This window comes from Pseudomonadota bacterium, from assembly GCA_008501635.1.
In the GTDB taxonomy this organism is placed as follows: domain Bacteria; phylum Pseudomonadota; class Gammaproteobacteria; order QQUJ01; family QQUJ01; genus QQUJ01.
Genome location: QQUJ01000006.1, coordinates 57672 through 113471 on the forward strand (window position 1 = coordinate 57672; position 55800 = coordinate 113471).

Consider the following 55800-nt stretch of genomic DNA (forward strand, 5'->3'; position numbering starts at 1 on the left):
CACGGCGACTCCCGGCGACCTGCTGCCGGGAGTCGCCACACACCCGTTCCTGTAGCCCGCTGCCAATTGCCAGACCACGAGCATGCCTGCAATGCACAGGTGCAGGTTGCAGATGGGCATGATCGGTACCGTGCTGCAGGCAGACAAACCACGCGATGCCCCACGCGGATCGAAACTGCTCCTAAATAGCCTATGCTGTAGACAGTGGGTGATCGCGGCCGACCCTGATCGACTTCTTTCACACCAATGTCTCGTCGCTTCACCCTTGGATCACGTGCAGCCCGAGCAATCATGGAAGGTCGGTCGCTCATTGCACATAAATTTTGCGATACGTCCTCAATCGACAGGAGAAGAACCATGTCAGAAAGCGTCTATAAGGTTGTTGAATTGGTGGGTACCAGCACCGAGTCCTGGGAGAAAGCGGCCGCGGCGGCTGTTGAGCGGGCAGGAAAGAGTTTGCGCGATCTGCGCGTCGCGGAGGTATCGGAGCTGGACATGCAGATCAAGGACGGGCGTGTAGAGGGGTATCGCGCAAAGGTCAAAGTCTCGTTCAAGTACGAGGGCTGAACCGGTCCGCATGATCCCGAAGTAGGGCCTTGGAGATACTCGGGGGTACCTCATACCTCTGAATGCGTGCTGCGGCGACACCGCAGGTAGCGCAATAGCGGGCAATAGAAAGAAAAGGGCCGCATCGACAGCGGCCCTTTCTCGCGATCGTGCGGAACCCGGTCTGGAGGCGTTATTTCAGTTTCTCCAGACAGGCACCCAATGCGGGCAGTGAGAGGATACCTGCAGGCTGAGGGGTGCAGCTGTAGACGGGCCAAGGCCGGATGTCAGGGCCTGCCAGCGGTGTGCGGAACGCGAAGTTGCGCCTCAGCCGGCGTTACCCACCAGATGCAGCACGCGATCCAATTCCTCGATGCAGCCCGCCTGATGACGGCGCAGTCGCGGGACGCAGATCCAGGACTCCGCGTAGCGCTCCGGAAGATAACGTTCCGCAACCACCAGGGTATGCAATTTCGCCAGGCGCGCTGCAGTCAGCACCACCTGGCCCAACGGCGAACCGGTGTCTTTCGGATGCAGACCCGCGACCACCGTCTCAGGCAACGCCCACTCGCGTGCAACGCGGTAGGTGAGGCGCGGTGTCACCACAGTCAACATCTGGCGAAAATGCTCGCCGGCAGGCGGCGGTGTCTTGCCCATCAAACGATTCATGATGCGGAAAGCCACGGCCGCGCCCACGTTGTGCATCAATCCTGCCAGGAACGCGTCGAAGCGATCGACCCGCAACGCGCTGGCCAGGAGCGAACACGCACTGGCGCACTTGTTGGCCTGCTCCCAGATGCGGGGTGCGAAGGTTTGATTGTAAAGACCGGCGTCGAACTGGACGACGGGGCGCAAGGCGATTCGCGCCACAGTCTCGCGCAGACCGCTGGAACCCAACACCATGATGGCATGTTCGATATCGCGTATCTTGCTGTGAGTCCGGTAGTAAGGGCTGTTGGCGGTGCGCAGCACCTCGGCCACGGTCACCGGATCGCTGCGGATCAGTTCAGCCAACTGACGGCCCGACTTGTTCGGGTCATGAAGGCTGTGCATCAGCTTCGGCAACAGCGTCGGCAGGCGTGGCACCTGACTGCTGAGTGAATGCGAATCCTTGACCAGTTCGATGAGGGTTTCGAGCGCCTCGCGTTCGAGTTTGATCAGGGGGCGATTGACCATCGAATCGACCCCCATCAGCAATGCGAAATAGTCGCGCTCGAGGCCAACCGATATCGGACTGTTGGGATCGCAGGGGGAGCCGGATTCGGGTTCTTCTGCCGGACTCTCTGTCACTGCCGGCCTGCCGTGACTGAGAGACGCTTTCTCCGACGCCGGTTTACCGCCCATCCATTTGCGCAACCAACCGAGCATGCTTGCGTAGCCTTGTCACCAGTGATCCAGCGATAACCAATACGTGAGACTTCCCGCTTTGTCAAAGGCCTGGATTGTCCATGCCATTGCGTAGTGTGACAGATACCGCCACTCGGGCTACGATGCCCACATTCACCGCCGTACGAGCGTACCCGTGACCCCCAGAGTCCTCATTGTCGACGACGCCAATTTCACCCGCGACCTGATAAGAAAAGCTGTGCGCAGCCGCTTTCCTCATTTTCATCTGGAGGAGGCGACAAATGGCAAGCAGGCACAAAGGAAACTCGCCAGCGACACCTTTCAATTGATTCTTTGCGATTGGGAGATGCCCGAGATGGGCGGTGATGAACTGCTGCACTGGGTGCGCGGCAATGAGGCAACCAAAACACTTCCCTTCATCATGATCACCAGCCGCGGCGACAAAGAGAACGTCGTTCAAGCCATTCAACTCGGTGTGAGCAACTATGTCACCAAACCCTTCACGACCGACAAGCTGGTGGACGTGATCGTCAAAGTGCTGGCCAAACACCTGCCCGCAAGCGCACTGCGGCCACCCACAGGCACCCGTCCAGCGTCCATGGGCAACGATTCCGCCAACGTGCTGTTGGCGGCGGCAAACAAAGAGATCGGTCGCTCCGGGGCCATTCCTGTCGCCGCGCACATTACACGCGATCGCACCGCCGGCGCCGCCCCCGATCTCCCGGGTACGGTCAAGGTTACCGCAAAACTGATCGCGCAGATCCGTTTTGGTACCGCAATCGCCAAGTGCCTGATCAAGGAGATCGGTCTCGATGAGGTGACGGCAGTGCTGCGTCGCGATGGCGACATCCCGGCCATCCTCGATCTCGCGGTGTTCGATTTCGAGAATACCACCGGCGGCACCTCGCGCATCAACGCCTTTGTTCACCGGCTCGAGGCACGCGATCCCAGTCAGGAATCGGAATTCATCAATATCACGCTGCGCTTCGTGGACGACGATGCCGGGAAGCGCCGGCACCTGGCGGACCTTGTGCGATCGGTTCGGAGCGACTGACACTGCATTGCGCGCACCACCCGGAATCCCTCAGCGCAGTTTCACCGCCACCTCCGCTCGGGCCTCACCCGTCCATTCTTCGACGCCAATCCGGCGCGGCAACAGCCGTCGGGAACCGCCCGACATCACCCCCTCCCACTCACCTGTACCGGCGGACACGCCACAGTGCCGTAGGAGCAGAATACGCAGCAATCACCCGCGCGGGGTTTGAGCAAGGCGCCGCAACCTGGGCACTCAAAAAAGTAGAGGCAGGCATCCTCGGGCATGGTCTGTTCGGATTGTTGCCCGCACTGCGGACAGGTAAGGATCGATGTCCGTTGCACATCCATGCTCAATAGCGAATGAACTCGGCCACCGGCGCCAGGGCACGCAGTTGCACCAGATCTTCGGCGCTGGGCAGCTGCGGCTGGTCGCGCGCGCAATTGACCAGACAAAGAAAACCCAGCGGCTCGCCGGCGGTGGCACGAAACTGATGCCAGGTCAGAGCGGGAATGTCCACCAGATCGTGTTCGCCGACGGTTTCGATCCTGTCACCCAGCAGCACCTGGCCACGGCCGCGCAAGATCATTACTCCGTGGGCATGTTCGTGGCGCTCCAGCGTGGAGTAGCCGTTCGCTGCGATCTCAAAGTAGCGCAGTTGTGCTTGAAGCCCCAGTTCCTCGCCGAACAGTACCTGGCGCGTGATCTCCTTAAAGTGCGCGCCCGTCTCTTTGTAGGCCAGCACCTCGACATCATCCCAGCTGAAATCGGTGCAGTGTCGTATCTTCATGGACATTTTGCGAAAAGGAGGGTGCGTTCAATGTACCGCTGCGCCACCCCCCGCTCAAGACTCCCGCCGCAACCCCTGCCGCGCCGGCGTTGCATTCTGCCCCACACCACCTAGGGTTAGAAGACCGACTGGCGTTTCTCGACCCGGTTCGGGCAGCGTCATCGGGTCCCCCTGGATGCAATGAATAAGGAGGAGACCATGGGAATGCTCGATAAGTGGTTTGGTGGCCGCAAGGACTACCCGCCGCTCCCCACCGACAATGAGGCGCAGGCGAAACTCGACGACGTACGCAGCCAGCTCGAGGAGTTGGCACAGCGTGTTTCAGATCACCTGGAGGTTGTCCCCGCCGAACGTGAGGCGTATGTCTTTCTCGGCAAACCGCCCAAGCGTTTCGGAATTGCCTGGATCCACGACGGCAAAGTCAGCGGTCTCAAAGAACTGGTCGATGAGAACCAGTTATCGCCGCGTGCCATCGAAAAGCTCGTCGACAATCTGGGCAAGGCCTACGAACATGCCAGCGAGGCGCCGCGTTATTCGACACGGATCGGCGGTAAAGAGATGGTGGTGATTCCCTCCGCAGGCCTCGGCCAGGAGGTGCACCAGATCATCGAAAGGGCCACGCACTAGTCGCGCAAGCACTCCACCAGGCTGCGTGACAACTCGCGCATCAATCGAAAATAGAGCTCGGGGCCCGGTGCAATGCGGGCCCCGAGGGGATCCAGCTCGCTTACCCTGACCGCGGTGCCCTCCACCAGTGTGCGAATAATCCGTGGTTCGAACTGCGGCTCGGTAAAAATGCAGTATGCGCCCCGCTCGTTGAAGAGTTGACGGATCTCGTGCAGTCGTCGCGCACCCGGCGCTCGCCCATCACCCAGGCTGACCGAGCCTGCCGGCGAGAGCTGATAGCGGTGTTCCAGATAGTGATAGGCATCGTGAAAAACCACGTAGGGCGTGGCGTGCACCGGGGCCAGCGCCTGCTGCAATTCCCCATCCAAAGCCTTGAGCCCCGCCTGTAGCTGCTCGCCATTGCGGCGATAACGCACCGCATTGGCGGGGTCGACGGCGCTCAGCGCATCCACCATACCCAGCGCCCAGCGGCTGGCATTGCGCGGATCCAGCCAGAGATGCGGGTTGTACCCCGTCGCTGCGCCGTGACGGTGCTCATCTCGCTCGGGCGTCGACGGTTCGGCGTGCGCCGCGGCGGCCCAGATACCTCCGGCGCGCTGCGGGAGTCGCTCCACCCCCTCCAACCTGGCGAGTTCCACCGTGCGCACGCTTTTATCCAACACTGCCAACACCCTGGGCAGAAAACTCTCCAGGCCCTCGCCTACCCAAAACACCAGCTGCGCTTCACCCAGCGCGCGCCGGTCGGAGGGCCGCAAGACAAAGTCGTGAGGTGAGGCGATCCCCCGGATCAGAAGATGCGGTTCGCCAACGCCCGCCATGATTGCGGCTACCAACGAGTGCACCGGTGCCACGGTTGCCACCACACGGGGGGTGGCAGTCGCCGACCATGAGCCGGCTGCCAGTAACAGACCAACCGTCGCCATTCCCAGCGCACGTCGCGTGGACATCAGATGACCTTTTTGTGATGTTATAAAGTAACGTTAATTATGATATTATCACGCACTTTCCAGACCGGCCAGATCGCCAGACCAACACCACCCCATGTCCCACGCGACCGATTTCCCCGCCCCAGGACACGACCATAGTCACTGCATCGCCGCGGCACTGGACCGGGCCGAAAACCATTGTCGCGAACAAAAGGCGCGACTGACCGCACAACGGCGCCGGGTGCTGGAGATCGTCTGGTCCAGCCATGCACCGATAGGCGCCTACGCGATTCTCGAACAACTCGCCGACGAGGGGGCGAAACCGGCGCCCATGACCGTCTATCGGGCGCTCGATTTCCTCCGGACTCAGGGGCTGGTGCACAAGGTGGCGGGGTTGAACGCCTTTGTCGGCTGTTCCCATCCGGGTGCCATGCACGACGGTCAGTTCCTCATCTGCCGCGAATGCGGTGCTGTGGCCGAGATCAACGATCCCACCCTGGACCGCGCCGTGAAGGGTTGCGTCGCGACAGTGGGTTTTCAACTGACCCAGGGGCGCATCGAACTGGAAGGGATCTGCACCCACTGCCTGTCCCACCATGAATAATCCCGCTTCGCCGCTGATCGAAGGCCGCGGCCTGTCGCTGACGCTGGGGGCCAAGCAGCTCCTCAGCGGGGTCGATATCGCGGTGGCGGCGGGTGAGATCGTCACCCTCATCGGCCCCAACGGGGCCGGTAAATCGACCCTGGTCAGGCTGCTGTTGGGGCTGATGAAACCCACCAGTGGCACCGTCGAGCGCCAACCCAATCTCTCCATCGGTTATCTGCCCCAGCACCTGACCATCGACCCGGTGCTGCCCCTCTCAGTGCGCCGCATGCTGACACTGACCCAGCGGGCATCGCTGACCGAGCAGGAGCAAGCGCTCACCCAGGTCGGCGTGGCGCACCTTGCCGATGCCCCGCTGGAGACCCTCTCCGGTGGCGAACGCCAGCGGGTGCTGCTGGCCCGCGCCCTCCTGCGACGCCCGCAACTGCTGGTGCTCGACGAGCCGACCCAGGGCGTCGATTTTGCCGGTGAAGCGGCCCTCTACCAGCTGATCGGCGAGCTGCGCACACGCCACGGATGCGGCGTGCTGATGATCTCCCACGACCTGCATCTGGTGATGGCCGCCACCGACCGCGTGGTCTGCCTCAACCAGCATATCTGCTGCGCCGGGGAGCCCGAATCGGTGCGCCAGCACCCGGAGTACCTGGCGCTGTTCGAGCCGCATTTGGCGGGCAAACTGGCGGTCTACGCCCATCACCACGACCATGACCACGATCTCTCCGGAGAAGTGGTGAATTGCGCGCACGACCACGCCCTGCCCCGGACAGGGGAGCCGCCCGATGGTCGATGACTTCATTCTTCGGGCATTGCTCGCCGGTGTGCTGGTGGCACTGGTTTGCGGGCCGCTCGGCTGCTTCATTGTCTGGCGGCGCATGGCCTACTTTGGCGATACCCTGTCACATTCGGCGCTGCTCGGCGTCGCCCTGGGATTGATCCTGGGCGTCAATCTCAATGTCGGCATCCTCGCCGTCTGCATCGTGATCGCGCTGCTGCTCTTCAGCCTGCAGCACCAGCAGCGGCTCGCCAACGACACCCTGCTCGGCATCTTCTCCCACGCCGCACTGTCGATCGGCCTGGTGGCTCTCAGTCTGTTGGAGGGCATCCGCGTCGATCTCATGGGCTATCTGTTCGGCGACATCCTGTCCGTGACGACAAACGATATCTACGTCGTTGCCGGCGGTGCTGTACTGGTTCTGTTGTTGTTGGCGTGGATGTGGCGTCCGCTGCTGGCGCTGACGGTGCACAGCGAGCTGGCGGCGGCCGAAGGGGTGCCGGTGACGGCGCTGCGCCTTGGCTTCATGCTGCTGATCGCCCTGGTGATTGCCATCGCCATGAAGATCGTCGGTATCCTGCTCATCACCTCGCTGTTGATCATCCCGGCGGCGGCCGCGCGGCGTTTCGCCCGCACCCCCGAGCAGATGGCGGCGGGCGCCGCGTTGCTGGGCAGCCTGGCTGTGCTGGGCGGGTTGGTCGGGTCGATGACCTGGGATACTCCGAGCGGCCCCTCGATCGTGCTGGCGGCAACGGTGCTTTTCGCGCTGACCCTGGTGACCGGCGCGCTACGGCGGCGGGGATGAGACGACACTCGGGTTGCTCGCGCAAAGACGGAGAGAACGCAGAGAAGAACAGCAGCGGTCAGCGCATCCGATGGATGCACGCCTGATCCCGGCGCCTGCTCACGCTCTCCACCCGGCGGGCGGTTCATAGGCCGCCTTTGCACCGTGGCGGGGGTATCATTCCTCGACTACTGTTTTGAATTTACCAAGGGGAAACACCATGCCCGAAACCTTCAAAGCCCTGATGCTCACCCAGGACGACGCCGGCAAGACCGTCGCCGGGATCCGTCAGCTCGGCGACGCCGATCTTCCCGAGGGCGATGTATTGGTCGCGGTCGATTACTCCAGCCTCAACTACAAGGACGGTCTGGCAATCACCGGCAAGGGCAAGATCGTGCGCACCTGGCCCATGGTACCGGGCATTGATCTCGCCGGTACTGTGCTGCAGTCGGACTCGTCGGACTATGCCGCCGGCGATAAAGTGGTGCTCACCGGCTGGAGCGTCGGGGAGAAATACTGGGGCGGTTACAGCCAGCGCCAACGCGTGCAGTCGAAATGGCTGGTACCGCTCCCCGAGGGACTCGACAGCCGGCGTGCCATGGCGATCGGCACTGCGGGTTTCACCGCCATGCTCTGCGTGATGACGCTGGAAGAGGCCGGCGTGACGCCCGATAAAGGCACGGTGCTGGTGACGGGCGCCTCGGGTGGTGTCGGCAGCGTGGCGGTCGCGATCCTGACCAGGCTGGGTTACACCGTTGCCGCGGTGAGCGGCCGCCCCGAGAGCGAAGCGTATCTGCGCCGGTTAGGGGCATCGCAATTGGTGACCCGCGAGGAGATGAACCAGCCGCCCCGTGCGCTGGAGGGGCAGCGCTGGGCAGGCGCGATCGACACCGTCGGCAGCACCTTGCTCGCCCGGGTGCTGGCGGAGATGGTTTACGGTGGCTGTGTGGCGGCGTGCGGCCTCGCGGGCGGCGCCGACCTGCCCACCACGGTGATGCCGTTTATCCTGCGCAACGTCAGCTTGCGCGGCGTCGATTCGGTGATGTGCCCGGTGGAGCGCCGCAAGCAGGCATGGCAGCATCTGGTTACCGACCTGCCCGCCGATGCGCTCGGCGAGATCGGCCACGTCGCCACACTGGAAGAGCTGCCGACGCTGGCCGAACAGATCATCGCCGGGCAGGTGCGCGGACGGGTGATCGTGGACGTCAACGCTTGATAACCGGCTTTTGCAACGAATGAAACCCTCTCTCCCCCGGAGCGGGTGTCTCCTTCGGGGCGCACTGCGGCGCACACCGAAACAGGGCGGTCAGACTCCCTTCAGATCAACCCGCAGCCCGGGCAGTCCCGTACTGGCACCACGCAACAGCAGGTCATCCAAAACACGGTCATTGACCGGGCGGCTAAACAAAAACCCCTGCATCGTCTCGCAGCCCAGCTCCAACAGCAGATCGCGCTGTCGCGTATTCTCCACGCCTTCGGCGATCACGCGCACACCCAGCCCTTCGGCGATGTTGGTAATACCGCGAATGATGGCGCGGGTGCGTGGATCCCCGGAAAGTACGTTGACAAAAGAACGGTCGATCTTGAGGGTATTGATGGGCAGCTTGTGCAGATAGCTGAGCGACGAGTAACCGGTACCGAAATCGTCGATCGCGATGGAGACACCGTTCGCTGCCAGACGGCGCAGCTTGATACTGACACTCTCCAGGTTGCGCGCCAGCGTGTTCTCGGTGATTTCGACCTCCAGGCTCTGACCGGGCAGATTGCACCTCGCGAGACACTCCAGCAGGTTATCGACAAAATTCTCCTGTTCCAGCTCGGGCGCCGAGACATTGATCGACAAACGGAAATTGTCACGCCCCACACAGCGCCAACCGGCCAACGTCCGGCAGGCATGATTCGCCACCCACTCGCCAACGCGTACGATCAATCCCGTATCCTCGGCGTGCGGAATGAACTCATCGGGTGGCAGCAATCCGCGTAGCGGATGCTGCCAGCGTATCAGCGCCTCGGCACCGACAATGTGCCCGCTGCGCGCGCAGTACTGGGGTTGGTAGTGAACGATGAACTGATCCTCGTCGACCGCGCGGCGCAAACCGCTGTCCAGCGAGAGGTGACCCGCCAACGCCTCATCCATGCTGGCGTCGAAGAACTCGTAGCCACCGCTAGTACACGCCTTGGCGGCGTACATGGCGATATCGGCTTTGCGCATCAATTGGCCAAGCTCATCGCCGTCGTCCGGAAACAGCGTAATACCAACGCTGGCACTGACAAAAACCTCTTCGGCGGTCAGATCGATCGATTCGCGCAACTGCGCTATCAGCTTGCTGGCGACGGATTCGATCTCCTCGCGATCGATCACCTGGGGAAGCAACAATACAAACTCGTCACCACCGATGCGCGCCAGAGTATCGCCGGCGCGCACACACTCGCGAAAGCGCGCCGCAACCGCGCGCAGCAGATCGTCACCCACTGCGTGACCCAGGGTATCGTTGACCACCTTGAAGCGATTGAGATCAATGAACATCAAGGCCGCCTGGCCGTCGGTGCGCCGTGCCTGCGCCACGGCCAACTCAAAGTGATCGGCAAGCAACGAGCGGTTGGGCAACCCGGTAAGCAGATCATGGTAGGCCTGGTAGCTGATCAGCCGTTCGGCCTCTTTGCGCTCGGTGACATCACGCGCCACACCGTAGGTGCCCAGGTACTCTTTGTCGCTTCCCTTGTCGAGCGCCCGATAGATTCCCATGGAACTCAACTCGACGGAAACCGCCGTTACCTCGAAGTATCCGGAGCCGCTGTTCTCATCCTTGCGCCGCACACGAATCTCGAAGTTGTTGGTGGCCCGCTCGCCGGTGCGACGCTCATGAAAGGCAAAGCGCGCCAGTGATATGTCATCGGGATGAATGATCTCGGAGTAGTGACGACCGAGCAGATCCTGGCGTTTGTAACCCAGCAGCTCTTCGACCTTGTTGTTGAGAAAAACGAAGCGTCCCTTGTCGTCGAGGATGTAGATGATGTCCGGCGAGCTGTTGACCATGTAACGATGCAGCCGCTCGGAGTGTCTCAGACGTTCATGGATGCGCTCGTTCTCACGCTTCAACTGCCGCTCTTTGAGCGCGTTGGAGACGCTGCGCAGCAGCTGTTCGATAGCGTAGGGCTTGCGGATGAAATCGTAGGCCCCTTGACGCAATGCACTCGCGGCCGCGTCGAAAGTGGCATCGCCACTGACCACGATGACCGCGGTATCGAGTTCCCGCGCCGTGATTCCCGCCATGATCTCGGCACCGCCGATGCCCGGCATGCGCATATCGAGCAGCGCCATATCGAACTGCTGCCGATCCAACAGTTCCAACGCCTGCTTGCCATTATTGACAGTGGTGATCTGGTAACCGTGCTGCACCAGGATCAGCTCCAGACTGTCGAGGGCCTTTTGCTGGTCGTCGACGACCAATATGCTCGTCACTTCTTTTTTCATTTTCGGGGTACCCCTGCCCACACCACCGCCCTGCGACGATGGATGGGCCGCCACGCCTCCCGTGCGGCCCCGGGCTTGTCGTTGATGTTATTTCTTCCTCTCTTCGTCTCTGCCGTCTGCCAGTTCCCGCGGTAACAGAAGCTGGAAACGGGTTCCTTTTGCTTCGCTGCTGCGGCAACCGATAAAACCCTCCAGCTCATCCATGAGATTCTTTGCGATCGATAGACCCAGGCCACCGTGACCCTCACCCTTGGTGCTGGTCACCGGCTTGAACAGATTGGCCAGCACGTGGGGCGGTATGCCAGGACCGCTGTCGGAAACGACGATCTCGATGCATTCGCGATCGTGCCAATAGACGTAATCCTGCGTGCTCAACTCCAGTCGCCCGCCGTTGGTCATGGCCTCGCAGGCGTTTTTGACCAGATTGAGCATCACCTGTTTCAGCAGGTCATAACGGGTCATGACGGGAGGCAGCGCCGCATCGAAATCGGTCTTCACTTCGATATTGCGCCCGACGATCAGCGGTTCGATCAGGCGCATTACATCGCTGAGCAGTTGGTTGATGTCGACCGCACGCGGCTTGACCTCCTCCTCGGTCTCGATCTCGGTGAAGCGGCGGATCAGGCCGGCGACACGCTCGATCTCGTCCTGCACCACACGCAGGTTCTCCTGGGCCTGGGGATCGCTGTCGAGTTGTGAACCCAGCAAATAGAGATAGTTACGGACTATGCCGAGCGGATTGTTGGTCTCGTGGACGAGTTCGCGAATGCGTGCCCGCCATTGCTGCTGCATCTCCTCGGCATCGCCGCCCCGATCGGCAGTGCGCCGATGGAAACGCTGCAGCGCGTCGGCAGCCTCACTGGCAAAGAGCTGGAACAGCGGGCGGATCTCGTTGAGCATCGGCTGGCGCGCGGGATTGGTACCGATCACCAGCACGCCGAGACTGTCGCCCGCGCCGCGCAAGGGCACGCAGTGCAATCCTTCACCGCCCAGCAGTTCGCAAAGCTGTCGATCGACTACCGGCCACGCCGCGGCGCTGTCGGCCAGCTCAGAGAGCAGTTCGCCACTGCGAAACGCGTGCGCCACCATGCTGTTGCTGGTAGCGCAGGGCAACGCCAGTTCGGCAATGCGCCAATCCTGCCCGGACAGCCGCAACGGCGTCAGCTGATCAAGCTCCCGATCGTGCAGATAGATGACCGGTTCGAGTCCGAACAGGACGTTGGTGCAATGAAATATCGCCTCGCCCAACGCTTCGAGGTCATCGGCATGCTTGAGCTGCTGCTGCACGGCACCCAACAGCGCCTGCTCGCGTGTCGCCTTGGCCATGGGTCCCTGTTCGACCGTCTCGTTGGCGGCCTGCGGCGTTGCCGTCTCCAGATGCAGCGCGGCGGCCACTTCAGCGGTCTGTTCCTTCGCCTGGCGTTGCACGCTATTGGTTACTTCGCGCGTCAGCCCGAACAGCAGATCGGCATCGCGGTAGGGCGGTTCGCGCCCTTCGACGCTGGCCGCGCCCAGGCCGCTGGCAAGATTGAGGATCTTGACCAGGTGCGGGGCATCGGTCACCTGGTCAGCGGGTTCGTGGTGATAGCGCACCGCCTCGGCAAGGTAGGAGTGCAGGTTCCAGCTTTCCACCACGGCTGCGCCCACCTCGGCATGCGTGGCCCCGTACTGCCCCGCCTCGACGGTACAGACGGCAGCATCATCGCCCAGTTCGAGGATCGCCGCATAGCTGTCGGGGTGACCGCGCACCAGTACCAGTTGTCCCAGATTGCACATCAAGCCCGCCAGATAAGCCTCACCCGGTGCGGGATATCCGGTCAGTTGGGCCAGTACCCGGGCGCTGGTTGCGGCGGTCAGGGTTTGGCGCCAGAAGGTGCGCAGATCGATCCGCATTCCATGGCTCAGTTTTTCGAAGAACTGCTGAACCGCAGCGGCGATGATTATGGTCTTCACCAGATGCAGGCCGAGCGTGATCATCACCCGCTCGACCGAGGTAAACTTCTGAGGTCGCATGAACAAGGCCGAATTTCCCACCGACAGCATCTTGGCGGTTAACACGGGATCCTTGTTCACCAGTTCGGAAAGGTGGTGAAATGAGACCGTGTCCGAGTCGATACTGTTCAGCAGTTCCGCCAGCACACCGGGCAAGCTGGGGAGCTTGGTTAGATGACCTTTTTCAAGCAGACTGTGAATAGATGCCTGCATGTTGCTTATATAATTAGAAAAATATGATCTGGTCAAGCAAAGATCCTGTTAAATTGCCATTTCGGGGGCAGATAACGCGGTGAGCAACCACTTACACGGCGATTCCAGGGACGATCAGGGTCCCCTGTCGGCATCAGCGCGCGTCATCGCAGTTGCCAGCGGCAAGGGCGGCGTCGGCAAAACCAATGTCGTCACCAATCTCGCGATCGCGGTCGCCGCGCGTGGTCATCGGGTGTGTATCGTCGATGCCGATTCCGGTATGGCCAATATCAATATCCTTTTGGGTTTCTCCCCCAAATACGGTTTGGCGGAAGTCCTGAGTGGCGAGATCGGCCTGAGCGAGGCCCTGTTCAAGGGACCGCAGGGCGTGCAGGTGCTCGCCGGCGCCTCCGGCCTGGCCGGCATGGCCACGCTGGACGACGCGCAGCGCCACCGCTTGATGGGGGTGTTGAGCAAGCTGGAACGCCTCTTCGATGTCATCTTCGTCGATCTCGCCGCCGGCGCCGATACCACGGTGACGGATCTGCTGCGCGCCGCTCACCACCGGCTGGTGGTGGTCACCCCCGACCCCACGTCGCTCACCAACGCCTATTCACTGCTCAAGATCCTGGAGAACAAGGAGGTGGGCCTCGGCGTGGGGCTGGTGGTCAACCAGGCCACCGATGCCGACAACGGTGTCGCCACCTACCAGCGCCTGAAGAAGGTGTGCGACCTGTTCCTCAAGAATGCCATGACCTACCTGGGCTACGTCTGCTCCGACCCGACCATCACCACATCGGTTCGATTGCGCCGCCCGGTGGTGTTGCTGAAACACGATGCCCCCGCCAGTCGCTGCTTTTACCAGTTGGCGCAGACGCTGATCGATCTGATCGCCCAGCCGGCCGCCTCCCGTCGGTCCTTCAGCGCGCAGTGGGAAACCCCGGCCTGCCCGGCTCCCCCGGTACCCGCGGCGATTCCGCCGGAGGTTCCTGCCGTGACCGAGCCACCCGCCATCGCGGCGGTGCTCCCCGAAGCCGGGGAGCCGACGACCGCTGCGCTCGACCATCCGCCACCCCTGCCGCCATGCCCCGCCAGCGAGGAGGTGCAGGCGGTCGACGAGATGATTGCGCCTCTACCCGATCGTGATGCGCTCCTGGAACAGCTGGCCAAAGAGATGAGCGGCGGCGAAATGAGCGAGCACGAGGCCGGGATGGTCGTGCTGTCGCTGCTTTCCGCCTGCCTCAACGGTTTCGGTCGCTATCCGGTCGATATCCGCGCCCTGGTCAACGCCGCGATCAACCGCCGCGAACTCTCGGCGGATGCGCTGCGCCACCTGGCCAGTCAGCTGCAGCAGACCTACCGCGACCGTTTCGGTCACGAGCTCTATCCGGTCGACACCACACCGCCGCGTCAGGCGTCCAACCGCTGACGCGGCGTTACGCATGGTCAGTCTCGATCTCCACGCCATCGCCGGCACCCTGGAAAGCCTGGAAGAGACCATCATCCACAAGCTCATCGACCGCGCGCAGTTCGCGGCCAATGCGCGCGCCTACATTGCCGGCGAGAGTGGCTTTGCAGGCGAACCCGAGCGCAGCCTGTTCGAATTGCGCCTCGCTTATCAGGAGCGCATGGATGCCGAATTCGGGCGTTTCCACGTCCCTGAGGAACGCCCTTTCACCCATGATCTGCCGCAGGCCAAGCGCACGGTTACGCTGCCCGATACCGGCCTCGCAGCGATTGACTACGAGGTCGTCAATCTGTGCGCCGCGATCGTAGGGAGCTATCTGGATGCGGTGCCGCGAATCTGTGTCGACGGCGATGACGGCCAATACGGCTCCAGCGTCGAGCACGATATCTACGCGTTGCAGGCCATCGCGCGACGCATCCACTACGGCGCGCTCTACGTCGCCGAGAGCAAGTACCGCGACGACACGCGCGGCTACCGGGCGTTGATCGAACGCCACGATACCGAGGCTTTGATGGAGAGGCTGACGCGCATCGCCGTGGAAGAGCGCATCATCACGCGCATTCACCGCAAAGCCAGGCAGGCCCAGGAAGAGATCAACCTGCAGCTGCGCCGGATCGTCGACCCGGAGTTGATCGTGACGTTCTACCGCGACACGATTATTCCCCTGACCAAACAGGGCGAAATCGCCTATCTGCTGCACCGCCCGCCGTTATAACTGCCATAGCGGCGTGAAAAGCCATAACAAAAAACAGCAAAGGAGCCCGCACCATGCCCATCCATGGCAGAACCATCCAGGAGCGTATCGATTGGCTCTACGAACTGGGGCGGGTGCACTCGGAGGCGTTTCGCAGCCCCGAGGCCTTCCTCGCCCGCCAACGCTACCAGGCCGAACACCCGACCTTGGTGGCGGTCATGAAGTGCATGGACGGGCGCATCCATATTCCCTACGCCACCCAGACTCCGATGGGCATCATTCACCCGCTGCGCAATCTGGGCGGTATCTTCGATCTGGGGTGGCCGCATCTCGGCGAGGTGCTCAATGCCACGATCCAGCACGCGGTTCAGAAGGGGCGCTGCGTGTTGCTCCTGATCACCTATCACTATTCAAAAGGCGATCCGCAGCGCAATTGCGCGGGGTTCAACTTCGACACCGAGGCGGCGATCGCCCATACCTACCGCATCAAACAACAGGTCGAGGCAATCTTTGGCAGCGCGCACCAGACGGTCTATCCGCTGGTATGCGGTTTCGAGACCGATGAGGACGCACTGGTTCTCCACGGCAACAACGGCGAGCGACTCGATCTTGCCGCAATCGGCGATGTCACCGATCAGGCGATGAGCCCGCGACTGTCGGCGCTGTATCCGGACATGCCGCATCAGGTGCTGCTCGATCTGCTGCCACTCATCCAGGGTAACGCCGCGCATATCGATGAGGTGCGCAAATCCAGCCGGGAACTCGATATCGTGCACCATGAGTGGGCGATCTGCATCGGCCGCGGATTCGATTTCCTGCATGCACCCAATGTCGCGCTGATCGTCGGACCCTACAGCCCCAACCTGGGCGAACCGATCAGCAAAGCCGCCGCTATCATTCGCGACAACATGGAAAAAGGCCGCATTCCCGACGACGGTTTTCTGCTGCTCGCCTCCTCCCCCTACCAGGAGATCGGCGTGGATCGGGCCCGCGCTATACTCAAGGCGCGCTTTCTCGCCGAGTTTGCCGGTGAGGTCATACGCAGTTCGTTCGCTGAACTCGGCACCAGGATGGTGGCGCATACCGCCGTGCTGAACTGGCCTACGCGGGAACTGGAACCCATCGACTAGTCGGAGTCGATCACGTGGACGCACAGCAGGCTGTCTGCCTTCACACGCGGCACGCTCACTGAAGCCTCTCCCAATGACCGCAGCGATCCATCAACCCATCACAGTCGTCTACTCCAACCACCGCCCGGAGACACTGGCGCCCGCGGCCGAGCACATGGGCGATTACGATGCGATCGTACTGGAGGAGCCGGAGTTCCCCGGCTTCCGCGCCATGCTCGCAGGCGCGCTGAGCATCGAGGACTATCTGCTGGAGAATGATTTCCAGTTTCCCGAGTTCGAGCGGCGCTCCTGCGAACTGTTCCGCAAGCTCAGCCATCAGGGCAAGACGCTCTATCAGTGCGACCCCTACATGACACGGCTCGACGAGATCCACAGCCTGTTTGCCGCGGGAGGGAAGCCGGGCGATATCGATCCGCACTCGCCGTTGGGCATCGTCTACAGCATGGAGAAGCGCTGGAGCGCCGCGCTGCTGGCCAACTACGAGCATTGTCCGATCGAGGCCTTCGATGGCCTGGTGACACAGGTTCAGCACTTCGCCCGCGCGGATGCCGCCCGTGGTCGGCTTCGCGACGAGCTGCGCGCTGCGGCCATCGCCGGGTTGGCCGGCCGCCATCAGCGGCTTTACATCGAAGCCGGCAGCCTGCATGTCTATCTGCTGTCAGCGCTGGCAAAGCATTTGCCGCCATCCCAGCGGCCTCGGCCGGTCTACCTGATGGCGCCGCTCATCCGCAGCCTCTGCGGTCGGCGTCAGGCGTTGGGACCCGGTGACCATTTGACCTTGCTCTATACCTACCAGCCTGATTTTCGCGGCAAACGCGCCGACCTGCTGGCAGCCCGCAATCTGGTCCACACCCTGCTCGCCGAGAAGGATGAGTTTCCGGAGGGTGCTCAGACTTTCCCGCACACCCGCCACGAGGTAGCGATCAACACGCTGGTGGCACAGCTCGACTACGAGGCGAGCAAACATCTCTATGGCCGAATCCTGGGCCGCCCTGCCGCCGCCGCGCTTGAGATAGTCGAAAACTATCTGGCGTCGCGCTGATCGAGTTCGCGCAGCCGTTCATCGTAAGCGGTCTGGCTGATATCACCGCGCTCTAGCCGTTCTTTGAGCAGGCGGCGCAAGACCTGCCGGCGGACCGGGTTGCGATTCCGCGCCCGTGCCCACGCCACGGCCACCAGAATTCCGCCGATGGCCGACAGCCAGAAAGCCAGCATGATCCACACTCCCGGTTTATCCATCGCCACCTCCCGACTTTCCAGCACAATTATGTACTCATAATTATCAGTAATGGCCGCAACCGTGCTATTTTGATCGCCGACAATCCCCTTCATTCGCAGCGCGATCAAAAGCCATTATCGAGGAACTATTGGCCCCATGAACACGTTCAATATCGCCACTCATGGTCTCTCCGTCGAGACCACCTATCGTAACGCCGCACCCGCCCTGCTCTATGAGCTGGCGTTGCGCTACGAACCCGGCACCGCCATCTCCTCGAGTGGCGCGCTGATCGCGCTCTCCGGCGAGAAGACCGGCCGCAGCCCCAAGGACAAGCGCGTCGTCAGCCATCAATCGGTGCTGGACGACGTTTGGTGGGGAGATGTGAACATCAGCATGGAGGAGGAGGTCTTTCACATCGCCCGCCAGCGCGCGGTGGATTACCTCAACACCTGCGAGCGGCTCTACGTCGTCGACGGCTACGCCGGCTGGGATCCCAAGCACCGAATCAAGATCCGCGTCATCTGCGAGCGCGCCTATCACGCACTGTTCATGCGCAACATGCTGATTCGCCCCACGGCCGAGGAACTGGAGAGCTTCGGCGATCCCGACTATGTGATCTACAACGCCGGACGCTTCCCGGCCAACCCGCGCCTGCCGGGCATGACCTCCAAGACCTGCGTGAGCCTGAATCTTTCGCAGAAGGAGTTCGTCATCCTCGGCACCGAATACGCCGGCGAGATGAAAAAGGGCGTGTTCACCATCATGAACTACATCATGCCCAAGCGTGGCATCCTCTCGATGCACTGCTCGGCCAATGAGAGCGAGGCCGGCGATGTCTCGATCTTCTTCGGACTCTCCGGCACCGGCAAGACCACGCTGTCAGCCGACCCCAAACGGGCACTGATCGGCGATGACGAACACTGCTGGTCGGACGACGGGGTGTTCAACATCGAGGGTGGCTGCTACGCCAAGGTGATCGACCTCTCCGCCGCGGCCGAGCCCGATATCTACCGGGCGATTCGCTTCGGTGCGGTGCTGGAGAACGTGCGCTTCAATCCCCAGAGCCACGAAGTGGACTACAAGGACTCCTCGATCACCGAAAATACCCGCTGCTCCTACCCCATCGAGTACATCGACAACGCCAAGATCCCCTGCGTAGGCGGCACGCCGAAGAACATCATTTTTCTCACCTGCGACGCCTTCAGCGTATTGCCACCGGTCAGCAAGCTCACCCCGGCCCAGGCCATGTACCACTTCATCAGCGGTTACACGGCGAAAGTGGCCGGAACGGAGATGGGCGTGACCGAACCGCAGGCGACCTTCTCCTCCTGCTTCGGCGCGCCGTTCCTGGTATGGCACCCCACCGTCTACGCCGAACTCCTGGCGGAGAAGATCCGCAAGCACAATACAGACGTCTGGCTGGTCAACACCGGCTGGAGCGGCGGCCCCTACGGGGTGGGCAAGCGCATGAGCATTGCCCACACCCGCGCCATCATCGACGCCATTCACGACGGCTCGCTGCGTGACGCGCCGACCGTAGTCGATCCCACCTTTGGCCTGGCAATCCCCCAACGTTGCGGTGATATCCCCACCGAGGTGTTGAATCCGGCGAACAGTTGGACAGACCGGGCCGCCTACGACGCAATGGCCGCCAGGCTGGCCGATCTGTTCCTCACCAATTTCCGCAAGTACGCCGATCAGGCCAGCGATGAGGTGCTCGCCGCGGGACCGAAAGCCTGACGCCAACCTTGACCTGCAACCCTCCCTGCTCGGGGAGGGCGGCATAGTGTGTCCCTGACAAACGCCCCGTCAGGCTTTCATGTGCGGACCGCGACCGCTGGGCTTGCGCGCCTCCAGGAACAGGTGGATCGCCAGGGCACTGCGCCAGAAAAGCGGGCGCAGATCGATAACCGGGTCGAGCGGGGCATCGCCGACGTTGGCGACCGACTCGCCGTGAAGCACCTCCTTCACATAGGTACGCATCCAGGGCGGAATCACCTGAAAGCGCAGGTAGCGCAGCAGGTAGGGGCGGATGCGTTTCCGGGTGGCGCGCAGTCTGAAGGTATTCTCGAAGGCGGCTTGAAACAGCGCCTCGATGGCATCGAGGTCGATCTTGTTATTCGCCTTGGGATCCATCTCCCAAATCGGCGGCAGATTAGGTTTCCGGTCCATAGCAATCGGCCTCAACAGGAGCCGTTCGTTCCGGGGGTGCCGCGACTGCGCAGTGCGCGCCGCCAGGGCGGTTACATGGGTTATGAACCAAATTCAGCCGATAGGTTCAACCACGCGCCGCGCGATACCGCAGGAAGCTGCTGAGGAGGCAGGCAAATCGACCGGTGACGGGATTCAATCGCGGGTCAGATCTTCCAGCAACCGTTGGTAGGTTGCCTCATCGATCTCCCCCTTCTCGCGGCGCTGCTTGAGCATCTCGATATGCTCCTCCGCCCACTGGTCGGGCGATCCGGCGACCCGCGTGAGCAACCAGCGCACCAGGAAAATCAAGGGGATAATGAAGGCCAACCCGATGGCGACCTTGGTCATCTGATCTGAAAACATGAAAACAGACTCTGAGCGAACCCGCAGCCGATGGTAACCAATACCCCGCACAGGCACCACCCGCGCTAACGGTGGAGATAGACGTAGTTACGCCCCGATCTGGCGCAGACGATAATCCGCTCCCCCAACCCACCGCAGTCCACCAGGCGCAAGCGTTGATCGGGCTGAACCTGCCCGCTCACCCCGATACTGGCCTTGTCCTTGCGCAGATAACGGTACATGGTCTCGAAGCGTCCTGCGAAATCGACGCCCTTTTCGGACAGATCCTTGAACAGGAAGGCGAACTTGCCGTAGTTCATCGTCGCGCCCCCCAATCCGATATCGAGCATCTTTTCCACATAGCGCTGGTAGGCGCGGTAAAGGTAGTTGCCGACACTGGGCGCATCGGCGAGATTGCCGGCGAAAACCGGAAGGTTCATCCGGTTCTCCTCGCCGAGCGCGCCGGCGCGGAGATGGCGATTGGCGCGATTGTCGGTCAGCTCATAACGCCGCTCGCCGCACGCAATTTCGGCCCCCTGCAAGCGGCAGGCCGCCAGCCCGGCGCTCAGCAGCGCCGCTCGGGCGGCGTCCGGAACCGGCGTGCGAGCGGACGACTCCGCCCGGCGTTCGGGTGCAGCGGCCTGGGACGGGAGCGGCGCGTCGGGATCAACGGCAATCTGCTTCCGCTTCTCGGATTGGGGTAGCGCCACCTCGATCCCCAGGCGTTTGGCGGGTCGTTTGAGCAGCAGCGCTTGAACGGTGGGGTTGTTGCGTTTGAAGTCGGCGAAGCTGGGTAACGCGCCCCCGCCCCCGCCGGCCGTCACCTCACAATAGAGCTGCTGGTAGTAGGTTTCCGCTGCCAGCATGCAAAAGGTCGTCGCCTGCGCAGTGGGAATGCCGAGCGCTGCCAGTATCAGCACCAGCGCCTTGCCCGAATGCGATTGCAGCTGCGTTGCGCTCACCGCAACAACCGGGTGCGCAGATCGCTCAAGGTGCGGTGAATGCTGTGGCAACGGCCGCAGACCGTAAACCCGACCGTCCCCAGATACTGACCCGACACCTTGGGGTCGTGGGGTTCGTTGAGCGCACCCTCCAGATCCTGCAGCGATTTGAAGGTCGCCGTGCCCAGAACACGCTCCCTGCTTGCAGGTTCGTCGTGACAGACGGCGCAGCTGGTGCCAAGCTGTGCGAGCTGCCTGCCCAGACGCCCGGTGGCGTCGCGCGCCTCCGCCAGCTCGCCATCCTCGCGTGCGGTTTTCAGCGCGTTGAGCGTATCGGCGAGCCGCTCCATCGACTCGAGAAAATCGGTGGCGCTTTCGCCCTCCGCGGCCGCCACCCGCACCTCGGTGTAGTCGGGACTGCGATAGAGGGCGGTCACCACCCCTGTCCACTCCCGGTGGCAACCCTCGCATTTGCGCGCCAGTTTGCCCAGGCTATCGCTCAAGGCGGCGCGATCCTCCCGACGGGCCGCATCGAGCACCGCGCCCGCCAGTGGCTGCCGGGTCTGCTCTTCCCACTCCGGTACCATCTGCGGGAGCCTGGCATAGGTCTGCTGCAGCTCCATCGCCCAGTGGATCAGGCGCGCTTTGTCGTTGCGCTCGGCGTAGTGCTCAACGGCCTGCAACGCCTGGCGCAGCCGAAACATGGTGTGCAGCCACACCTGGCGCTTATTGTGCGGTTTGTACCATTGCGCCAGTGACTTCGGCGGCAGGGGCAAGGTTACCTCATCGGGTGCGGCAGCGGCGGGCACGCCGGAACCCAGGGTTCCCAATAGGAAAAACGTAACCAACAGCAATCGATACTTCATAGCGACATAGGATCCCAGGCAGCGTGTGGAAGGTTTTATCCGGTATAGTCGTATCACACAGGCAAGCAACCGGCACCGCGTCAAACCCAACCGTCCAGCTTAAGTCTCAACCTCAACATTATCTCGATCAAGGAACGCGTTCCAATGGCTGTCAAAAAACCCTTCGTCTTTCGCACTCAGGTACGTTTTTCCCAGACCGACCCCGCCGGGTACGTCTTCTACCCACGGTTTTTCGAAATGTTTCAATCCGCCGTGGAGGACTGGTTTTACGAAGGATTGGAGCTCAGCTATGCCGACCGCTTCAAAGCGGGCTGGGCGCTGCCCACCGCCCATACGGAATGCGATTTTCTGAGCCCCTGCCGGCTCGGCGACCTGCTGGAGCTCTCCATCGTGCCGGAAAAGGTGGGTAACAGCGCGATCACCATCCGCTTTGTCGGACGCGTCAATGGAGTGGAGTGCCTGCGCGCCCGCCAGGTGCTGGTCGTGATCAATACCCTGGAGGGCGGGCGCCCGCAGCGCATTGACGATGATCTGCGGGCGCGGCTCCAGTGGTACCTGGATGCCGATGAACCCCAGTGATCGCCGGTTCCGGCCACCCCGGACGGACGCCCCCCGATGAGTGACGACCTCTCCGCGCTGGCGCTGTTGCAGGCTTCGAGCCTGTACGGCGTGCTTGAAGCACCCCTGCTTGAGCGGCTCGCCCGCGACAGCAGTGTGCTCCGTCTGCGCAGCGGTGAACTGGTGTGGCGTGCCGGCGAGAGGGCCACCCACTTCGTCAGTGTCGAAGCAGGGCTGGTGGCCATCCGCCAGATCTCTCCCGAGGGCGAGATCACGCTGGTCAATCTGTTCGGTCCCGGCGAGAACCTCTGTATCACCCCCGCCCTGCAGGGGATGCGCTTCCCCGGCGACGCCGTCGCCATCACCGATCAGGTGACCCTGCTCAACGTCCTCGCGGCCCCCGTGGTCGCGCTCATGGAAGAGCATCAGGAGCTGAGTCGCACCATAGGCCGTACGCTGGTCGAACACACGCAGATCCTGCGCCGCAAGATCGATATCGTCAGTGCCGGCTCGGTGCCGCGACGCCTCGCCACGTTGATGCTTGACCTGATCGAGCGTTTCGGTGTGGCCGGCGACGATACCGCCCACATCCCGCTCACGCTCACCCGCGAACATCTCGGGCAACTGGTCAATGCCCGCACCGAAACGGTGATCCGCATCCTCAGCAAGTGGCAGAAGGCGGGCTGGTTCGTGTCGTCACCCGAGGGGTTCCGAATCGAGCGGCTGGAACTGTTGCGGCGTATCGTCCAGGGGCGCCCTCCCCGCCCGTCCCCCTGAAATCCGCCGCACCCCCTCCTCCGGCGAAGAGGTAACGGCCTATGACAATTGTCATAACACTCGCCGGTGCCCAACCGCTAGTCTCGTGACCGAACACTACGTCAGGAGGTCACAGACATGCAGGCGACGATTACCCGGTGGCAGGCAGACCACGTCAACTTCCGCCGTTTGCTCGATCTGCTGGAGCGTGAGATCCAGCGTCTGAACGGAGGCGACACGCCGCGCTACGAGCTGTTGGTGGATATCGTCTACTACCTCACCCACTACCCCGACTGCTACCACCATCCTGCCGAAGACACCCTGTTCGAAGCGCTCTGCGCTGCACGGCCCGAGCTGTGCGGGGATATCGCCAAACTTCACCACCAGCACCGCGTCATCGCCGCCAACGGTCAACGGTTGCTCGAATTGCTCGAGAGCATCATCGCCGGCGGCATCCTGTCTCGCGAGGCCCTGCTGGAACCTGCCGCGCTCTATCTCGACGGCTACCGCAAACACATGGCACACGAGGAAGCGGAGCTCTTTCCGCTGGCGCTGCGCCACCATGCCGCGCTGGATGCCGCCGGAGTGCCGCAACCCTCCGCAGTCTCTGATCCGCTCTTCGGCCAGGCAACCGCGGAGCGCTATCGCGAATTGCATCGCCAGATCGCTGAATATGCCGCGTGCGGCTGCCCGACCACCTGACCCCCATCCCCAACCACAGGAGCTCACCCATGGCACTTCTGATCACCGACGAATGCATCAACTGCGATGTCTGCGAACCCGAATGCCCCAACAGCGCAATATCACAGGGTGCCGAGATCTACGTCATCGACCACGACCGGTGCACCGAGTGTGTCGGCCACTTCGATACTCCACAGTGCATCGATGTTTGCCCTGTCGACTGCATCATCCCGCACCCGGACTACGTGGAGAACAAGGAAGAGCTGATGGCGAAATTCGAACGCCTGACGACGGCTTAACGGTCCGGTTTCTGGGCGATGAGCTTCGCCTCGGGCAGCAGATGATGAATCGCCGCCGGCAGCTCGAGACAGATGCCGGGAATGGGACGCACCGTTACCCAGAGGAGATTGAGCCGCAGGTTCATGTCGGCGAACACCACCGCGTGCCGATAGCACTGGAGCACACCGTTGAGGGTATTCAACGTTTGTCGAAGCTCGCTGGATGGTTTGCTACGGAGTCTCGGGATCAGCATCATGAAGTCGCTGAGCGGGCGTCCGTTTTCGTCGCGGGCCGGGGCACGCTTCCACAACGGTTCAGCCGGTTCCCAGGGTGACAGGCAATCGATCCGCTTGGCCATCGGCATCTCCTCACGATCAGCGCGTCGCTGCAACTCTTCCTGCCACTGCCCGCCCAGCTGACCCGCGCTTACCTTGGGGAGGCGGCCTTGTTACCACGAAGCTTTTCCCGGCGCAGTATCTTGCCCGCCTCCGGGTATTCGTAATGGACGACACGCTTGCCATGACTGCTTTGGACTACCGCACCCTTCACGTTGTAGGGACCGGCAAGTTCCTGCGGCGGAAAGCGTGAATTGACGGGATTCAGATAGGCTTTACCGGCGGCGAGGATCAGCTGGCGGAAGACAAACTCGCCCTGGTACTCGATCACCACGTAAGCGCCGCTGACGGCAGCGTAGCCAGGATCGACGATGATGATGCAGCCATCCTCGAACTCGGGCGCCATGCTCTCGCCCTCGACCCGCAAGGCAAAGGGTTCCAGTTCGCTGCAGTCACCGTCTTGTCGGTCAATGCTCATGCAGGTCTCCCGATCCGGTACTGATCGTCTCTTGGCGACCTTGGCGCCTTTGCGTTGAAAGAACTCAATGAAGTCATTCGCGGCTTCCGCCGCTGCTACGCAACTCCACTCACTCGCGGTCCAGTACCTCGTCGTGGATCTCCTCGTAGATATCGAAGATCGACAAGCACAGCGCGGCGATGATCGGCCCGTACAGCAAACCTAGCACACCGAACGTGATCAGTCCGCCCAGGATCGAGAGAAACACCAGCAGCGTGTGATCGAGCAACTGAATTTCGGCGGAACCACCCGCATAGAATCTGGAAAGCCAGGTAATGAGTTGCGGGCGCAGCACATTGTCGATCACCACTCCCATCACCAGCGCGCCCCACACAACCACGAACACCGCCTGAACCGGGTGTCCCTGGGCGTAGAGATAAATCGCCAGCGGAACCCAGATCAACGCCGTGCCGACCGCCGGAATAAACGCGGCGATCGCCGTCGCCATGCCCAGATAAAACCACGGCAGTTCCATCCATACCGTCACCAGTGCAATCGAGACTCCCTGCACCACCGCCAGTCCCAGGGTGCTGATCACCAGCACCGAGGCGCTCACCCGGAAACGCTCCATCAGCAGATAATCGTACTTGTTGCGCAGCGGCGTCAGATCCTTGATGTACTCGGTCAGGCGCGGACCGTCACGATAGAAGTAGAACAGGGCAAAGAGAATCACCGTTACCGAGAGCAGAATGCTGGCGGTATTGTCGATCAGCGTGCCGAAGAGTTTGAGCAGCCCGCTCTGCACCGTAGCGACAATGCTGCCCAGGTTGTCGTTCAGCGCGGAAATCACCGTCTCCAGGATTCTGTCCGGCAACGGAATGACCGACAACATCGCCTGCAACTGTTCGGCCAACCCCTTCGTTCCCGACTGTTCGATGTGCGCCTTGATGAGACCGTAGAGATCACTCGCCTTGATCCCGGTCGCCAACAACAGATAGATCAGCGGCAGGATCACGAACAGCGCCACCAGCAGTGTGGTTATCGCTGAAGACCACTCGGTCTTCTCCAGCCGGGTATTGATCCATACATACAGTGGGTAGGTGGAGGTCGCGATGACCACCGCCAACGCCAGTGCCGGTAGAAAGGGCCTGAAAAGCAGTGTCAGACCGGCAAACGCGGCGACAATCAGCAGCAACAGAAATCCCTGCTCGTAGGGGTGCGCGGCTGGGGAGGTCTCGTGTTTATCGTTCATGAACAGTGCATTGGTTGCGTGATGCGGGCACTACTGCAACAACGGATGATCGGTGGGCAACTGCTTCGCGATCCACAGCGCCAGTTTGTGCCGCATGCTTTGTTGCGATACCTGGTCCTCGGGCAACGGTTGCAGCAGTTTGTCGCGTACCAGCAGCCGATAGATGTACTCCACCTTTTCGTTCAGCGAGTCGGTCGCATCGAACTTGACGGCACCGCGTCGTTCACCGTAACGCACCCCGACGCGAACCGCCTCCTTGACCAACTCCGTTTCGTTCTTGATCTTTTTCATAGTCGCCCTGAGATCGAGTTTGCCTCGCGCAAAGACGCTAAGGCGCAAGGGTACGCAAAGTTAACCCTACTGTTGCATAAATTGTTGCTTTGAGAGTGTTCAGAGCGCGCACCTGCCTCACGATCCGGCTCCGCCAACCAGCCAAAGCGCTCTTTGCGAACTTGGCGTCTTCGCGTCTTCGCGCGAAACCAAAAATCCAATCAAGCATTACTCTTTATGATGTACCCACCCGATTTTTCGTCGTACTCCAGTTCGAGCAATCCCTGCGTCTTGGCCTCTTCCAACAGCGCTCCGAAACTGCGAAAACCGTGGTAGGACTCGTCGAAACCCGGCTGGCGGCGCTTCAGCGTCTGCTTGACCATCGATCCCCACACCTTCTCCTCGTCACCGCGCTCCTTGAAGAGATCCTCAATCGTCTCCATGACGAGATCGAGCGCCTCCTGCCGTTTCTCGTCCTCGGGCTTGGCGGTCTGTTTCTTGCTTTTCTTGGCGGCGCTCTTGCGCTTGCTGCGCGCCGGTTTCTCACGTTCCCGCGCCAGATCGTCGTAAAAAATAAACTCATCGCAGTTGGAGGTGAGCAGATCGGAGGTGGAATTCTTCACTCCCACGCCGATCACAACCTTGTTGTTTTCACGCAGCTTGCTCACCAGCGGCGAAAAATCGGAGTCACCGCTGATGATCACAAAGGTATCGACGTGCTCCTTGGTGTAACAGAGATCGAGCGCATCCACCACCATGCGGATATCGGCTGAATTTTTGCCTGATTGGCGCACATGCGGAATCTCGATCAACTCGAATCCCGACTCGTGCATCGGTGCCTTGAACTCCTTGTAGCGATCCCAATCGCAATAGGCCTTCTTGACGACGATGTTGCCCTTGAGCAGCAGTCGTTCGAGCACTTTGCGGATATCGAATGCTGAATACTTCGCATCGCGCACACCAAGCGCGACATTCTCGAAGTCACAGAACAGCGCCATGCTTTGGGTACTGGTTTTTGCGTTCACGGCTCGTTCCTCAGCGATTGGTCGATACGGCAGCCGAGCGTGGATCGATCTCGGTCGCTACCCGCCTCATCAGCACCTGGCGTATCTCGCTCAGACGCGCCTTCACACGCACAGCATTGTTGGGTCCCATGCGAATCATGATCTTCTGTCCGGCAGACAGCGCTTCGAGTTCGGGGTCATCGAACTTGAACATCACGCTGGGGCGGGCCAGCTTGATCGGTTTCTGCACCGCCGGTGTCGCCAGCAGATCGTCGATGGCCTCCACCACCCTGTCGTTGAAATAGGCGTTGGGGTAACCCAGATCATCGTAGGCTTCCTGAAACAGCGGATAGAGATAGACGTAGACATCCACCAGACCCTCCACACTGACCGACTCCAGCAACTGCACATAGACGGTGTAGCGCTTGAAGTTTTCCGGGCTCAGGTACTGATTGCCCTCCTCGCCCTGGGCGGTGAACCTGCCGCTGACCGGTGCGGTGGGTATATAGCGCGGCGGCACCTGGCGCCGCGGCAGATTGTCGACGGTCACCACCACGCGGCGTATGAAATCGTTGACGTTGAACAGGGCCGACAGCGGTCCGCGACCGGTGACGCTGCCAAACTCCTCGGTCACGATGCGGTCGCTTGAGTCCAATGACGGCAACACTACCGCCGGCGGGACAACAGGCTCCTTGGCGGGCGCTTCGGCCGTGCTCTCCACCACCTGTTGGGGTGCTGGCGGAGAGGCCGCAATGGGGTAGCGCGCCTTGGCTTCTTCGCGATCGGTTGGCGCCGGTTTGAGCGACTCGGAGGTGGTGGCCGGGATCAACGCATCCTGAGCCGGACGGTAGAGGTAGTAGCCGACCGGTACGGCGACCAGGAGAGCGGGCAGGACGAACCAGACTGCGGTTTTTTTCATAGTAGTCAGTCGCTATGCCGGGGAAGGCTCCAGCATAGTGGATGCCGCCCGACAAACAAAGTGGAGCGGCAGCACTGGCCGATCTGCACCGTGTGCTACACCGTGATGCGCACCGCCTCCTTGCCCTCGGCGTCCAGCACATGGATGGCGCAGGCGATGCAGGGATCGAAGCTGTGGATGGTGCGCAGGATCTCGATGGGCTGCTCGGGGTCGTGGATGGCATGACCCTGCAGCGCTGCTTCGTACGGACCGATCGCGCCCTGAGCATCGCGCGGGCCGGCATTCCAGGTGCTCGGCACCACCGCCTGATAGTTGTCGATCAATCCGTTCTTGATGACGATCCAGTGCGCCAGACCGCCGCGCGGCGCCTCCATGAAACCGACGCCGCGTGCTTCGTTGGGCCAGGTGGAGGGTTCCCACAGCGTGTCGTTGAAGGTCTTGAGATCGCCGCCGCGGATATTGCCCACCAGCTGGTCGTACCAGCCTTGCATGGCGTCGGCCAGCACCTTGGTCTCCAGAGTGCGCGCCGCCGTGCGGCCCAGTGTCGAGAACAGCCCTTCGACAGGGAGATCGAGTGTGCGCAGCGTATGATGCACCAGCTCCTTGGTCTGCTCATGACCCGTGGCGTAGAGCATCAGTACCCGCGCCAGCGGACCCACCTCCATGGGCTTGCCACGCCAACGCGGCGATTTCATCCACGAGTAGCCCTTCTCCACGTCGAGCTGATCGTACGGCGGTTTGGGCCCGCTGTAGTTGAGCTGCGTCTCCCCCTGGTAAGGGTGCAGCCCCTGCTCCTGGCCACCTTCGTAGTCGTACCAGGAGTGGGCGACGAACTCCTGCACCTCCTCCTCGTTGTTGAGATCCACCTCATGGATGGTGGAGAGATCGCGATTGAGGATAGCACCGCGCGGAAGGAAGAAACTGTCGGGATCGCCCATGCCCCTGGCCGGCAGATCGCCGAAGGTCATGAAATTGCCCACGCCCTCGCCCTGTGTCGCCCAATCCTTGTAAAAACCTGCGATAGCCAGCGTATCCGGCACGTAGACCTGATCGACGAAGGTGCGCATCTGCTCGATCACCGCCTGAATGCGCTGCAGCCCTTCGATGTTGAGCGCGGTCGCGCCCATGCCGCCGCGGTGGCGCGGGCCGAAGCCGCGTTGCGCCCCCTTGCCGGGGCCGGTGCTGATGGCGCAGGGTGCGCCGCCGACCACGAAGTTGGGGTGCGGGTTCTTGCCACCGAGTATGGCGTGCAACTGCGCTACGTCGCGCTGCCAGTGCAGAGCCTCGAGATAGTGCGCCACCGCCATCAGATTCGCCTCGGCCGGCAACTTGTAGGCCGGGTGCCCCCAATAGCCGTTGGCGAAGATGCCCAGCTGCCCGGCTTCGACAAAGTCTTTGAGCTGTTTCTGCTTGTCGGCGAAGTAGCCCGGCGAGGATTTGGCGAAGGGGCTGATCGATTGCGCCAGCGATGAGGTCGCTGCAGGATCGGCGTTCAGCGCCGAGACCACATCGACCCAGTCGAGCGCATGCAGATGATAGAAGTGCATCACGTGATCGAGGATGTACTGCGCGCCGATCATGAGATTGCGGATCAGCTCCGCGTTCTGCGGAATTTCGATCTTCAGTGCATCCTCCACTGTGCGCACCGATGCGATGCCATGCACCAGGGTGCAGACGCCGCAGATGCGCTGTGCAAACGCCCAGGCATCGCGCGGATCGCGCCCGCGCAGGATGATCTCGATGCCGCGCACCATGGTTCCCGAAGAGTAGGCGTTGGCGATGGTGTCGCCCTCCATCTGCGCCTCGATACGCAGATGCCCCTCGATACGCGTGACCGGATCGACGACGATACGCTTGCTCATGCCTCACCTCCCGCTGCCGCTGGCTGGTCGTCGGTCAGATACTCGGCGATCAATTCCGTCAAACCCACCACCTCGATGTTCATCTCGTTGTGCTCCAGACCCTCTTCCAGCACGATGCGGCAATTGGCGCAGGCGGTGACCAGCGTCCCGGCACCGGTCGCCTCGACCTGGCGCTTCTTGCGATTGAATGCCTTGAGACGCAACTCTTCGGCGCGGTCGTTGGCGCTCACACCACCGCCGCCACCGCAGCACCAGTTCATCACGCCGCCGTCGGGCATCTCGCGAAAATCAGCCGCCACGCTGCCCAGCAATTCACGCGGCTGCTGCAACACGCCGCCGCGGCGCACGATCTGGCAGGGATCGTGGAAGGTGATCTTGCGCTCGTCCTTGCCCGAGGTGCGCAGGCGCCCCGCGCGTTTCAGCTGCTCGAGCAGCTCCAGGATGTGCACCACTTCGAACGTGTAGGGTTTGCCAATGAGATTCGGCCCCTCCCAACGCAACGCGGTATAGGCGTGGCCGCACTCGGGGCTGATCACGTACTTCACCTTGAGCCGCTCGGCGGCATCGACGATGCGTTGTACCAACACCTTCGCCAGGTCCGAGACTCCGATCTGGATGCCGCTGTTGGTGGCCTCGAAGGCCTCGCTGGCGATGGTCCAGCTGACGCCGGCCTTGTCGAAGATGCGCGCCAGAGCGCCAATGTACTCGGGGAAATTGACCGTCTCCATGGAAGAGAGCAGCACCATGTAATCGGCGCCCTCCGCATCCAGCGGCACTTTCAGGCCGGTATCCTTCTCCTGATGCCTGATCTGGGCCTGTAGCGTCTCCAGCTTCACGCCCATCGGGCTGCCGAGCTCGATGGCGCGTTGGGTCGCGCCGCGCAATCCGTCCGGCGCGTGACCCGCCACCGCCATGCCCTCGCGCATCTTGCGGATCATGTAGGTGAGATCGTTGCCCACCGGGCAGACCATTGAACAACGCCCGCACATGGTGCAGCTGTCGTAGACCAGTTCGCTCCACTCGGCGAGTTCCTTATCGCGGACCGTTGCGCCGATCCCCACCAGACCCATCAGCTTGCCGACCAGCGTGTACTCGCGGCGCCAGAATTTCTTGAGCGGCTCCAGCTTGTAGATCGGCGTGTATTTGGGATCACCGGTCTCGGTGTAGAAGAGACAGGCCTCGGCACACAAGCCGCAATGCACGCAGCTGGCGAAGAAGCTGGCGATGGGCGCATCCATCACCGAACGAAAGGCCTGCATTCCTTTCTCATGCGTAGCGCTCATGATGCCACCCCCTTACGACCGAAGATGTCACCCGTGTACCAGCGCGCCAGCACGAAAGTGATCGCGTGCATCAGTTTGGTAAAGGGCAGCGCGACCAGCAGCAGCTGCACGCTGAGAATGTGCAGCGCCAGCATGAACGTATAGTCGGGGGTGAGATGATTGAAGGCCAGATAACCGGTCAGCAGCGGCAACGCGGTCAGCGCCCAGACCAGGTAATCCTCGAAGCCGGAGAGAAACCGTTTCACCGGGTCGGTGAGGCGATTGGCCAGTACCGCGACCATGGTAATCAGCGTTATCACCGTCACGGCATCGACCAGCGCCGAGGGCAGACCCGGCCAGCTGATCCCGAGCAGATCTTTGATCAGCAGGATATGCGGCACGAAGAGAAACACGACGATAAAAAGGCCGAGGTGAAAGATATAGCCGGCGATATAGGTGACCGGCGAGGCCTTCAACATACCCGGTGGCGGTATCGAGCGGGTAAAGATCGTACGCCAGCCCGAGCCTTTGCCATCGCTGCGCCGCGGCGCCAGATCGGCCTTGCGCCCCAGCGCCAGGATTTCGATCAGGCGCACCAGCACACCGACGATCAGCACGACCATGGCGATATTGAAGCCCGTGCCGCGCACCCAGAGCAGAAAATCCATCGACCCGCCATTCATGACGATTTCTCCAGATCATCCAGGGTGACAGGTTCATGCTTGGCGCGTGCCTCACCGCGTATCTTGCGGTTGTGCCACGCCACCGCGGCGCCCGCCGCCACGCCACCCAGGGCTGCACCCGCGGCCACCTGATTGATGGTGCCGGTAGGCGCAGAAAGGGGCTTGTAGAAACTGCCCGCATCCCAGAAATTGGGCTCCGAGCAGCCCAGGCAGCCGTGCCCCGACTCGATCGGAAAACTGGTTCCGTCATTCCACTTCGTGGTGGCACAGGCGTTGTGGGTGACCGGACCTTTGCACCCCACCTTGAACAGGCACCACCCTTTGCGCGCACCCTCGTCATCGAAACTCTCGGCAAACAGCCCCTGGTCATAGAAGGGACGCCGGTAACAGCGGTCGTGGATGGTGTCACCGTAGAAGGCCAGCGGTCTTCCCAGTTCGTCGAGCTCAGGCAAACCGCCGAAGGTGAGAAAGTGCGCCAGCACTCCGGTAATCACCACCGGAATCGGCGGGCAGCCCGGGACGTTCACCACCGGTCTGTCCTTGACGATCTGCGATACGCTCACCGCGCCGGTCGGATTGGGCTGCGCCATGGGAATACCACCGAATGCAGCGCAACTGCCCACGGCGATGACCGCGGCGGCGCCCTCGACGGTCTCTTTCAGCATCTCGACATTGCTGATCCCGGCGATGGTGGAGTAGCCGGGATTGCCCAGCGGCAGCGACCCATCCACCACCACCAGATATTTCCCGTGATTCTCCTTCATCGCCTGCATTCGCGCATGTTCTGCGGCGGTGCCGGAGGCGGCCTGCAGAGTATGGTGATAGTCGAGCGACACCTGCCCGAGAATCAATCCTTCGAGCGTCGGCGTGTGCGAGCGCGTCAGCGATTCGGTGCACCCGGTGCACTCCTGGAACGAGAGCCAGATCACCGAGGGACGCCGCGCTTTCTCCAGTGCCGCCGCAACCGCCGCGACGCTGCCGGGCGGCAATGCCATCATCGATGCCATCGCCGTACAGAACTTGAGAAACCCGCGCCGACTCACCCCCTGATCGCGCAACACCTCGCCGAGCGTCTTGCCTGAACTCATGGGTTACCCCCCCTTTCTATCGCTTCGGTTGTTGGACCGGTTTCCCCACAATCACAGAACCCGCCCGGTCCTCGACTACTGATCGGTCGCGGAGCGATCACCGGCACACAATATTGCATCGAGCCTCTTTGCAGCCTCCTCCACATCGCCGGGCTGGCTGCACAGCAATTTCGGTATATAGGTAATCTCCACTGACTTCGCCACCAGCGCGCCGTCGGGACTGCGATGTTCGATCCACCAGACCCCCGGGTAGGCGGTCTCTTCCACCTCGCTGGCGCCCAGCGCCTGCACCAGCGCGCTCACCTCGCCCACACCCAGCGTCTCTTTTAATGCCCGCTCGTCACCGGGGCCAAAAGGAAGACTGCGCAGATCGATGACGCTCTCGCGGCCTTCCGTCGCCAACTCGCGCATTGCCTGGAGAATTTCGCGCAGCACAGGCGCGGTGTTCCCCGTGCGCTGCGCGGAACAGCTATCCGGATGTTTGGGTAAACCGGGTTGGACCGGAAAGGCATTCATGAAGCTACACCACCCTCTTCCGTCATTATTGTGGTTCGTTCGGAATCGTGGGCGAGGCTGAAGACGTGAAACCTACCGGGTAGATGCTCACCAAAGCTTCGCCTACACCTAGCAATCTACACGCCTGAGACGGCGCTCGCATATCCCGGATTGGATAACCCGTGGGTCCATCCGAGGTAAGCATCATTCGCAGGGCGAACCTGGGCGCGCCAGGCAGTGAAACAGGATTGGAAAAAGAAAAAACTCCGGGCCGTCGGGCCCGGAGTTTCGGTGGGGTTGAATCAGGGGTTACAGCGGTCGATCACGCAACCGCGCAGCCGGGGATTGAGCTGTTGCGACGCGCTTCAGCGCTTGCGGGGAGCCCAGGGATAGATGCTCTGCCCTTCGGCACGCGCATTGAGGTTCAGGGCCTGCTCCTTGGCGTAACTCGTCACCTTGCGCAGCGAACCCCGCGCATAGCCGGTGATCCGATTGCGCTCACCCTTGATGTCGTAACGGTACCAATCGTCTCCCTCGCAACCCTCTGGGGGGGCTGTCTTTACCACCTGCTCCACCTCGTAGTGGCTCATGGACTCCACCTTGGAACTCTTCGTTGAAAGCATGGTGCTATCTCCTTAAACGGCAAACGCCCTGGGCGTTTGCCTTGTGCAATGTTGATTCAAGCCGCTTTTACTGTATGCCGGCGCTACAACGGGGTGCGCCGCTGCGGGTATACCAATGCTGAGTGGAGGGTCTTCGCGGTTCCGGGGGAAGACTTTCAGCCGTTGGGCATCGGTTCTGATTTCGCCGTTTCGCCGACCTGTGACGGCTGTGTCGCCGCTCTCACGGCGAAGTGGCGCGAACAGTATACCACAGGGTGCTCATTCCCTGTTTGCACCTCCATCAGCGGCCCGCAGAATAACGACGGCCTGGAATCGCTCGCGGTGTGACGAATTCGTGACCTTTCATGCCTATGCTGAGGACCAGACCCCCGTTAGCGATCCAGCAAGAGCCAGCCACCCTATGTACGTATCTTCCAACCGCCTGCGCCTGTTGCGTTCTGGCGTACCCGCCCTCCTGCTGCTCGCGGTGCTGGCGCAACCTGTCGCAGGATGGCCGGCCAGCAATGCGGCACCGGCGGCGATTCCCGATGCCTTCCTCGCCCTGCTGACGGGCGACGGCAACGAGATCACAGACGCCTTCACCACCCTCGATCACCACTGGGATGAGACTTGCATCCCCATGGCGCTTGAGACGCTCTATCTCAGTCGCAATCTCCACGTCACCGGCCGGCTCGTGGAACTGCTCCAACAAAAAAGCGGACAGACATTCGGCTTTGACATCGGCAAATGGCAGGAGTGGCTCTGGTCGCGACCCGGGAAACAGCATCCACGCTACGCCGATTTCAAATCGCGCCTCTACCGCACGATCGATCCGCGCTTCGCACACTACTTCGCTACCGAACGTCCGCGCGAAATTCGCCTCGATGAAATCGTCTGGGGCGGCGTACGCCAGGACGGCATTCCGCCGCTGCGCCAACCCCGGATGATCGGCGCTGCGGCTGCCGATTATCTCAAGGACGACAACGTCATCTTCGGGGTCGAGATCAACGGCGATGTACGCGCCTACCCCAAACGCATCATGGCGTGGCACGAGATGTTCGTCGATGAGGTGGGCGGCATTCCCGTCACCGGCGCCTACTGCACCCTGTGCGGTGCCATGATCCTCTACCGGAGCGGTGGGCATCAGTTGGGTACCAGCGGTTTTCTCTATCGTTCCAACAAACTGATGTACGACCAGGCCACGCAATCGCTGTGGAATACGCTATGGGGAACACCGGTTGTCGGGCCTTTGGTGGGCAAGGGCATTGCGCTCGAGCGCCTGAGCATCGTCACCACCACCTGGGGCGAGTGGCGGCGTCGCCATCCCGACACACAGGTGCTCTCACTCGATACCGGCTATGCCCGCGACTACCGCGAAGGCGTCGCTTACTTCGAATACTTCCTCACCGATGAGCTGATGTTCGCGGTTCCCGGGCGCGACTCCCGCCTGCCCAACAAGGACGAGATTCTGGGCTTGGTGCTCGCGCAGGCGCCCGATCAACCACTGGCGATCTCGGCACGCTACCTCCATCGGCATCCTGTCTACCACGATGCCCTCGGGCCGGTTCGCTTTGTAGTGCTGACCGACCGCTCCGGCGCGAATCGCGTTTTCGATTCGGCCGATGTGCGATTCGTCTCCTGGGATCGCGGCCGCGTGGCGCTGGATGATCAGGGTAAACGCTGGACGCTCACCGAAGCCGCGCTCTTCGGTCCCGATGGACGCACTCTCCATCGACTGCCCGCCCACCGCGCTTTCTGGTTCGGTTGGTTCTCCGCTTATGCCCACACGCGGTTGGTGAAGTAGCCGCTCCGGCCCGCCTATCTGGCGAACAGCTGTGAGCGGTCTTTGAAGGCCTTGAACTCCAACGCATTACCCGAGGGATCGAGGAAAAACATCGTCGCCTGCTCGCCCACCTCGCCTTCAAAGCGCACCGTGGGTTCGATCACGAATCGAATCCCTTGCCCGCGCAACCGCATGGCCAGCGCCTCCCACTCCGGCATCGTCAGCACGACGCCGAAGTGCGGTACCGGCACATCGTGCCCATCGACCGGGTTGGTAATGGTCCGTCGCGCGGCGGCATCGCGATCCAGGTGCGCCACGATCTGATGCCCGAAAAGATTGAAATCGATCCAATCCTCTGAACTGCGCCCTTCGGGACACCCCAGCACTTCGCCGTAGAAGCGGCGCGCCTCGTTCAGATCGTGCACTGGAAAAGCCAAGTGAAACGGATTGCTCATAACGATCGTTCACTCCTCACGCCGATGGTCCGGCAAGTATGGCAGTCCGTGACCGGCGGCGCTGATCGACTCACTCCTCGCCATCGCGGCCACATTGAAACCTGCGCCGGCGTTGAGACCCGCTGCTCACCGGACGACCTGGGGCGGGCCGCCAGTCTCTGACATAATGCGCCACAGTCCAGGCAGCGTTAACCAAAGCATTCCCCGGGCAGGAAGCCCTTTACCCTCCGACATATCGGCCGAGCGATCATGAAAACAATTGAAACCCGCGACGGTTACGCCGTCTTCTATCCCATCACCACCCGCTGGAGCGACAACGATCTCTACGGTCATGTCAACAACGTCACCTACTACTCCTACTTCGATACCGCCGCCAATCGCTACCTGATCGAAGCGGGTGGATTGGACATACACAACGCGGAGATCATCGGCGTAGTGGTCGAATCCCGCTGCAACTACCACAGCGGCGTCGCCTATCCGCAGAATCTTGAGGCCGGCCTGCGCGTCGACAAACTGGGCTCACGCTCCGTCACCTACGGCATCGGCATCTTCGAAGAGGGGAGCCGGGAAGCATCGGCCAACGGACACTTCGTTCATGTCTTTGTCGAACGGACCACCAACATACCGGTGCCGATACCGGAGCCAATTCGCCGGGCGTTGGAGAAGATTGTTCGGTAAAAATCTTATAGCGCCTTAGTTGTTTAGCGATCCTTCACCGCTACCAGCAACGGACTGTCGCGCATCGCGCGGCACTGATCCGGTTCCAACTGTATGTTCCCCGGCGCGGAATCCGCACGCATCAGATTGTTGGCTCTTAGATCGTGAGCGCCGCTGTCAGTAAGCACATGGAACAGTTCATGGGCCAGGCCAACGGCAGGATGCGGCAGCGCGCGTGTCAACCACACCGTATCCCGCAACTCCGGCCTCGTGCGACTGTTGCCGGCGCCGATGGCTTCTGCGTCGAAAGCGGGGAGCTGACGCGTATCGCGCACCAGAAACGCCGCGGGCCGTTCAATAGCGAGAGTCGAAACCAGCTGTCTGGCAGACTGCGAGGAAAAATCCAGCCACTGCTCCTGGACCGCCATCTTGCGCCAGCGCACGCGCGCAAGATGCACACCGCACTGCGCATACGTTTGCGCTACCTGCGCGATCAACGCCGTCAGTTCCTCAACCTCCCAGCCGCTGCCGGCAAGCAACACCAAATCCAAACCTAGTTCCGCCACACGCTGTTGACCGCTCCAGCCGGGCGCGATCCCGCCGGCCAACATTTCAACGGCCACAGGTTGAACATCACCGCCGCGCGCATAGGCCGCGTTGAGCATGAGGACAACGATGCAAAGAAACTGCAAATATCGGTTTTGCCAATGTTCGTGGTGTTCTATGCAGCTATCCAATTCATCCGCCAATCAGCCCGGTTGGAGTCAGGATAAAATTCCCACCTGCCATTCCTCCAAGCAGCCATTTACAAAAGGAGTTTTTACCCCGACCCTGAAAAAATGCTTGGAAGCGGTGCTCGGGGAAGTCTACAGCGCAGCAAGTTGTTGGGCTTCACTGCGCTCTGCTCAACCTACATGCTATGAATTCAAAGATGCTTTTCGCCCGATTGTGCCAGCGACGCCAGAACCGTCTCGATCACGCGCACAATCTCTTCGCATTTCCGAGTGTCGAGCGCATCGGGATGGGGCGAGGTGAACTGACCTGCATCGTTGTCGAAATACCGGCCTGACGCAGTTCCAAATTCATCGGACAGTGCCGCTCGGACAAGTATTTCCGCGCCGATACGAACATCATTGCCGGCCACACCAAATCCTTCTTTCACCATCTTGGTGCCCAGCAACGACCCGGGATTAACCGCGATAATCGCTGGCCCCTCCTCTTCAAGCGACAGCGCCATACTGCGAGACCACATGGTAAGGGCCAGTTTACTTTGCGCATAAGCTGAAAAATCATCGGGCAATACGACCCGCCCGGCCACTGCTTCGGGGTCTACGGGAGACTGAGCCGCGGAGGACAGGTTGATCACCCTCCCGGAAGCTCCTATCAGCGGCAGAAGTCGTTGCGTCAGCAGATAGGGTGCTAGCGTATTGACTACAAAGCGGACATCAAGGCCGTCTTGCGTGATGGGCTCGGGGGTGTGGAAAACCCCGGCATTGTTGATCAGCACATCCAGCCGGGCATGCCGTCCGGCTACCTCTTTGGCAAGAATCTCGACATCGGCCAGGTGTGACAGGTCGGCTATATAGCCTTCAATATTGCCGCTATCCGCAAGACCGGCGAGCATTCCTTCCACTTTTTCCAGTTTCGCTGGGTTGCGTCCGTGCAGCAGCACACGGTGGCCCTGCGAAACGAGCATTTTGGCCGTTTCCAAGCCGATGCCATCGGTCGAGCCGGTTATAAGAAGGGTCTTTTGCATGCCTTTCACTTTCTTTCAGTGAAGTCCGGCAGGAATACTTGGGACCAGAGCAATAAACCCTCCCGGTACTCGTTGGACTAGCTTGCTGCTTGAGCAATTCACCAACACCGTACAATCAATCGTGTCTACAACCGAACAACCCCGCCCCCATCAGTACCCAACCGGGGATGTACACGGCCCACAAAAACCGCTGCGGGACGAAATCGACAAATGCCTCTGGACCGCGCGCCAACAACGACAGCGCCGGTTCCAGAAACGCAAACAGACAAAGCACGGCGCCGAACAGAAACAGACCGAGCTGGCGAAATCCGAAACGTTTTTCATGGTCGGCCAGCAGCACCCAGGCGCCCCAGACCACGAACAGCAACGCGATCGCCACCGGCGTCAGCCACGGCCCCAGCCAGGCCCAGGGGATCAGAAACAGGATGTCCCATTCGCTCCACGACACCGGCCAACCCAGTGTCACCTTCAACCAGACGTAGTAGAAGATATCCCAGAGTCCGAAGATGTAGACGAAGGCGGCGAAGCGCCGCATCGCCCCGCGCACAGCGAGCGCGGCGACCGCCACCAGCATCGCGACCGTCGCCGCTTCGCGGGCAAGTTCGACGGCGAGATGAATCTCGGAGAGGATGCGCGCGGGGAAGATGGTGAGCAGGTCGTTCGGATAGTAGACCTGGCGCAGATAAACGACGACCGTCGCTTCGAGATACGCCATGGCGACGGCGAATACGCTCAGCCAGAACAAGAGCCAGCGGCGTTGTTGCGCTCCGTTCGATGTTTCCATTGGGGCTCCTTTTGTTTTGCTGACCTGTTAACGGCTGGTTCTGCAGACACGGTGAATTCGCCCGCACTCACATCCCTTCTCCCGTGGGGAGAAGGTCAGGATGAGGGGGAGCTTCGATACGCCCTCACCCCAACCCCTCTCCCAAAGATAGAAGGGCTTTCACTTTTGCGCTTCCTGCATGCGCAGATGTCGAAACCGATTGATCGCCGCCAACACCTCGTGCAGGCGTGGCATGGCCAGTTCGCCGATGAGGTAAGGAGGCAGGATATCGAGTCCTTGCACCTCCACCTCGGCCAACGCATTGCGCACACCCTCGACGAGATCGCGCTGCGCGTCTCCCTGCGCGGCGTAGAAACGCATGAGATAGCCGATCGCCAGCGTCTGACCGGCATCGACCAACTGTTCGACCCCGGATAGATCGATCTCTTCATCGCCGTAACGCAGTCCCTTCGTGTCGCGTGCCTGGATCTTCACCCGTCCGCCCTCGCCCGCCGGCCGCAATGAACGCGCTTCCGGGATACGCTGCGCGGCGATCGCCAGCGGGGCGCGTTGCGCCTCGGCATCGGGACCGGACAGCGGCGTCGCCAGCCGCCTGGCCTGCTCCGTGACATCGTACGGCGCGTAGCAGTCCATCATCAGCACGGTATCCGCCTCGCTAAAGTAATCGCCGGTGCCGCCCATCACCAGAACGGTGCTCACGCCGTGGCGTTCGTAGAGTTCGCGTACACGATGGGTGAACGGTGTAATGGGTTCCTTCTCCTTGCCCACCAGCGCCTGCATGCGCGCATCGCGCAGCATGAAATTCGCCGCCGAGGTGTCCTCGTCCACCAGCAGCAACCGGCAGTCGCTCGCCAGTGCCTCCATGATGTTTGTCGCCTGCGAGGTACTGCCGCTGGCGTTGACGGTGGTGAAGCGGTGGGTATCGGTTCCGAAAGGCAGGTTGTCGATGAACGGGCTGATGTCGACAGCGCTGACCGCGCGTCCGTCCTCGGCGCGGATCTTTACCGCCGTGGCATCGGTCGCCACCTGTTCGCGTCCGTCGTCGGGAATGTGGTTGTAGACACCGCGCTCCAGCGCGCGCAGCAACGTCGACTTGCCATGGAAACCGCCGCCGACGATCAGCGTCACCCCGCGCGGAATCCCCAGGCCCCGCACCCGTCCCGCATGGGGCAGCACCGGTTCGCAGGCCAGCGTTTCGGGCGCGCGAAAAGCCACCGCGCCTGCGGCCAGCGGGCGATCATCCACGCCACTGCGTCGCGGCAACAGCGCACCATCCGCCACAAAGGCCACCAGCTCCGCCTCGCGCAACCAGGCGCGCAGCCACTCCTGATCCTCGGCGTTGTTCAGCTGCCGCTCCAGGGCTTGCTGCGGGAGATGCCCGATCAGCAGCCCGGCGCGCACCACTTGCGGCAGTTCGTCAAAGAACATCGCCTGCGCCTCGCGCGCGACGATGGTGCGCCCGGCAGCCGGCAACGCCAGACGCAACCGCGCCTCGACACCGTGCGAGTCGACCAGCACCGCGTTGCGGCGCAGGATCTGCTGGCCGCTGGTGGCGATGCTGAAGGCACCGCTCTTGCCCGTACCGCGATCGCCCTGCACGTGGCGCGCGATGGCCTGCGCCAATGCACGTCCGAGAAAATCCTCCAGCGCGATGCGGCGTATCGGTGCGGCGCACTCCACCGCTGCAAGCCCGGCTTCCACCGCCGGCACCTGCACACGAATGCGCGTCGCATCAGCGTAGGGATCGCCCTGCACGTGATCGATCACGAGTGTGAAAAAGGGGAAGCGATAGCTCCCCTCCAACGCCTTGTAGGCCTTGTAGCCTTTGCCGTTCAGCCGGGCGAGTCGTTCGCGCAGCCGTTCCATTCGATCACTCCGAAACCGATTTGTGGCCAAAACCCGCGAGTTTCGCCGCGGGCGGGTTACTCGATCTGCGGCAGAAACGAGGCGGTGCTCAGTATCGTCATCGCGGATTGAATATGCTCCGCCGCCTCGCGCCCCAGGTCGGTCAGGTAGCCGCCGTCGCTCTGTGTCATGAGCCGCTTCCCGTGCAGGCGTTCGATGGTGGCGATCATTGTCGGCTCGGCGTCCTTGTGAACTTTGATGCCCGTCATGGTGGTGGTGAGATCCAGTCCCGCCAGTATCTCCAGTTCCTGAATCGTCTCCTGGTTCCAATGCATAACGCCCCCTCAGTCCTCAGTGTGCCGCGTAGTATCGTTCCGCCATCCTGGTCACGCGAGCGATAAAATCCGACTTTGCCTTGGCGTAGGCTTTGCGGTCGTGCCCATGCTCACTGGCACAACGAAATTTCAGCGCCGCATACTCCTGCGCCACCTCGGGATGAGCGATCAGGTAGTCGCGGAACAGCAGGCGCTCCCAGTACGGGGAGTTCTTCTCCAGCATGTGAATATGGTGCGTGCGATTTCCGTCCGCATCGCGTTTGATAAACCACGCGTAGCCGATATCGGTGTTGCCGAGTGCTGTGGGGCGCCAGAAAAACTCATACCCCTGCGCCTGCAGGACAGGTGCTATGTCGTCTCGCACCGCCTCCAGCGAGGCGACCTCCACCAGCATATCGACGATCGGTTTGGCCGCCAGGCCGGGGACGGCAGTGCTTCCGAAGTGTTCGATGCGTCCGGTCAAATCTTCGGGAAGAAGCTCGAGCAGGTACCGCTTCTCCTCCTCAAAGCGCTGCGGCCAGGCGGGATCATATGGCGCGATGGCCACATCTTCGTGGAGTGCTCGTTCAACATGGGGCGATTGTTCCGTCATCTATCCGGCCTTCGAGCGCCAGCGCGCCGTGCAGTATTCCGATTCATGCGCCTATGTTAATCGCCCGCCGTATCCATGGGCAGCAATCGTTCAAAACGCGTTGACCACCCCGCGCGATCCAGGTGCCCGGCAGCCTATTTAGGGTGCAACCGGCGCAGCGAGTAATCGTAGTTGACCCAGCGCTCGCGGTCCGAAGGTGTCTCGACTTTGTGATTGCCCGTGTGCCCGTCCTGCAACGGAAACTCGAACTCATTCATGCGATGAAAAAACGTGTCCGAAATGTACAGGTTAGATCCCCACTCGGAACAACGCGGCATCGGTTTACACGGCACGGTGATCTTGGCCTCGACGGGGGTGCGCGCGCGAATGTCCCGGAACCGCAATTCCACCGACTTCGGTTCCGAAACGGTGCCACCGATGGCAGTGCCCTTCAGCCTGGTGACCTCATCGCAGTTCTCGCAGCGCAGCCGTTTGTGTACCCAGTAGCTCGGGTCGTAGAGCGAACCCATGCCCACCTCGGCGACCGTGATCTTCCCCTCCTTGTATTCCCACTTGCCCTTGCGCTTGCGGATGGTGAAATCGACCCACAGCTTGTAGTTGTAGCGAATGCCCACCTGGGATTTCGCCCACTGGTTGTCCTTGATGACATGGATTTTGAATTCGTCGGCCTCGTACCCGGTGATGTGCAGCCGCCAGCGCTCCTCCTCGCCCTTCTCCAGCGTCACCGGGCGCGCGGTATCGCCGCGACCGTCGGTGACATTGCGGAACCGGATTTGCGTACGATGCGTCCCTTCATCCAATGCGCGCGCCTTGTCGTTGATGCGCACCTCGAGTTGGGCCGACTCGCCGGGGTCGAGCCTGCCGCTGGCGCGCAGCGCATCCAACCACGCGGCTTCGGCCTTTGCGGTCCAGCTAAGCGGCGTATCGCCGGCATTCTTCACCCGGTAGCGTTTGCTGGATGGCTGGTAGTTCCCCGCCTGGTCGGGTCCGCTCGATTCAAAACCCTGGTCCGGGGTCACGGCCAGACGTCCAGGCTCGCGATCGAAGAGCACGGTCACCACCGCGCGTCCGCTCTGCTGCATCTTCAGGATCTCGAAGTTCAGAGAAAAGGTCTTCTCAAGGCGTCCGGTCTTCAATCCCTCTTCGATCTCCTTGATGCTGAAGCCGGCATCGCCGTCGAGCATCGCGCTGGGCGTGTGAAACTCTTCGCCAAGTTCGGCGTCGCGGCGCTTGATCTTCACCGTGACCTGCGGGCCGTTGAGCGTCAGCCGGTGGCTGATCACTTTTCTGTCAGGTCCGTAATCCAGTCCGTAGTCGAAATCCAGGGCGCCATACCCACTTTCAACCTTGAAGTCCGAAGTCGAGGCTGAAAACTTTTTCTCCTCATATGGTCGGGATGCAAAAATGCCGAAGTAGCGCACGCCGGTCAGCATCGCGCTCCCTTTCACCATCCGTGCCTGCGCCGGTGCGCGGTTCTGCGGAGCCGGACCGCGCATCACGTAACTCTGAATGCGGCTCCGGTCGTGCTGGTCACGCAGGATCTGCAGGTTGGCGGGGTAGCTCTCATCGACGGTGAAGTCCGCGCGGTAGCCCTGCATGCCATCCTGCTCGCGCAGCTCCCAGCGCACCCGCACCTCGAGCGGCGTGCAGGTCAACCAGGGCAGATCCGACCCGTGCGCCTGGCGGGCATACTCCTTCTGAAAATAGACGTCGTAGCAGGGGTCGCTGGCGCGCGTGGCGATCGCCTGCTCCACCTTTTTCTGCAGAGCCGCTTCGCGGGCCTGCTGCTCCGGTGTAAAAGGCGATGAGCCCTGCGCGCCCTGGCTTTGCGCAAACTGCCGGTTCAGTTCCTCGAACTCGCGCTGCACGGCGCTGAGACACGCGGCGTTTCCGCCACACTGCTGCGCGCGCTGCGATACCTCCTGCATGCGCTGCAGCAGTTCGGCGCTGGGCCCCTGGCCCCACGCTGCAAACGGCTGGATCAACAGTGCCAGCGCCAGCACCCCGAACAACATTTGCGCCAAACTTCTCTGGCCCATGGCTCCCCCCGGGGCTCACGACCTGATGTGAGTATAGCGCCCGATTGCGCGGGTCAGCGCCGCGCAGTTACCGAAGCGCGACTATGGCTTCCGTAACAGATCGACCCGCGAAGGTCTCAGAAAGCGGGCGCCATCGTCGCCCATGTGCCGATTGAACGCGGCCTCTATCTGCCGGCGCAGCGCGGCATCGATGTTGTGCTGCGTATGAGTAACCTGCAGCATCTGTTCATCGAAATCCGCAAAGTCCCGGTAGCGACCGGGGGCATTGAAAAAGATCTGATCGGAGTCGATGAACAGTCCTGCCCCCACCGCCCGGCAGATCGCAGCGAACGCCGCCTGACGCACGACCTGTTCGTCATTGAACAGTTTCATGATCTCGTTGAAGTCACCGGCGTAGACCGGCTCGGAGATATAAGCGATGCCGCCGGGTTTGAGCACGCGCTGTATCTCCGCCAGCGCCTGGTCCATGAGCTCCACCGGGACATGGTGCAGTGATTTCAGCATGATCACGATATCGATACTGGCATCCGGCAGTGCAATCTCTTCGGCACCCCCGTAGACGAAACGCACAGTGGGCAGATCATCGATCAGCAGATTTTTCTCATGCTGAATGCGGTCGACTTCGGTGGCGATGATGGCGGCCGGACGATAACGTTCGGCGATGAGCCGCGTGATCCGCGCGCGGCCACAGCCCAGCTCCAGCACGGTGGCATCCTCCAACGGAAGACAGCGCTCCATGACATCGAATTCGGTCGCAGTGATATAGGCGTTGGGATCGTCAAGTTTCATTGAATACCATCGGTTGCGGCGCGGGAACACCCAATGTAGCGCCGATCGGCTGGTAGGCCAACCGGCACGCATCGAGTCCGGGTAGGCGTTTGAGGGGCGCGCCAACGGATTCATCCCGGCGCGCGAGGACGTTCGCAAGATCGGAAGCCGCGGACAGAATCATCAGTCTGTGAAATCGCTCCGCCGCCACTTTATTTGCGCAACGCCAATGGGGTTTATCGAGTGCCGGCAACTTGCTGAATCGCTCGCTTGACCCTCCGGTGAGTTTGCTTGATCATCGTTTGGACTCAGCTCACCCCGGAAGCGAAGGATTGCCCCGTCCCCGGCGTGATGACATCGATAACGCCCCGCTTCCGCCACCGGCTTCTGCGCTTCCGACGCTGTGGCGTGGGAGGCATGAAACTGCACAACCCCGGAGTGTGCAATCGCATGAACCAGCTTTTCTCTGTCAGCCCCGAAATGCGCGCAGAGCCGGAATTCCAGTCGGCACTGGTACGGCTGGGCATCTGGTTGTTTGCAGTGACCTATGTGGGTTTGACTGCGATATCGCGCCACTACGCGGTGGATCTCGAAGCCTACGCCCTGCTGTTCGGCGGCTATCTGATTGTCTTCATCGCCATCGTCACGAGTGTCTTCCGTCGTCCGGTGTGGCAGGCGCGGCGTTATTTTTCCATGGCGGTCGACATCAGCGCGACGACCATGGCGATCTATCTGACCGGGGAGCCGATCAATCCTTTCTGCGCTATTTATGTCTGGATTTTCATCTCCTACGGCACACGCTACGGCGCGCCCTTTCCGTTCATTGCGTCGGTGCTGAGCATTGTCGCCTACGGTTCACTACTGACCGCATTGGGCGCATGGCAGACGCGGGGTTACGAAGCCACCTTCTTCCTGATCCTGTTTGCGGTGCTTCCGCTGTACCAGCAGTCGCTGCTGAACAAGCTGCGCGCAGCGCGCCGGGAGGCGTTGTCCGCGTTGGAGGAGGCCGATCGCGCCAATCAGGCCAAAACAGCGTTTCTGGCCAATATGAGCCATGAGATTCGCACGCCGATGAACGGGGTTCTGGCGATGACGCAACTCTTGCAGCGCTGTGATCTGGCACCGCAGGCGCGCGAGTATGCCCAGCATATCCGCACCTCCGGGACCACGCTGCTCGGCATTCTCAACGACATTCTCGATTTCTGTAAGGTCGAATCCGGCAAGTTGGAGATCATCGACGAGAACTTCTCGCTGAGCGCTTTGTGCAAAGAGACCACATCCCTGTTGCAAGCGAATGCGGAGGCGAAAGGAGTGGGCTTGCGCAGCGAGCTTTCACCTTCGCTTGCCGATGCCGTTTTCGGTGCGCGGCGGCAACTGTGTCAGGTTTTGGTCAATCTGATCGGCAATGCGATCAAATTCACCGAGCACGGCCATATCACACTGCGCGTGGCACCCGCCAAACCCGAACATTCGGTCCATTGCGTGCGCTTCGAAGTGGTCGACACAGGTGTGGGCATTGCGCCCGAATATCAGGAACGAATCTTCACGCGTTTTTCCCAGGCTGATACCACCCGTGCGCGCACCCACAGCGGCACCGGCCTGGGCCTGGCTATTTCGCGCAAACTGATCGAGGCATTGGGCGGGAGAATCGGGTTTGCCTCCGAAGTCGGCAAAGGCTCCGTCTTCTGGTTCGAAGTGGATCTGCCCCCCGGTGATGCGACTGCCATCGCCGCGCAGTCCGAGCCGGTTCCTCCCAAGTCACCACGCAGTGCCCGCATCCTGCTGGTCGACGACGATCATATCAATCGCGTGGCAGGTCAACGATTGCTTGAACAGGATGGGCACGAAGTCACTACCGCAAGCGACGGTCACGAGGCCTTGCGCGAGCTGGCGAACCGCAACTACGACGTAGTGCTGATGGATGTGCACATGCCCGAGCTGGACGGGGTGGCGGCCACGCGGCGCATCCGCAAGGGTGAAATCCCCCATTGCGCGCAGATTCCCATCATCGGCGTGACCGCCAGCATTCTGGAAAACGAAAACGCAAGCTATCTGCACGCCGGAATGAACCACGTGGTGGCCAAACCGCTAAACGTGATGGAACTGAACGACATCATCGCGCGTTTTCTCCTGCTGCCGACAATGCGCTCGGCACCGATAAATGTCAGTGACGGGTTGCCGTAACAGCGAACGGTTTGGCGAGCACGCTCGTCAGGGTTCCGCGCATCTGCCCAGGGTACCGACTTGTCGTGGCAACCACGATCTCAGCGCGACGAATGGGATGGACTGCGGCCATGCGGCTTTTCCTCCGACCAGTTCCAATGCCGACTGAGCTATGCTTGGCTCATGAACCGCATCTCAATCTATCTGTTACCGCTTTTATTGCTTTTACCCTGGGGTACCGCCGCCGCCAATGAAGAGGGATCTGCGACCGCCAGCCCCAGTCTTCTGCTGATCGCCAAACCGGAGATGAACGACCCGCGTTTTCAGGAAGCGGTGGTTCTGGTCACGCGTCACGGCGGACCCGGCACCATCGGTGTGATTCTCAACAAATCCACCGGCGTGCACTTGAACGACGTGTTCTCCGACCTGCCGGAACTGGATGCGCAGACCGGCATGATCTATTTCGGGGGTCCGGTTTCCCCCGACGTACTGACCTTTCTGGTGGATACCGAAACCCATCCCGCACCAGCGTTGACCATCACCGAGAACATCTACCTGGCCCAGGACCCCGATCTGCTGCGCGCCCTCATCGACAACCCTGGGCAGCGCAGCCACTTGCGCGTTTTCAGCGGCCACGCCGGTTGGGCGACCGGTCAATTGGAGAATGAGATCGAACGCGGCGATTGGTGGCTGGTGCCGCTGCAACTCAAATACCTGTTCTTCGATACGCCCGACAAACTCTGGCAAACGATCGTGCAGGAGCTGAAGGGAAAGTGGGTGTCGGTGCCGGTAATCGCCCCCAACCGTACGGTCTGATAACGCCATGTGTTTCAACCTGAATGAATAGCGCATGGATTCCCTGACACAGATCACCCTGGGTGCCGCGGTCGGCGAGGCGGTACTCGGCCGCAAGGTGGGCGCACGGGCGCCACTGTGGGGGGCGATCTGCGGCACGCTCCCCGACCTCGATGTATTTATTCCGATGGGCGAAGCGGTGGCCAATTTCACCTATCACCGCTCCTTCAGCCATTCGCTGATCGTGCTGGCGGTGCTGACGCCGTTACTGGTGTGGTTGATTTTACGCTTCCATCCACAGACGGCTGATCACAAGCGCCGCTGGGCGCTGCTGGTCTACGCGGTGCTGGCAACGCACGCGCTGCTGGACAGCTTCACGGTTTACGGCACGCAGATCTTCTGGCCGTTGAGTGACTACCCCGTTTCCATCGGCTCGGTTTTCATTATCGATCCCGCCTACACCCTGCCGCTGCTGATCGGGGTTATCGGCGCACTCGTGTGGCGCCACAGGCCTATGGGTTTTCGAGCCAATCTGCTCGGATTGACGCTGAGCAGCGCCTATCTCGCCTGGGGATTCGGCACCCAACTCTATGTGGAGAATCTCGCCGCCCGTTCGCTGCAGGCGCAGGGAAACAGCTACCAGAAGCTGCTGGGCCAACCCACTCCCTTCAACTCCCTCCTGTGGCGCATCGTGGCGGTAAGCGATGACCACTACGACGTCGGTTACTACTCCTTGATCGACGCTTCAGATCGAGTCAGATTCCGGCGCATCGAAAGTTCGCCCCATCTGCTCTCCGGTATCGAAGGGCATTGGCCGGTGCAACGGTTGCGGTGGTTCACACAGGGGTTCTACTCGGTGGAGCGCGTCGAAAACGCTGTCGTGATGAGCGATCTGCGCATGGGCGTGGAACCCAACTACGTCTTCCGCTTCAAGGTCGGTGAAATCGCCAACCCGCACGCACTGCCGGTCAACAGCACCCTGTTACCCGTCAAACGCGACTGGGACCGGCTGCCGCAGGTGTGGGCACGCATCTGGCGCGACGATGTCAGGTTCTGATCGCCCTCAATCAGCCCCTCCCTGGCTCGCTAGGCCGCAATCCGGCTGAAATACGCCCGCCAGAGGGTCGTTCGTACGGTCATGGGCTGGGGCAAAGCTCGCGCAGCGTAATATTAGTTATTCAGTATGCGATGAATTACTCAAATATCCGGGGATATCTTCCTACAATAGGCAATCACACAGGGTTTGTAGGGAGTATTGGCCGGTCCCGCCACTACGCATACCCCAATTTCTGGTTAACCCAGCCATAAAAAAAGGTTTATTGCAGTGCAATATTAGAGTTTTATAATATGCCTGACTTAAAATTTTCAGCTACGAGAGGAAAGCACTCATGTCTGTCACTACGTTCGTGTTAGGAATTGCGCCGGCCGCGCTGCTGGTGCTGACGGTGGGGATGGTGGTTGCAGCGGTCGCTGCCATAATCACCTGTGCCCGTCGCGAGTCGCGCTGCTTGTAAGACTCTGATTACGAAATGAAACGGCGCCCGACCATACGGTCGCAGCGCCGTCTTGGGGTGGCCGGCCTGGATTCGGCCCGATAGTGTCTCCCGTCTATTGCTTGGGCGTCGTTCTGACCCGCAGGTAATCGACGATCTGCTGGGTCTCTTTCTCGTCGATCCATTCCGGTGCTTTGGCGCGCATGCGGGTCACGACGTGCAGCCAAGCGGATGAACTGTCACGCTCCCTCTTCACCTGCTCGTAGATCCGATCGAGCTCATGACACCCGGTGCAGCGCTCCCGAAACAGCAGCTTGGGGCTCTCGATCTCGTCCGCCTGCACCACCTCGCCGCTCGCGGTGCGCTCCTCGATATAGGTCAGGAGGCGTTCGATATCCGCTTCGGAGAGCCAGTAGGCCCCGCCCTCCCAACGTTCGCGCATCTTGGCAACCACATGGCGGCGCTGCTCCTGATTGAGCTCGACTAGAAAGACGCGCTCCGCGGGATGGCACTCTCCGCACTTCTCCTCGAAGAAGCGCTCCTCTTCCGACGTGGCGGATTTCCCCTGGGTTTCGGCGAGCGCGGAAAGCGGCATCGCCAACAAACCCGCGAAGAACAAGACGCAAGCATAGCTACCCTTTCGACTGAATCGTTTCATTCCCGCGGCCCCTTCCCGAGCTGATTTATCTCAACTACATATCGAGAATGGCGGTTAAGGGCCATATAGCGCTGGGGATACTGAATACTAGGTAGGGAGAGGTACGAGACTCGAATGGGCGGTCGATCTTCAACAAAAAAACCCGCCGACTCAATCGAACACAGCGGGTCTTCATACGTGGCGCCCGGGGACAGACAAGCTTGTCAGGAACAGGTTTACTTATCCCATCCCTGGGATTCGCCCTGAAAGACCAGTTGCCACTATTCAAATAGTCAACGGAACTCCGGTAAAGAATTCATGGAAGTAAAACGCGAGCTCGGATAATGCGAGGCCGACCGCTATCAGGGCAATATCCTGTCCCCAACCGTCAGGTTTGCTGGGCTTCATCCATTCGCCATGGCGGCGGCTAATAGTGAACATGGCTACCAGGCTCCAGGCGCCGATGACCGAAAACAGCAGTACCGAACGGCTGTCGCCGTTCATCAACAAGTGGGCGATTGCCCAGATCAATACTCCGGTGAGCTGTGGATGGCGTAGGAACCGCTTTATTCGGGTGGCCGGAAAGTACGCTGCAACAAAAAAAATGAAACTAATGACGACCAGCAGCATGGCCGGATGCCTCAGCGCCGCAGGCGGAGTGTAAATGTGCGACGGCATGGAACTGCGCCAGCCCAATACAATCAACACCAGGCCGGCCACGATGCACAACGCAAAGATACCCTGGTACGCTGCATTGCCTACGCGGGTTATGATCGATTGCCGTCTATTGGCGAAAACAGAGGGGAAGAGATGCACACCTACCCAAATCATCAAACCTGCGATAAGTAATTCCACATCTGGCTCCTTCAGTAGTACACCGGGTGTCTACTTGTTAATAGTTCGCATTGTCAGGGAAGGCAAATCGAATCAGGTGGGGTCGTTTGCTTATTATGGACCCGTCGCAGTGAACCGAGCAGCTGCCGCCACCCCAATCAACCGCCTGGTTCAGGCTCTCAAGAATGAAAAACCCACTGACTCGATCGGAACATGGCAATTTACCAAAGCCGAGTAGATCTTGAAAATCACAGGGTCACAGGTTGCTGGTCGCACCGCGTAACGCAATACCTTGAATCCACCGCGCGATTCTCGCCCAGGTCTCTTCTTTGTTGACCTCGTTGAGCACCTCGTGGCGCGCACCCGCGATCAGATCCACTTCGACGGACTCCACGCCTCCGGACCTCAACAAATACTGCAGCCTGCGCACCCCTGCCCCGTAACCCCCAACGGGGTCGGCTCCACCGCTGATCAGCAAAGTGGGTAAATGGGCCGGGATCACGCCGCCCTCTTTCACCCTGTACAACCCGAATTGACCGCGCAGCAGATCCATCCAGAACTGGTTGGTACAGGCAAATCCGCACAGCGGGTCGGCAAGGTATTGGTCGACCTGTTCTGAATCGCGACTCAGCCAGTCATAGGCGGTGCGATTGGGCTTGAAGCGACGGTTGAAGGATTGGAAGGTCAGCGCACTCATCAGTCCGCTCTTGCCCCGGCCACCCAGTCGCACCTTCTCAAGCCAGGAAACCAGAACGCCCGCGCTGAGCAGGAACCTGGCGTTGAGCCCGGACCCCGTCAGCAGCAAACCATCGCAGCCCTCGGCTTCCTCCATCACCGCCGCCAACGCGACATACGAGCCCATGCTGTGCCCCAGCACAACCAGCGGAAGGTTGGTCGCAGTTGCATGGATATGGCGCTTAAGCTGATTGAGGTCAGACACCACTTTCCGCCAGCCGCCCTGGTCGGCGTAGTGCCCGCGATCCTCGTTCGCACAATCGGCACCATGGCCCCGATGCCCGATCGCCCATGTGTTGATGTGGTGATCCGCCAGGTACTCGGCAAATGGCTCGTAACGCCCGACGTGCTCAGACATGCCGTGAGCCAGGAGCAAGGTTGCCTTTGGCTCGCTCGCCAACCATGCCCGATAGGGGATCGCGTGATGGTCCGGTGAGGGTATGAAATTATCGTGATAGCGGTGCATGCATTCCAGGCAGCCTCTCGACGGGGTCGGGTGGAGTAGTCACTGCTGAAAATAAATCTGTCCTGGTTTCTGTATCCCGGTTTCTAGTCCCGGTTTCTCCTATTTTCTCTTCACATATTCATGGATCATGATTTTCTGCAATACTTCCTGGCCATACTTCTTTTCTAGCGAACGAAGAAAACCTGGCTCCACAGATTTTATGTAAGACAAGTACCCCCTCAGATAGGACATATCTTCTTCTGCGATACTTTGATTTATGTATGAATAGACCAATGCCTTAATTGCTCTCTTTTTTTGACGGCCGATAGATACGCGCCGATCGGGAGTAATATATAAACCCGTGACCATTTTTTTGTGTTTTCTAGAAGTGAAAATTGTTTTTTCCGCATTTATTCTGATTTTTGGCGATTTGTTTTTTCTCAATACCCCCTTAACACCCTCGAATACCTCCTGAAGGACCATTGGCTCATTAGTAGAAAAGTAAAGATCATCGGCATATCTTGTATAAACAACCCCCTTTTTAACACATGCATCTGCAATTTCAGTATCAATATTAAACAGTATCGCATTGCTCAACATGGGTGAACTCGGCGCACCAATAGTGATTCTACCGTCTTTACATACAATCATACCGATCTTATTTACATCTGACCGCGACAACTGAAACGGTAATACATCTATACTGTTTTTGAGCAAATTGGAAACATCGCGAACCAAAATTGAAGGGAAGAAGCCTTCAAAGTCTATTCGCAATAAGAAATTATTCGCAATATGCGTTTCAGCAAGTTGCTTTATGTTTCTTCCCTCTCGATACGAGAAAACGGCACTATGAATAGGTAGATGACAAAACAAATTACTAACAAGCCAACGCTGCAGAAACTTCAATTCTTTTGCAGGATGAGAAATAATTCTTAACCCCCCATTTTTCTTTGCTATCTTATAAGTCTTATACCGATGACTCGCAGTTCTCACCACCTTATCCAGGTAAGCAGAATCCAGGCCGGTTTCTTGTGCAATTCTTTTTACTATCATGTCTGCCCACCCTGTAGCATTTCTATAAGGCGTGGCGCATGATTCGAGTAATGAGACATAGCGATGGTATGAAACTTTCTTTCATCGTAATAACGGTAGTCGAGAAAAGGATCGACGTGCCTCGCAACAAAATACTCGTACTCGTCACCTCTACGATTGACGTAATTCGAAGCGCACAAAATGGACAGAATTTGTCTTAGTTCGATATCGTCAACGCTACCCCTAAACATTTTCACTATAGATATTTTTAACGCAGCGAAATCCACAATCCGAAATAGTCGAATTAATTCGAATATAAGATAGAATTTTTCTCTACCTTCTAGACTATCGTAATAGTCGCAAACGAACCTTTTGGCATTCCTGGTACGTAACCTATCAACGAGTCTATTGCCAACAGTTTCAAAAGAAAGGGGCTTTTTTTTATAGTCCAACAGAATTGTCGATCTAAAGATCGATTTTTCGTTTACAAGATCGATGGGGCCGAGGTTGATAAAGGAATCACCCTGCCAATTTATGTCATTTACAACCAATATCTTTTTGGCAGCTTTACTATTGGAAAAGAATCCAATTTCCGCAATAGCTCCGGGGCTCTCAGGAAAAATGAGAATGCAGTCGGCAATATCAGCTACAAGCGCCTCAAACTTCGCCAAATTAATGAAATGGGGTTCATTGTAAGTAGTTAGATCCCGCATCGCCGTTTCAGCCAGAAAGAAACGGAATCTTCCTAGCCTCCCGTCACAAGGTGCGTAACGGAGAAAGCGCTTTCTCATAGAGCGCGATCGCGCCTTAACTGACCCCCCACACACGAACACAACGTGCCGGTCGCGACGCTGGAATACGGGTTTCTCACGAAAAATAGAAGCTGCCTCCCCTAGCAATGATTCACCGCTAGGGGAAGCAAACTGATGGTTCATTCCTATTCTTCTTTCCCTATGTCTCTTACACGAAGCGGGGCGGGAATTGACTTCCCGCGAGCAGCGGGAAATCAATTCCCGCCCAAGAATGTCAATCAATACAATTCAGCCTGGCTAAACACCCGGCATAGAGCATTTGATGTACCAAACGAAATGCCCAGCTAAGAGACAAAGAAAAGAATACGTAGATTCCTGCCGCTAATCAACGCACCCCGTCTACATGACGTCTACACGAAAAAACCCGCGCTAGGTGGGCTCTCGTAACTTATTGATTTAATGGCGCTGACAGCAGAATTTGAACCCCCAACCTACCGATTACAAATTACTGAAAAAGGTGCCAGATTTATTTCTAGCAAATCAATCGAGACTGACGTTCCCCCAAAAAAACGGACAGTAAAATTAAGGGGCATGCTTCGCTTCAAACTGCGCCGGGCTCATGTAACCGAGATACGAGTGGCGACGCTGCCGATTGTAGAACACCTCGATGTATTCAAACAGGCTCTGCTTGGCTTCGCTATGTGTTCGGTAATCTTCATGATCAACCAACTCGGTTTTCAGTGTGCCGAAAAAACTTTCTGCCACCGCGTTATCTAAGCACTCCCCCTTGCGGCTCATGCTGCACCTCAGCCCCTGTGTACGAAGCAACTCTTGATAGCCCCTCGACGCGTAGGTACTGCCTTGATCGGAGTGAACGATCGCACCCCTTACCTTCCCGCGGCGCCACAGCGCCATTGTTAGCGCATCCTGGACCAACAGACTATTGTTCCGATTACTCATGGCCCAGCCAATGATTTGGCGTGAGAACAGATCGAGCACCATCGCCAGGTAGAGCCACCCCTGGCGGGTGGCGACGCAGGTGGTGTCCGTTACCCAGGCCTCATCTGGCGCAGAACGCTGAAAATCACGGCACAGCAAATCGGGTGCCGGGTTGTGGGTGTGCTTGGAGTCGGTGGTGATGACAAACTTCTTCGCCATCTTTGATTGAATATCACCCGCTTTCATCAGCCGTACCACACGGTTCACGCCGACACGCTCGCCGGCTTGCTCAAGATCTTTATGGATGCGCGGCGAACCGTAGATCCGTCGACTCTTCTGGTGAAAGTGGTTGATCTTGGCGGTTAGCGCCTTGTTTTCACGTGCTCTAGCGCTTTCGGGACGGTCCCACCATGCGTAGTACCCACTGGAAGAGACTTCCAGCACGCGACACATCCGTGCAATCTTATGCTGGTGGCGATGGGCGCGTATAAAGGCGTACTTCACCGCAGTTCCTTGG

61 protein-coding genes (1 of these 61 cut by a window edge) are annotated in these 55800 nt (G+C 60.4%); 21 read left to right on the top strand and 40 right to left on the bottom strand.

Going from position 1 to position 55800, the window contains the following annotated elements; genetic code table 11:
- Positions 1 to 357 precede the first annotated feature (357 nt).
- Positions 358 to 567 (top strand): dodecin domain-containing protein, encoded by a 210-nt coding sequence (locus DWQ09_01775; protein ID KAA3630087.1) that lies wholly within the window; start codon positions 358 to 360, stop codon positions 565 to 567.
- A gap of 306 nt (positions 568 to 873) precedes the next feature.
- Here DWQ09_01775 and DWQ09_01780 read toward each other — a convergent pair whose 3' ends face one another.
- A complete protein-coding gene (locus tag DWQ09_01780; GenBank protein KAA3630088.1) occupies positions 874 to 1914 on the bottom strand; it encodes an HDOD domain-containing protein in 1041 nt (346 codons plus the stop codon).
- 130 nt (positions 1915 to 2044) lie between these two features.
- Here DWQ09_01780 and DWQ09_01785 point away from each other — a divergent pair, with 130 nt between their 5' ends.
- Positions 2045 to 2947: a response regulator gene (locus DWQ09_01785; protein KAA3630089.1), complete on the top strand. Its 903-nt coding sequence runs from the start codon at positions 2045 to 2047 to the stop codon at positions 2945 to 2947.
- A gap of 125 nt (positions 2948 to 3072) precedes the next feature.
- On the opposite strand, the gene DWQ09_01790 is transcribed toward DWQ09_01785, so the two are convergent.
- Positions 3073 to 3276, bottom strand: coding sequence for a hypothetical protein (locus tag DWQ09_01790; protein KAA3630090.1), 204 nt, complete (start codon positions 3274 to 3276; stop codon positions 3073 to 3075).
- Between the two features lie 2 nt (positions 3277 to 3278).
- Positions 3279 to 3716 (bottom strand): cupin domain-containing protein, encoded by a 438-nt coding sequence (locus DWQ09_01795; protein ID KAA3630091.1) that lies wholly within the window; start codon positions 3714 to 3716, stop codon positions 3279 to 3281.
- Positions 3717 to 3920: 204 nt separating this feature from the next.
- Between DWQ09_01795 and DWQ09_01800 the strand changes: the two genes are divergently transcribed.
- The gene (locus tag DWQ09_01800; protein ID KAA3630092.1) at positions 3921 to 4343 is read left to right on the top strand and encodes a hypothetical protein; all 423 of its coding nucleotides are present in this window, start codon (positions 3921 to 3923) and stop codon (positions 4341 to 4343) included.
- Here the strand turns inward: DWQ09_01800 and DWQ09_01805 are convergent.
- Positions 4340 to 5266, bottom strand: a complete 927-nt coding sequence (locus tag DWQ09_01805; GenBank protein ID KAA3630093.1) for a zinc ABC transporter substrate-binding protein — start codon at positions 5264 to 5266, stop codon at positions 4340 to 4342. The two genes, DWQ09_01800 and DWQ09_01805, sit on opposite strands and share 4 nt — an antisense overlap.
- A 118-nt stretch (positions 5267 to 5384) precedes the next feature.
- Here DWQ09_01805 and DWQ09_01810 point away from each other — a divergent pair, with 118 nt between their 5' ends.
- From DWQ09_01810 to DWQ09_01825, 4 genes are all read left to right on the top strand, one after another.
- Complete coding sequence (locus tag DWQ09_01810; GenBank protein ID KAA3630094.1) at positions 5385 to 5873, top strand: transcriptional repressor; 489 nt, start codon at positions 5385 to 5387, stop codon at positions 5871 to 5873.
- Positions 5866 to 6663 (top strand): zinc ABC transporter ATP-binding protein ZnuC, encoded by a 798-nt coding sequence (locus tag DWQ09_01815; GenBank protein KAA3630095.1) that lies wholly within the window; start codon positions 5866 to 5868, stop codon positions 6661 to 6663. Before DWQ09_01810 ends, DWQ09_01815 begins: the two co-directional genes overlap by 8 nt.
- Positions 6653 to 7450: a zinc ABC transporter permease subunit ZnuB gene (gene znuB / locus DWQ09_01820; protein ID KAA3630096.1), complete on the top strand. Its 798-nt coding sequence runs from the start codon at positions 6653 to 6655 to the stop codon at positions 7448 to 7450. Before DWQ09_01815 ends, znuB begins: the two co-directional genes overlap by 11 nt.
- A gap of 199 nt (positions 7451 to 7649) precedes the next feature.
- Entirely contained in the window at positions 7650 to 8645 is a 996-nt protein-coding gene (locus tag DWQ09_01825) for an oxidoreductase (protein ID KAA3630097.1), read from the top strand.
- 90 nt (positions 8646 to 8735) lie between these two features.
- Here DWQ09_01825 and DWQ09_01830 read toward each other — a convergent pair whose 3' ends face one another.
- Positions 8736 to 10904, bottom strand: a complete 2169-nt coding sequence (locus DWQ09_01830; GenBank protein ID KAA3630098.1) for an EAL domain-containing protein — start codon at positions 10902 to 10904, stop codon at positions 8736 to 8738.
- Positions 10905 to 10991: 87 nt separating this feature from the next.
- Complete coding sequence (locus tag DWQ09_01835; GenBank protein ID KAA3630099.1) at positions 10992 to 13109, bottom strand: HDOD domain-containing protein; 2118 nt, start codon at positions 13107 to 13109, stop codon at positions 10992 to 10994.
- 52 nt (positions 13110 to 13161) lie between these two features.
- On the opposite strand from DWQ09_01835, the gene DWQ09_01840 reads away from it, so the two are divergent.
- The 4 genes from DWQ09_01840 (at position 13162) to DWQ09_01855 (ending at position 17422) form a co-directional block, all read left to right on the top strand.
- Positions 13162 to 14517: a MinD/ParA family protein gene (locus tag DWQ09_01840; GenBank protein KAA3630100.1), complete on the top strand. Its 1356-nt coding sequence runs from the start codon at positions 13162 to 13164 to the stop codon at positions 14515 to 14517.
- A 13-nt stretch (positions 14518 to 14530) separates the two neighbouring features.
- Entirely contained in the window at positions 14531 to 15271 is a 741-nt protein-coding gene (locus DWQ09_01845) for a chorismate mutase (protein ID KAA3630101.1), read from the top strand.
- 53 nt (positions 15272 to 15324) lie between these two features.
- The gene (locus tag DWQ09_01850) at positions 15325 to 16380 is read left to right on the top strand and encodes a hypothetical protein (protein ID KAA3630102.1); all 1056 of its coding nucleotides are present in this window, start codon (positions 15325 to 15327) and stop codon (positions 16378 to 16380) included.
- 73 nt (positions 16381 to 16453) lie between these two features.
- Complete coding sequence (locus DWQ09_01855) at positions 16454 to 17422, top strand: hypothetical protein (protein ID KAA3630103.1); 969 nt, start codon at positions 16454 to 16456, stop codon at positions 17420 to 17422.
- Here the strand turns inward: DWQ09_01855 and DWQ09_01860 are convergent.
- Complete coding sequence (locus DWQ09_01860) at positions 17404 to 17727, bottom strand: hypothetical protein (protein ID KAA3630104.1); 324 nt, start codon at positions 17725 to 17727, stop codon at positions 17404 to 17406. The genes DWQ09_01855 and DWQ09_01860 overlap by 19 nt on opposite strands.
- Before the next feature lie 28 nt (positions 17728 to 17755).
- On the opposite strand from DWQ09_01860, the gene pckA reads away from it, so the two are divergent.
- Positions 17756 to 19339 (top strand): phosphoenolpyruvate carboxykinase (ATP), encoded by a 1584-nt coding sequence (gene pckA / locus DWQ09_01865; protein ID KAA3630105.1) that lies wholly within the window; start codon positions 17756 to 17758, stop codon positions 19337 to 19339.
- A 69-nt stretch (positions 19340 to 19408) separates the two neighbouring features.
- Here pckA and DWQ09_01870 read toward each other — a convergent pair whose 3' ends face one another.
- The 4 genes from DWQ09_01870 to DWQ09_01885 form a co-directional block, all read right to left on the bottom strand.
- A complete protein-coding gene (locus DWQ09_01870; GenBank protein ID KAA3630106.1) occupies positions 19409 to 19735 on the bottom strand; it encodes a hypothetical protein in 327 nt (108 codons plus the stop codon).
- A 210-nt stretch (positions 19736 to 19945) separates the two neighbouring features.
- On the bottom strand, positions 19946 to 20155 hold the full coding sequence (locus DWQ09_01875; protein KAA3630107.1) for a hypothetical protein: 210 nt from the start codon (positions 20153 to 20155) through the stop codon (positions 19946 to 19948).
- 65 nt (positions 20156 to 20220) lie between these two features.
- Positions 20221 to 21096: a hypothetical protein gene (locus DWQ09_01880; protein ID KAA3630108.1), complete on the bottom strand. Its 876-nt coding sequence runs from the start codon at positions 21094 to 21096 to the stop codon at positions 20221 to 20223.
- On the bottom strand, positions 21093 to 21941 hold the full coding sequence (locus tag DWQ09_01885; GenBank protein KAA3630109.1) for a hypothetical protein: 849 nt from the start codon (positions 21939 to 21941) through the stop codon (positions 21093 to 21095). Before DWQ09_01885 ends, DWQ09_01880 begins: the two co-directional genes overlap by 4 nt.
- Positions 21942 to 22085: 144 nt before the next feature.
- On the opposite strand from DWQ09_01885, the gene DWQ09_01890 reads away from it, so the two are divergent.
- From DWQ09_01890 to DWQ09_01905, 4 genes are all read left to right on the top strand, one after another.
- Positions 22086 to 22520: an acyl-CoA thioesterase gene (locus DWQ09_01890; protein KAA3630110.1), complete on the top strand. Its 435-nt coding sequence runs from the start codon at positions 22086 to 22088 to the stop codon at positions 22518 to 22520.
- Positions 22521 to 22556: 36 nt separating this feature from the next.
- On the top strand, positions 22557 to 23276 hold the full coding sequence (locus DWQ09_01895; GenBank protein ID KAA3630111.1) for a Crp/Fnr family transcriptional regulator: 720 nt from the start codon (positions 22557 to 22559) through the stop codon (positions 23274 to 23276).
- A gap of 117 nt (positions 23277 to 23393) precedes the next feature.
- A complete protein-coding gene (locus tag DWQ09_01900) occupies positions 23394 to 23957 on the top strand; it encodes a hemerythrin domain-containing protein (protein ID KAA3630112.1) in 564 nt (187 codons plus the stop codon).
- 29 nt (positions 23958 to 23986) lie between these two features.
- A complete protein-coding gene (locus DWQ09_01905; protein ID KAA3630113.1) occupies positions 23987 to 24235 on the top strand; it encodes a ferredoxin in 249 nt (82 codons plus the stop codon).
- Here the strand turns inward: DWQ09_01905 and DWQ09_01910 are convergent.
- From DWQ09_01910 to DWQ09_01965, 12 genes are all read right to left on the bottom strand, one after another.
- On the bottom strand, positions 24232 to 24573 hold the full coding sequence (locus tag DWQ09_01910) for a hypothetical protein (protein KAA3630114.1): 342 nt from the start codon (positions 24571 to 24573) through the stop codon (positions 24232 to 24234). The two genes, DWQ09_01905 and DWQ09_01910, sit on opposite strands and share 4 nt — an antisense overlap.
- 68 nt (positions 24574 to 24641) lie before the next feature.
- Complete coding sequence (locus tag DWQ09_01915) at positions 24642 to 25028, bottom strand: S24 family peptidase (protein KAA3630115.1); 387 nt, start codon at positions 25026 to 25028, stop codon at positions 24642 to 24644.
- A 109-nt stretch (positions 25029 to 25137) separates the two neighbouring features.
- Entirely contained in the window at positions 25138 to 26259 is a 1122-nt protein-coding gene (locus tag DWQ09_01920; GenBank protein KAA3630116.1) for an AI-2E family transporter, read from the bottom strand.
- Between the two features lie 30 nt (positions 26260 to 26289).
- Complete coding sequence (locus DWQ09_01925) at positions 26290 to 26550, bottom strand: DUF5062 family protein (GenBank protein ID KAA3630117.1); 261 nt, start codon at positions 26548 to 26550, stop codon at positions 26290 to 26292.
- 200 nt (positions 26551 to 26750) lie between these two features.
- The gene (locus tag DWQ09_01930) at positions 26751 to 27527 is read right to left on the bottom strand and encodes an NYN domain-containing protein (protein KAA3630118.1); all 777 of its coding nucleotides are present in this window, start codon (positions 27525 to 27527) and stop codon (positions 26751 to 26753) included.
- Positions 27528 to 27564: 37 nt separating this feature from the next.
- Entirely contained in the window at positions 27565 to 28452 is an 888-nt protein-coding gene (locus DWQ09_01935) for a DUF3014 domain-containing protein (GenBank protein KAA3630119.1), read from the bottom strand.
- Between the two features lie 95 nt (positions 28453 to 28547).
- Positions 28548 to 30314 carry a nickel-dependent hydrogenase large subunit gene (locus DWQ09_01940; GenBank protein ID KAA3630120.1) on the bottom strand — a complete coding sequence of 589 codons (1767 nt, stop codon included), beginning with the start codon at positions 30312 to 30314 and terminating at the stop codon, positions 28548 to 28550.
- Positions 30311 to 31597: a (Fe-S)-binding protein gene (locus DWQ09_01945; GenBank protein ID KAA3630121.1), complete on the bottom strand. Its 1287-nt coding sequence runs from the start codon at positions 31595 to 31597 to the stop codon at positions 30311 to 30313. The genes DWQ09_01940 and DWQ09_01945 overlap by 4 nt, the downstream gene beginning before the upstream one ends.
- Entirely contained in the window at positions 31594 to 32259 is a 666-nt protein-coding gene (locus DWQ09_01950) for a hypothetical protein (GenBank protein KAA3630122.1), read from the bottom strand. Before DWQ09_01950 ends, DWQ09_01945 begins: the two co-directional genes overlap by 4 nt.
- Positions 32256 to 33347 (bottom strand): Ni/Fe hydrogenase, encoded by a 1092-nt coding sequence (locus DWQ09_01955; GenBank protein KAA3630123.1) that lies wholly within the window; start codon positions 33345 to 33347, stop codon positions 32256 to 32258. The genes DWQ09_01950 and DWQ09_01955 overlap by 4 nt, the downstream gene beginning before the upstream one ends.
- A 75-nt stretch (positions 33348 to 33422) precedes the next feature.
- Entirely contained in the window at positions 33423 to 33863 is a 441-nt protein-coding gene (locus tag DWQ09_01960) for a hydrogenase accessory protein HupE (protein KAA3630124.1), read from the bottom strand.
- A gap of 344 nt (positions 33864 to 34207) precedes the next feature.
- Positions 34208 to 34465, bottom strand: coding sequence for a hypothetical protein (locus DWQ09_01965; protein ID KAA3630125.1), 258 nt, complete (start codon positions 34463 to 34465; stop codon positions 34208 to 34210).
- A gap of 115 nt (positions 34466 to 34580) precedes the next feature.
- Here DWQ09_01965 and DWQ09_01970 point away from each other — a divergent pair, with 115 nt between their 5' ends.
- A complete protein-coding gene (locus DWQ09_01970) occupies positions 34581 to 36248 on the top strand; it encodes a DUF3179 domain-containing protein (GenBank protein ID KAA3630126.1) in 1668 nt (555 codons plus the stop codon).
- A gap of 14 nt (positions 36249 to 36262) precedes the next feature.
- On the opposite strand, the gene DWQ09_01975 is transcribed toward DWQ09_01970, so the two are convergent.
- Entirely contained in the window at positions 36263 to 36682 is a 420-nt protein-coding gene (locus DWQ09_01975; GenBank protein ID KAA3630127.1) for a glyoxalase, read from the bottom strand.
- 249 nt (positions 36683 to 36931) lie between these two features.
- Here DWQ09_01975 and DWQ09_01980 point away from each other — a divergent pair, with 249 nt between their 5' ends.
- On the top strand, positions 36932 to 37360 hold the full coding sequence (locus DWQ09_01980; protein ID KAA3630128.1) for an acyl-CoA thioesterase: 429 nt from the start codon (positions 36932 to 36934) through the stop codon (positions 37358 to 37360).
- 23 nt (positions 37361 to 37383) lie between these two features.
- Here DWQ09_01980 and DWQ09_01985 read toward each other — a convergent pair whose 3' ends face one another.
- The 9 genes from DWQ09_01985 to DWQ09_02025 all read right to left on the bottom strand — a co-directional run bounded on the left by DWQ09_01985 (position 37384) and on the right by DWQ09_02025 (position 45669).
- Complete coding sequence (locus DWQ09_01985; GenBank protein KAA3630129.1) at positions 37384 to 38004, bottom strand: hypothetical protein; 621 nt, start codon at positions 38002 to 38004, stop codon at positions 37384 to 37386.
- A gap of 260 nt (positions 38005 to 38264) precedes the next feature.
- A complete protein-coding gene (locus tag DWQ09_01990) occupies positions 38265 to 39095 on the bottom strand; it encodes an SDR family NAD(P)-dependent oxidoreductase (GenBank protein KAA3630130.1) in 831 nt (276 codons plus the stop codon).
- 115 nt (positions 39096 to 39210) lie between these two features.
- The gene (locus DWQ09_01995; GenBank protein ID KAA3630131.1) at positions 39211 to 39879 is read right to left on the bottom strand and encodes a hypothetical protein; all 669 of its coding nucleotides are present in this window, start codon (positions 39877 to 39879) and stop codon (positions 39211 to 39213) included.
- 159 nt (positions 39880 to 40038) lie between these two features.
- Positions 40039 to 41745, bottom strand: a complete 1707-nt coding sequence (locus DWQ09_02000) for an ATPase (GenBank protein KAA3630132.1) — start codon at positions 41743 to 41745, stop codon at positions 40039 to 40041.
- Between the two features lie 56 nt (positions 41746 to 41801).
- Entirely contained in the window at positions 41802 to 42059 is a 258-nt protein-coding gene (locus tag DWQ09_02005; GenBank protein ID KAA3630133.1) for a TIGR02647 family protein, read from the bottom strand.
- Positions 42060 to 42075: 16 nt separating this feature from the next.
- A complete protein-coding gene (locus DWQ09_02010) occupies positions 42076 to 42651 on the bottom strand; it encodes a GrpB family protein (protein KAA3630134.1) in 576 nt (191 codons plus the stop codon).
- A 134-nt stretch (positions 42652 to 42785) separates the two neighbouring features.
- The gene (locus DWQ09_02015) at positions 42786 to 44666 is read right to left on the bottom strand and encodes a hypothetical protein (GenBank protein KAA3630135.1); all 1881 of its coding nucleotides are present in this window, start codon (positions 44664 to 44666) and stop codon (positions 42786 to 42788) included.
- A 105-nt stretch (positions 44667 to 44771) separates the two neighbouring features.
- A complete protein-coding gene (locus tag DWQ09_02020) occupies positions 44772 to 45479 on the bottom strand; it encodes a class I SAM-dependent methyltransferase (GenBank protein KAA3630136.1) in 708 nt (235 codons plus the stop codon).
- Positions 45469 to 45669 carry a hypothetical protein gene (locus tag DWQ09_02025; GenBank protein ID KAA3630137.1) on the bottom strand — a complete coding sequence of 67 codons (201 nt, stop codon included), beginning with the start codon at positions 45667 to 45669 and terminating at the stop codon, positions 45469 to 45471. Before DWQ09_02025 ends, DWQ09_02020 begins: the two co-directional genes overlap by 11 nt.
- 140 nt (positions 45670 to 45809) lie before the next feature.
- Between DWQ09_02025 and DWQ09_02030 the strand changes: the two genes are divergently transcribed.
- The 3 genes from DWQ09_02030 to DWQ09_02040 all read left to right on the top strand — a co-directional run bounded on the left by DWQ09_02030 (position 45810) and on the right by DWQ09_02040 (position 49473).
- Positions 45810 to 47642: a response regulator gene (locus DWQ09_02030; protein ID KAA3630138.1), complete on the top strand. Its 1833-nt coding sequence runs from the start codon at positions 45810 to 45812 to the stop codon at positions 47640 to 47642.
- 162 nt (positions 47643 to 47804) lie between these two features.
- A complete protein-coding gene (locus DWQ09_02035; protein ID KAA3630139.1) occupies positions 47805 to 48437 on the top strand; it encodes a YqgE/AlgH family protein in 633 nt (210 codons plus the stop codon).
- Positions 48438 to 48471: 34 nt separating this feature from the next.
- Positions 48472 to 49473, top strand: coding sequence for a metal-dependent hydrolase (locus DWQ09_02040; GenBank protein KAA3630140.1), 1002 nt, complete (start codon positions 48472 to 48474; stop codon positions 49471 to 49473).
- Positions 49474 to 50024: 551 nt separating this feature from the next.
- Here DWQ09_02040 and DWQ09_02045 read toward each other — a convergent pair.
- From DWQ09_02045 to DWQ09_02075, 7 genes are all read right to left on the bottom strand, one after another.
- A complete protein-coding gene (locus DWQ09_02045) occupies positions 50025 to 50567 on the bottom strand; it encodes a hypothetical protein (protein KAA3630141.1) in 543 nt (180 codons plus the stop codon).
- Positions 50568 to 50831: 264 nt separating this feature from the next.
- Positions 50832 to 51377, bottom strand: coding sequence for an NnrU protein (locus tag DWQ09_02050; protein ID KAA3630142.1), 546 nt, complete (start codon positions 51375 to 51377; stop codon positions 50832 to 50834).
- Between the two features lie 259 nt (positions 51378 to 51636).
- Complete coding sequence (locus tag DWQ09_02055; protein KAA3630143.1) at positions 51637 to 52581, bottom strand: alpha/beta fold hydrolase; 945 nt, start codon at positions 52579 to 52581, stop codon at positions 51637 to 51639.
- 99 nt (positions 52582 to 52680) lie between these two features.
- Entirely contained in the window at positions 52681 to 53613 is a 933-nt protein-coding gene (locus DWQ09_02060; GenBank protein ID KAA3630144.1) for an RNA-directed DNA polymerase, read from the bottom strand.
- Positions 53610 to 54305: a hypothetical protein gene (locus DWQ09_02065; GenBank protein ID KAA3630145.1), complete on the bottom strand. Its 696-nt coding sequence runs from the start codon at positions 54303 to 54305 to the stop codon at positions 53610 to 53612. The genes DWQ09_02060 and DWQ09_02065 overlap by 4 nt, the downstream gene beginning before the upstream one ends.
- A gap of 621 nt (positions 54306 to 54926) precedes the next feature.
- Positions 54927 to 55787: an IS3 family transposase gene (locus DWQ09_02070; protein ID KAA3630146.1), complete on the bottom strand. Its 861-nt coding sequence runs from the start codon at positions 55785 to 55787 to the stop codon at positions 54927 to 54929.
- On the bottom strand, positions 55784 to 55800 hold the final stretch of the coding sequence (locus tag DWQ09_02075) for a transposase (protein KAA3630147.1). 316 nt of this gene lie beyond the right edge of the window; 17 of the gene's 333 nt are visible here — the last part of the coding sequence; the start codon falls outside the window, past its right edge — the gene reads right to left on this strand; it ends in the stop codon at positions 55784 to 55786. The genes DWQ09_02070 and DWQ09_02075 overlap by 4 nt, the downstream gene beginning before the upstream one ends.

What these genes read in the sequence shown, in the direction of transcription:
- DWQ09_01970 (KAA3630126.1), top strand. Translation starts at nt 34,581, where the DNA reads ATGCTGAGTGGAGGGTCTTCGCGGTTCCGGGGGAAGACTTTCAGCCGT.
- DWQ09_01915 (KAA3630115.1), bottom strand. Translation starts at nt 25,028, where the DNA reads ATGAGCATTGACCGACAAGACGGTGACTGCAGCGAACTGGAACCCTTT.
- DWQ09_01815 (KAA3630095.1), top strand. Translation starts at nt 5,866, where the DNA reads ATGAATAATCCCGCTTCGCCGCTGATCGAAGGCCGCGGCCTGTCGCTG.
- DWQ09_01940 (KAA3630120.1), bottom strand. Translation starts at nt 30,314, where the DNA reads ATGAGCAAGCGTATCGTCGTCGATCCGGTCACGCGTATCGAGGGGCAT.
- DWQ09_01790 (KAA3630090.1), bottom strand. Translation starts at nt 3,276, where the DNA reads ATGGATGTGCAACGGACATCGATCCTTACCTGTCCGCAGTGCGGGCAA.
- DWQ09_02045 (KAA3630141.1), bottom strand. Translation starts at nt 50,567, where the DNA reads ATGAAACGATTCAGTCGAAAGGGTAGCTATGCTTGCGTCTTGTTCTTC.
- DWQ09_01925 (KAA3630117.1), bottom strand. Translation starts at nt 26,550, where the DNA reads ATGAAAAAGATCAAGAACGAAACGGAGTTGGTCAAGGAGGCGGTTCGC.
- DWQ09_01990 (KAA3630130.1), bottom strand. Translation starts at nt 39,095, where the DNA reads ATGCAAAAGACCCTTCTTATAACCGGCTCGACCGATGGCATCGGCTTG.
- DWQ09_01855 (KAA3630103.1), top strand. Translation starts at nt 16,454, where the DNA reads ATGACCGCAGCGATCCATCAACCCATCACAGTCGTCTACTCCAACCAC.
- DWQ09_01845 (KAA3630101.1), top strand. Translation starts at nt 14,531, where the DNA reads ATGGTCAGTCTCGATCTCCACGCCATCGCCGGCACCCTGGAAAGCCTG.
- DWQ09_01780 (KAA3630088.1), bottom strand. Translation starts at nt 1,914, where the DNA reads ATGCTCGGTTGGTTGCGCAAATGGATGGGCGGTAAACCGGCGTCGGAG.
- DWQ09_02005 (KAA3630133.1), bottom strand. Translation starts at nt 42,059, where the DNA reads ATGCATTGGAACCAGGAGACGATTCAGGAACTGGAGATACTGGCGGGA.
- DWQ09_02065 (KAA3630145.1), bottom strand. Translation starts at nt 54,305, where the DNA reads ATGCGGGATCTAACTACTTACAATGAACCCCATTTCATTAATTTGGCG.
- DWQ09_01805 (KAA3630093.1), bottom strand. Translation starts at nt 5,266, where the DNA reads ATGGCGACGGTTGGTCTGTTACTGGCAGCCGGCTCATGGTCGGCGACT.
- DWQ09_01890 (KAA3630110.1), top strand. Translation starts at nt 22,086, where the DNA reads ATGGCTGTCAAAAAACCCTTCGTCTTTCGCACTCAGGTACGTTTTTCC.
- DWQ09_01810 (KAA3630094.1), top strand. Translation starts at nt 5,385, where the DNA reads ATGTCCCACGCGACCGATTTCCCCGCCCCAGGACACGACCATAGTCAC.
- DWQ09_02030 (KAA3630138.1), top strand. Translation starts at nt 45,810, where the DNA reads ATGACATCGATAACGCCCCGCTTCCGCCACCGGCTTCTGCGCTTCCGA.
- DWQ09_02010 (KAA3630134.1), bottom strand. Translation starts at nt 42,651, where the DNA reads ATGACGGAACAATCGCCCCATGTTGAACGAGCACTCCACGAAGATGTG.
- DWQ09_01775 (KAA3630087.1), top strand. Translation starts at nt 358, where the DNA reads ATGTCAGAAAGCGTCTATAAGGTTGTTGAATTGGTGGGTACCAGCACC.
- DWQ09_01945 (KAA3630121.1), bottom strand. Translation starts at nt 31,597, where the DNA reads ATGAGCGCTACGCATGAGAAAGGAATGCAGGCCTTTCGTTCGGTGATG.
- DWQ09_02050 (KAA3630142.1), bottom strand. Translation starts at nt 51,377, where the DNA reads ATGATTTGGGTAGGTGTGCATCTCTTCCCCTCTGTTTTCGCCAATAGA.
- DWQ09_01850 (KAA3630102.1), top strand. Translation starts at nt 15,325, where the DNA reads ATGCCCATCCATGGCAGAACCATCCAGGAGCGTATCGATTGGCTCTAC.
- DWQ09_01795 (KAA3630091.1), bottom strand. Translation starts at nt 3,716, where the DNA reads ATGAAGATACGACACTGCACCGATTTCAGCTGGGATGATGTCGAGGTG.
- DWQ09_02035 (KAA3630139.1), top strand. Translation starts at nt 47,805, where the DNA reads ATGAACCGCATCTCAATCTATCTGTTACCGCTTTTATTGCTTTTACCC.
- DWQ09_01995 (KAA3630131.1), bottom strand. Translation starts at nt 39,879, where the DNA reads ATGGAAACATCGAACGGAGCGCAACAACGCCGCTGGCTCTTGTTCTGG.
- DWQ09_01975 (KAA3630127.1), bottom strand. Translation starts at nt 36,682, where the DNA reads ATGAGCAATCCGTTTCACTTGGCTTTTCCAGTGCACGATCTGAACGAG.
- DWQ09_02015 (KAA3630135.1), bottom strand. Translation starts at nt 44,666, where the DNA reads ATGTTGTTCGGGGTGCTGGCGCTGGCACTGTTGATCCAGCCGTTTGCA.
- DWQ09_01980 (KAA3630128.1), top strand. Translation starts at nt 36,932, where the DNA reads ATGAAAACAATTGAAACCCGCGACGGTTACGCCGTCTTCTATCCCATC.
- DWQ09_01955 (KAA3630123.1), bottom strand. Translation starts at nt 33,347, where the DNA reads ATGAGTTCAGGCAAGACGCTCGGCGAGGTGTTGCGCGATCAGGGGGTG.
- DWQ09_02020 (KAA3630136.1), bottom strand. Translation starts at nt 45,479, where the DNA reads ATGAAACTTGACGATCCCAACGCCTATATCACTGCGACCGAATTCGAT.
- DWQ09_01875 (KAA3630107.1), bottom strand. Translation starts at nt 20,155, where the DNA reads ATGTTTTCAGATCAGATGACCAAGGTCGCCATCGGGTTGGCCTTCATT.
- DWQ09_01960 (KAA3630124.1), bottom strand. Translation starts at nt 33,863, where the DNA reads ATGAATGCCTTTCCGGTCCAACCCGGTTTACCCAAACATCCGGATAGC.
- DWQ09_01895 (KAA3630111.1), top strand. Translation starts at nt 22,557, where the DNA reads ATGAGTGACGACCTCTCCGCGCTGGCGCTGTTGCAGGCTTCGAGCCTG.
- DWQ09_01910 (KAA3630114.1), bottom strand. Translation starts at nt 24,573, where the DNA reads ATGGCCAAGCGGATCGATTGCCTGTCACCCTGGGAACCGGCTGAACCG.
- DWQ09_01950 (KAA3630122.1), bottom strand. Translation starts at nt 32,259, where the DNA reads ATGAATGGCGGGTCGATGGATTTTCTGCTCTGGGTGCGCGGCACGGGC.
- DWQ09_01870 (KAA3630106.1), bottom strand. Translation starts at nt 19,735, where the DNA reads ATGGATCCCAAGGCGAATAACAAGATCGACCTCGATGCCATCGAGGCG.
- DWQ09_02040 (KAA3630140.1), top strand. Translation starts at nt 48,472, where the DNA reads ATGGATTCCCTGACACAGATCACCCTGGGTGCCGCGGTCGGCGAGGCG.
- DWQ09_01965 (KAA3630125.1), bottom strand. Translation starts at nt 34,465, where the DNA reads ATGCTTTCAACGAAGAGTTCCAAGGTGGAGTCCATGAGCCACTACGAG.
- DWQ09_01830 (KAA3630098.1), bottom strand. Translation starts at nt 10,904, where the DNA reads ATGAAAAAAGAAGTGACGAGCATATTGGTCGTCGACGACCAGCAAAAG.
- DWQ09_02055 (KAA3630143.1), bottom strand. Translation starts at nt 52,581, where the DNA reads ATGCACCGCTATCACGATAATTTCATACCCTCACCGGACCATCACGCG.
- DWQ09_01905 (KAA3630113.1), top strand. Translation starts at nt 23,987, where the DNA reads ATGGCACTTCTGATCACCGACGAATGCATCAACTGCGATGTCTGCGAA.
- DWQ09_02060 (KAA3630144.1), bottom strand. Translation starts at nt 53,613, where the DNA reads ATGATAGTAAAAAGAATTGCACAAGAAACCGGCCTGGATTCTGCTTAC.
- DWQ09_02000 (KAA3630132.1), bottom strand. Translation starts at nt 41,745, where the DNA reads ATGGAACGGCTGCGCGAACGACTCGCCCGGCTGAACGGCAAAGGCTAC.
- DWQ09_01835 (KAA3630099.1), bottom strand. Translation starts at nt 13,109, where the DNA reads ATGCAGGCATCTATTCACAGTCTGCTTGAAAAAGGTCATCTAACCAAG.
- znuB (KAA3630096.1), top strand. Translation starts at nt 6,653, where the DNA reads ATGGTCGATGACTTCATTCTTCGGGCATTGCTCGCCGGTGTGCTGGTG.
- DWQ09_01885 (KAA3630109.1), bottom strand. Translation starts at nt 21,941, where the DNA reads ATGAAGTATCGATTGCTGTTGGTTACGTTTTTCCTATTGGGAACCCTG.
- DWQ09_01920 (KAA3630116.1), bottom strand. Translation starts at nt 26,259, where the DNA reads ATGAACGATAAACACGAGACCTCCCCAGCCGCGCACCCCTACGAGCAG.
- DWQ09_01935 (KAA3630119.1), bottom strand. Translation starts at nt 28,452, where the DNA reads ATGAAAAAAACCGCAGTCTGGTTCGTCCTGCCCGCTCTCCTGGTCGCC.
- DWQ09_01985 (KAA3630129.1), bottom strand. Translation starts at nt 38,004, where the DNA reads ATGCTCAACGCGGCCTATGCGCGCGGCGGTGATGTTCAACCTGTGGCC.
- DWQ09_01800 (KAA3630092.1), top strand. Translation starts at nt 3,921, where the DNA reads ATGCTCGATAAGTGGTTTGGTGGCCGCAAGGACTACCCGCCGCTCCCC.
- DWQ09_01825 (KAA3630097.1), top strand. Translation starts at nt 7,650, where the DNA reads ATGCCCGAAACCTTCAAAGCCCTGATGCTCACCCAGGACGACGCCGGC.
- pckA (KAA3630105.1), top strand. Translation starts at nt 17,756, where the DNA reads ATGAACACGTTCAATATCGCCACTCATGGTCTCTCCGTCGAGACCACC.
- DWQ09_01900 (KAA3630112.1), top strand. Translation starts at nt 23,394, where the DNA reads ATGCAGGCGACGATTACCCGGTGGCAGGCAGACCACGTCAACTTCCGC.
- DWQ09_01930 (KAA3630118.1), bottom strand. Translation starts at nt 27,527, where the DNA reads ATGGCGCTGTTCTGTGACTTCGAGAATGTCGCGCTTGGTGTGCGCGAT.